This is a genomic window from Pseudomonas sp. KH_046_1 (assembly GCF_057839025.1).
Map to the genome: position 1 here is coordinate 2,249,825 of NZ_CM174481.1, position 57,077 is coordinate 2,306,901.

A 57,077-nucleotide genomic window follows, 5' to 3' on the forward strand; every position below is an offset into this window, starting at 1 on the left:
CCCCTGAGGTGTGGGAATGGCTCCAAGTTGAGATCCTTGCCGACTCTGGCAGCATTCACAACGAAGACCATGCCCATCTACTGGATGCAGATATCCGGGTCATGTGGGCATCGGCAGCGTTCAGCAAGAAGGGCCGCACGGTAGTTGGCTAGGCTGAACAGGTAGCGTTCCGCGCTGGTGGTTGGCAGAAGGCCCGGATGGAGCAGCAGATGTTCGATTGGTTCGGCTGTGTACCTGCCTACATCATCACGTTGGCCGCCGACTACTGCGCCCAGTGCTCCGACGAAGACTTCTGCGCCCTGGTGGAGCATGAGCTTTACCACATCGCCCAGTCGAAGGATCAGTACGGCGCTCTCAAGTTCACCCAGGAAGGCTTGCCCAAGCTTGAGATGCGCGGACACGACGTTGAAGAGTTCGTCGGTGTAGTTCGTCGCTACGGTGCGAGCCCTGACGTTCAAGCGTTGGTGGATGCTGCAAACAGTCCTGCTGAGGTGGGGAAATTGAACATAACGAGGGCCTGCGGAACCTGTCTGCTCAAGTCGGCCTGAATTTCTGACAGGTTTTGACGGATGACAACCATATGGCAGCACTACGAAGCGAGGTCAAAGCCTTCATCGTTCAGGCTCTAGCCTGCTTTGATACGCCATCTCAGGTGGTCGAGTCGGTCAAGAAAGAATTCGGCATTGAAGTCAGCCGGCAGCAGTGCGAGTCACACGACCCGACAAAGTTCGCCGGTCGAGCCCTGGGCGCAAAGTGGGCCGAGCTATTTCACGCTGCCCGCAAGCGATTCCGCGAAGAGACGGAAGGCATCCCGATCGCCAATAGGGCGTATCGACTCCGGGCACTTGGTCGCATGGCTGAGAAAGCTGAGAACATGAAGAACATGTCGCTCACTGCCCAGTTGCTGGAGCAGGCGGCGAAGGAAGTCGGTGACGTCTATGTCAATCGCCACCGCAGGGACGAGCCTGACGACGAGCCCGTTGTTCCGACTAGCATTGAAGTGCGCGTAGTAGACGCGAGGAAGCCAAATGCCGAGCCTTAACGTTCCGCAGGCTCAGTTCCTCACGCTGCCCCACAAGTTCCGCGCATTCGTGGCTGGCTTCGGCTCGGGCAAGACCTGGGTGGGATGCTCGGCACTCAGCAAGCATTTCATGGAGTGGCCGGGAGTCAACGCTGGCTACTTCGCCCCGACTTACCCGCAGATCCGCGACATCTTCTATCCGACCATGGATGAAGTGGCTTACGACTGGGGGCTCAAGACCAAAATCAACCAGGCGAACCACGAGGTTCACATCTACAGCGGCCGACAGTATCGCGGCACTGTGATTTGCCGGTCGATGGAGAAGCCGCAGACCATCGTCGGCTTCAAAGTCGGTCACGCGTTGGTCGATGAGCTGGACGTGCTGACGTCGATTAAGGCGCAGCAGGCATGGCGCAAGATCATTGCCCGGATGCGTTACAACTTGCCCGGGTTGAAGAACGGCGTGGACGTGACCACGACGCCGGAAGGGTTCAAGTTCGTCTTTCAGCAGTTCGTGAAACAGCTACGCGACAAGCCTGCGCTGACTGACATGTACGGCCTGGTGCAAGCCAGCACGTTCGACAACGAGTTGAACCTGCCGGACGACTACATCCCATCGCTGATGGAGTCGTACCCCGAGCAGCTGATCCGCGCTTACCTGAATGGCCAGTTCGTCAACCTGACATCTGGATCGATCTACCACACGTACGACCGCAAGCTGAACCAGTGTTTCGACACTGTGCAGTCAGGTGAGCCTCTGTTCATCGGCATGGACTTCAACGTCGGCAAGATGGCGGCGATCACCCACGTCAAGCGTGATAACGGCATGCCGCGCGCCGTGGATGAGCTGGTGGAAGGCTACGACACGCCGGACATGATCAAGCGCATCAAGGAGCGCTACTGGCGCCATGACGGTGACAAGTTCGTGAAGACCTGCGAAGTCCGGATCTATCCGGATGCCTCCGGCGACTCACGAAAGTCGGTCAATGCCAGTGAAACGGATATCGCCTTGCTCAAGCAGGCTGGCTTCGTGGTCATCGCTCCGTCAGCCAACCCGCCAGTCAAAGACCGGATCAACGCCATGAATGCCATGTTCTGCAATGCGCAGGGCGAACGGCGTTACCTGGTCAACCCGTTCACTTGCCCGACCTATGCCGACGGCCTTGAGCAGCAGATCTGGGCGCCCAACGGAGAGCCCGACAAGAGCCAAGGCAACGACCACGCCAACGACGCTGGCGGGTACTTCATCCACAAAGAATTCCCAATCATCAAACGTACCGCCACCAGCCAGCCTCTGAGAATGTGAATATGAGTGATGACCCAAGCAAGACGCTCAAGGTCGTGGATGACATGCGCGAAGACTGGGCCATCATCGACGCGCTCATGGGCGGCACGAGGGCCATGCGAAAGGCCGGCACCAAGTTTCTGCCGCAGTGGCCGAAGGAGGAGGGTGACACCTATCAGGCCCGACTTAAGACCTCGACGCTGCTGCCCGCCCTGAGCGAGACGGTGCAGAACATGACCGGTCGAGTATTCGCGGATCCGATCACGCTCACCGATGACGTGCCGGACCAGATCAAGGAAATGGCCGAGGACTTCGACCTGCAGGGGAACAACCTGCAGGTCTGGGCTCAGTCGCTGTTCAGTGGTGGTCTGTCACACGGCCTATTTCATGTGCTGGTTGATCACCCAAAGGCCGAAGGAATCAAGACCAAGGCCGAAGAGAAATCAGCAGGCGTGCGTCCATACGCCGTGATGATCAAGCCGGGCCAGGTGCTCGGCTGGCGCTCTGTGAACAAGGGCGGCGAGCAGGTTCTGACGCAGTTCCGGTACATGGAGTGCATCGAAGTCGATGACGGAGCGTTCGGCACGAAGAGCGTGGATCAAATCCGCGTGCTGGTGCCTGGCGGGTGGGCGACTTACCGCGAGGCCGATGACGGCAAAGGCCAGAAGTCTTGGCAGAAGACGGATGAGGGCCTAACCAGCCTCACCGTCATCCCGCTGACGACCCTCTATACCAAGCGCACCGGATTTCTCACCGCGACACCGCCACTCCTTGAGCTGGCGAACATGAACATCAAGCACTGGCAGTCCCAGAGCGATCAGGACAACATCCTGCACGTTGCGCGGGTGCCAATGCTTGCGGTCACTGGCCTCGATGAGGGCCAAACCATCACGGTCGGATCAGGATCAGCCACCTCGCTGCCGAAAGACTGCGACATGAAGTGGGTTGAGCACACCGGTAAAGCGATCGAAGCGGGGCGCCAGTCCCTCCTTGATCTCGTCGAGGACATGCGCCTCGCCGGCGCGAAGCTGCTCCAGAAGGAAAAGCAGACCGTCAAGACCGCTTCCCAGTCGGAGGAAGAGGCTGCGCAGGAAATGAGCCCGCTCCAGACCATGGCCGGGCAGCTCGAGGACGCGCTTGACCAGGTACTCCACTACTTCGCGCTTTGGATGAAGCTCGACGACGGCGGGCACGTCAAGATCAAGGGCAACTTCGATGTGGACTTCAGCCCTGAAACGACGATGCCTTTCCTGCTGAACCTGAACAAGGCCCGGATCCTGTCCGACGAGAGTCTTTTCCACGAGGTTCAACGGCGCGGACTGCTCAGCGATGAGCTGGATTGGAAGGAAGAAAAGCGGCGGGTTGCTAGCCAAGGTCTAGCGCCCAGTGGGCAGTCATCTCCTGAGCATTGACTGAGGAGCAGGGCACGCATATACAGGTGCCGTATGTGCAGTACAGTCAACGCAGGAAATGCAAATGAGCGATGAGATTGATATTCCCGAGCCCGAGCACGACCACTTGCTCGATCATGAATTCCACGATAACGAGTCATGGGTTGAAGAAGACGCTCAAGCAATTTTTGACGATGAAGACGAAGAGGATGATGACGTTGATTTTCTTGATCAGATAGATCAAGAGGACGAAGACGACAGTATCTAACGGCTTCACGACACGTAAGTAACCGAAGGGCCCCGTCCATTCGTACGGGTCTACATGCTTCGAATCAAGCCCTGGCATCCGCCGGGGCTTTTTTATGGGCGCGATTCCGGATGGATAGCGCCGCGCCGGGCCGGATGGCTCAACAAATGGGCGGATGCCCGGAGATGCATCAATGAAACTGAAATTGGACGACCAAGGCCACGTTTTACTGCAAGACGGCAAGCCTGTGTACGTGTACGACGATGGCAAAGAGGTCGCTTTTGACGCTCCTGGCACCGTGAACACGATCACCCGGCTAAACGCTGAAGCCAAGTCCCACCGCGAAGGCAAAGAGACTGCTGAAGCAGCCTTAAAAGCTTTCGAGGGGATCACGGACGGCGCCGCCGCCAAAAAGGCCCTGGAGATCGTTGCAAACCTCGATCAGAAGAAGCTGGTGGATGCCGGTGAGATCGACAAGGTGAAGGAAGAAATCAGCAAGGCCTACAAAGGCCAGATTGATGAAGCCACCACCAAAGCCGCGACCTTCGAAAAGCAGCTCTACGAAGAAAAGATCGGCGGTGCATTCAGCCGTTCCAAGTACATCGGCGAGAAGCTGGCAATCCCCGCAGACCTGGTCCAGTCCAAATTCGGCACCGCCTTCAAAGTCGAGGATGGCAAAACCATCGCCTACGACCAGCACGGCCAGAAGATCTACAGCCGCACGCGTCCCGGCGAAATCGCTGACTTCGATGAAGCAATCGAAACCCTTGTTGAGCAGTACCCGCACCGCGATCACATCTTGAAGGGCAGCGGAGCCAATGGCTCTGGTGCGCCGAACAACGGTGGCAATGGCGGTAACGGCAAAAAATCCATCTCCCGATCCCAGTTCGATGCACTTGACCCCATGGGCAAGCATGCACACGTCTCTGCGGGCGGCGAAGTTACCGACTGATCCCTAGGAGCAATCCATGAGCAATACTCTCACCGGCCTTACCACCACGATCTACAACGCACTGGACGTCGTATCGCGCGAACTGGTCGGGTTCATCCCTGCCGTTTCGTCCGACATGACCTTCGAGCGTGCGGCTGTCGGTCAAACTGTCACCTCGCCTGTGGCGCCGGCTGCAACCGCATCCGACATCACCCCGGCCGTGACTCCGCCGAACGACGGCGACCAGAGTATCGGCTCCGTGTCGATGACCATTACCAAGGCTCGCCGGGTTCCGGTGCGTTGGAACGGTGAAGAGAAACGCGGCCTGGACAACAACGGCGCGTCGTACAACGTCATCCTGCGCGACCAGCTCGCCCAGGGTATGCGTGCACTGGTCAACGAAGTCGAGTCCGACATTGCCGGTCTCTTCACCAAGACCTCCCGCGCCTATGGTGCTGCTGGCACCGTGCCGTTCGCCACCAACCTGGCAGAAGCTGCGCAGATGCGCAAAATCCTGTCGGACAACGGCGCGCCTATGAGCGACCTGCAGATGGTGCTGGACACCACCGCCGGCGCGAGCATGCGCACCCTGGGTCAGTTGACCAAGGCGAACGAGGCGGCTGACACCAGCATGCTGCGCCGCGGTGTGCTGCTGGATGTGCATGGCTTCGCCATCCGTGAATCGGCGCAGGTCAAAACTCCTGTCGTCGGTACCGGCGCAGCAGGCACCACCAACGCTGCCGGTTACGCCGTAGGCGCGACTGTCATCACCCTGGCTTCGGCGGGTACCGGCTCCATTCTGGCCGGTGACGTGGTCACTTTCGCCGGCGACACCGGCAACAAGTACGTTATTGCCTCGGGCGATGCTGACGTATCCAACGGTGGCACCATCACTTTGGCGGCACCTGGTCTGCGCAAGGCGATCCCTGCCGCCGCAACCCTGGTCACCGTGATTGCCGCAACCACCCGTAACATGGCGTTTGCCCGCTCGGCTCTGGCAGTTGCCACCCGTGCTCCGGCCCTGCCAGAAGGCGGCGACAGCGCGTCCGATCGCATGATCATCACCGACCCGGTCAGCGGCCTCTCGTTCGAGATCTCGCTGTACAAGCAATATCGCCAAATCCAGTACGAAATCGCACTGGCATGGGGTGTTGCTGCCGTTAAAACCGAGCACATGGCTTTGTTGCTCGGCTAACGGGTTAGCCCGGGGTTTCGGCTCCGGGTTCATTTACTCCAGGAGAAACGCATGGGCACTATTCAAGTTAAGCCGTGGGGCAAAGACCAGGGTGATTACGTCCTCATCAACGAAGAAGACTTCGTCGAAGGTACGCACGAACTGTACGCACTGAAAAAGCTGACCGCCAAAGAGCAGAAGGCTCTCGACGCGGCTGTTGCTGAAGCCGCTGCCAAGCTCGAAGCCACCAAGGTCGCGCTGACCGAGAAGGGCATCACCTTCGAAGAAACTGCCGATCAGGCCGCGCTGCAGGCCCTGCTGGATGCCGCTCAGTAACACGCCAGCCGGCGACAACGAAAGGTAGCAGGAGCCGAATATGCTTACTGATCAGCAAAAGTCGGACGCCCGTCGCTACGCCGGTTACCCGATGCAGGGTGATGTGACGCTGGATGACCGACGCGATACCGCGTGGGGCTGGGTTGCACCTTTGATCTGGCAAACGCTGAATCACCGACTGGAAAGCCTGCGCCCAGAGGAAGAGGTCACCATGACCTCGTTCCTGACCAAAATCGCCGGCCTTGAGGCGGATGTCCTGTCCGCCACCGAGAACCTCGACACGGATCAGGCAGCCGTTTGGGTGCACAACAAGGACGAAGTGCGCGACCGCATGAACCTTTACCGGATCTGGCGCCGCGAGTTATGCGGATTCATCGGTGTCCCCCCGGGTCCATCCCTCGGCTCGGGCGGCATCAGCCTGGCAAGGGGCTGACATGGACGGAACAAAGCTCCAGTCCAAGATCTACATCGGCTACGGCAAGGCCGCCAAGCGAATCGGCTTCGACTACCAGCAATTTCGCGCTACGAGCGCCAGTAACCCGCTGTCGTCAGTCGCTTTGCAGACGCTGCCTGTGTCGTTCACCTCCAACTTCAAGTACTCCGCACCGAACAAGTACGGCAAGGCCGACTGGCTTGGCCTGTTCGACGCCCGGGAGTTTGCCGTCGGCGACTACCTCGTCGGCCGGCAGGGCACGTTCTTCATCGCCGCGATGCAGGACACGCTGCCGATCCTTTGTGTGCAGACGAATCGGACGGTTGATGTGCTGCGCGTCGGCATGGATCCCGGCGTCGGGCTCGGTGGTTGGGCGGGTGAACGGAGAGCCACTGAGGTGCCGATCATGCAGGGCTGGCCCGCCAGCATCCTGCAGGGTACGAAGGGCGAGACGAACGAGGTGAAACTGCCTGAGGACGTCAAAACCCCGTGGTGGGCGATCCTCATGCCGGCTTATCCGGGCGTCGTGTTCCGCACCAGCGACATCATCCGTGATGAGCTGGACCGCAAATACATGATTTCCAGCGCTGAACTGACCGATATGGGCTGGCGCATCACCGCAATGCAAGCGCAGGTGTGACGATGGCGAGCCTAACCGACGTAATGAAGCAGGTCGCTGCGCAAGTCGCCGCCATTGCTTATCCGAACGGGACTGGTCAGCCCAGCGCCTCCGGTATTCCGCTGCGGGTTTACCCAGGCTGGCCGGTACCGAACGTGTTGGATACTGACCTTGCTGCAGGATGGGCGCACATCAGCGTCTACCCGCACGGCAAGGACCGGAAAACCACACGTTACCTCGGGCGAGGCTGGGAGCAACTGACGAGCCCTGTTCACACCGTTGTTATGACGGTCGCTGGCGCAGTGGTGATGCTGTCGGGCACGGTCAGCAAGCAGAACTTGCTGATCAACCTCAATGGCACCCACTACGTGTACGCCATGCAGGCTACGGACACACTCACGACAGCCGCCACTGCGCTCGCCTCGATGATCCCTGACGCCTCTAACGTTGGGCCAGTCATCACGCTTACGGGCGCTCATGGCGTCTTCACGCGCGTCGGCGGGTTCGGCACGGCCTTCAAGGAAACGAAGCGCCAGGAGCAGGTGGTGCAGATCATCATCTGGGCCAACTCGCCAGAGGCAAGAGCGGCTGTGGCTGACCAGCTCGATTCGGTGTTGTCCGACAGCAACAGCATCGCCTTCACGGACGGCTCCAGCGGAATCATCACTTCTGCCGGGTCGCTGATGACTGACCACCTTCAAAAGGCGGACCTCTACCGGGTCGACCTGTTCTACAGCATCGACTACGCCACCACGCAAGTCCTGCAAGCCACCGAAGTCATCGCTCCGGTGCTGAATATCGTCAACGCCCAGTCCGGGCTTCCTGTAATCACTGTGAACCCTTGAGGCCCGACATGGACTCCGAAACCAAACCGGTTAAGGCGAAGTCTTCGCCGTACAAGCTGACCGTCAAGTTCGCCTTTGCTGACTACCAAGTCGGCCAGGAGATCACTGACCCCGATGAAGTCGCCGCCATTCTCGGCGGCGAGTGCGCGGGCAACGTCCTGAAAGTCGCCAACGCCTAACAGGCGAAACCCACACACAAAAAGCCGCCCATCGAGGCGATTTTTTCATTAGGAGGACGCCATGCCCATTTACCCGGCAGGCAGCTTGAACACGGCGGCTCTTCAGGCCCCGGATCTCTACATCCAGATCGTTCCGCCAAAGACCCGCTTTATCAACGGTGTGGCCACCGACATTCTGGGCATCATCGGCATCGCTGACTGGGGCCCGGTAGGCGCCTCCACGCTGATCGGCTCGCCTGGTGATGCCTCGCAGAAATTCGGCACGCAGACCGTGCGCAAGTACGATCTGTGCACGGCGATTGCCGTGTCGATCCAGACTGGTGCATCGAACATCCGTGCCGTGCGGGTGACTGACGGCACCGACACCGCCGCGACCGCCACGCTGAAGGATACCGCCGTAGCGACCGGCGCCACACTGACCGCGTTCTACACCGGCACACTGGGCAACTCGCTCAGTGCCACGCTGTCGGCTGGCTCGGCTGCGTCGAGCTGGAAGTTGGTCATCACACTGCCAGGTGTTGCGCCCGAGGTCTTCGACAACATCCTCGGCTCCGGCCTTGCGTTGTGGCAAAACATCGTCAGCGCGGTGAACAATGGTCAGTCGGGTATTCGCGGACCGTCGCAACTAGTGATTGCCACTGTCGGCGTGTCTGTCCTCGCTCCGGTAGTCACCACGCAGACGGTCGCTTTCACGTCCGGCACTTCCGGCAATACCACCATCACTGACGCGGTTCTGGTCGGCACTGATGGCGTGACCGGTGCAACCCGCAAGGGTATGTACGCCCTGCGCGGCAGCGGCGCCCAAGTGGCGAACCTGGTGGACGTTACCGACGGCACTCAATGGCCGACCATGTTGACCTACGGCCTGTCCGAAGGCTGCTACATGATCACCCAGGGCGTTGCGGGGGCCTCGTACACGACCGTCGCCACCGCGCTGACCACTGCAGGCTGCGACAGCTACGCACTGAAGGTCATGGTCGGCGACTGGGTGTACTGGCAGGACCAGGTCAACGGCCAGCAACGCATGATCGCGCCGGCAACTTTCTCTGCGGCCAAGATCGCTGCGCTGTCACCGAACCAGAGCCCGCTGAACAAGCCAATCACCAACGCGGTGTCGACGCAGCGCAACCTGGCACAGCAGCCGTACAGCATCGCCGAGATTGGTGCGATCAACACTGCGCGACTCGATGTCATCACCAACCCTTGCCCGGGCGGCAGCTACTTCGGCCATCGTTCTGGCCTGAACTGCTCCAGCAACTCGGCGGTGAGTGGCGACAACTACACCAGGCTGACGAACTTCATCTCGCTGACCATTGCGGCCTCGTTCGGCAGCGTGATCGGCCAGTTGCAGACGCCTGATGTACGCCGCACCACCAAGTCGACCATGGAAAGCTTCCTGCAGACGCTGGTGCAGCAGGGGATGATCGGCGACGGCAATGGCGGGCCAGCGTTCTCGGTTCAGTTGGATGCTTCCAACAACCCTGATGCCCGCGTCGCCTTGGGCTACATGCAGGCCGACGTGCAGGTCAAATACCTGTCCGTGATCCGGTACTTCCTCGTGAACCTCGAAGCCGGCCAGTCCGTCACCGTGGTTGCATCCGCCACCCCGCGCACCTAAGCGCTGAACCACTTCCCAGCCCGACCTAGCGTCGGGTTTTTCATTTGGAGAACGCCATGCCCGGTCAAGGTGGATACAACACGGGGAAGGATGTCGCGATTGACATCAACACCCCTACGGGGCCGATCCGGCTTCCGAAGATCATGAACTTCGATTCAAAACCCAAGGTCACGAACCAGGAAATCACGCCGCTCAACGGCCTCACCGATGAGCTGATGATTCCGAAAGGCTGGACCGGCACGTTCGAAGCCGAGCGCGTCGACTCCACCCTCGATGACTGGTGGGCGCAGTTCGAAAGCGACTACTACAACGGCGTGAACCAGAACCCGGCCACCATCACCGAAACCATTCAGGAAATCGGCGGTGGCCAAACCACCTGGCGCTACACCCACGTCATTCTGAAGCTCGAAGACGCCGGTAAGAAGGAAGGCGACAAGACCATTCGCCAGTCGATGTCCTTCACCGCTCGCCGTCGCATCAAGGTTTAACCCGTTACGCATGGCAGCCCGGCAGGGCGCGGGCCTCGTCAACCCGCACGCCATGCACCTTTGACGACTCGCTGACCAGAGGAATTACCCATGGCTAAAGTTACCGTTCACGAAGGCGTAGCGGCGCCCGTTGTTGTCGACCAGAAACCGCGCTTCGAGAGCATTCAGGATTCGAAAGGCCGCACCATTCAGTTGCGCAAGCTGGGCCCACTGGAGCAGGGCCGCATTGTCGTCGCCGTCGGCGGTGAGATCGCAGGCAACCAGACCTACATGTCAGGGTTTGCACTGCCAGCCGCCATGGTCGTTTACATCGACGACACCCCGTTCGGCCTGCCGCAGACCCACAAGCAGATCGAAGTCGTTCTGAGCGAATTGGGCGAAGAGGGGATGGAGGCGATCAACAAGCACTTCATCGCCAAGTACGAGGCTGCTCAGGCCGAAGCTGAAGCCCGCGCACTGCAAGAGGGCCTTGGCGCCGAGCAGGCCGCAGCAAAAAACTAGCAACGAACCCCGAGTTTCGCCGGGACTGTTGGCTGGTGAAAAACGGGGTTCCGTTCAATCTGCTGTTTGAGTGCGGGCCATTGGCCGACTACGAACGCTTCGCCTTTTCCATCCTGTTTTCCGAATTCGAGGGATCGGGAGTCTGGAACTGGTCCAGCATGCAGTTCGACAAACCGAAGGAGGGCTGACCGTGGAATTCAAGAGTTTGGGCAGCCTGGCGCTGCACATGGCCGGCCAGGAAGTCGCTTTGCTGGCCAGCCTGCACGCAGGGCTGGAGAAGTGCGCTGTCAGGGTGGAGCAGGTCGCCAAGGCCGAGATCGGGCACTACCAAGCTGGTATTGGCCCATTTCCGGCCTGGGCAGACCTGGCTGACTCAACGGAGGTGCAAAAGGCCCAAATGGGGTATCCGTCCGATACGCCGCTGGAAGCCACGGGCGAGATGCGCGACAGCATCACGCACACGACGCACATGCTGGAGACGGTAATCGGCTCGACCGACAAGAAAATGGTTTACCACGAATTCGGTACACCGAAGATGCCAGCTCGGCCAGTGATGGGGCCTGCGGTCTTGCGCAGCAAGGAGTACATCCGGCGGGTTCTTGGTCTGGCAACGGTGTCCGGGCTCATCGGCGGCTCGGCGATTCACGCATCGCTGGGGTATGACTCTACTCCGTGACCCACATCGAACCGTTGTCGGTCTTGATCTGTGTGTAGGGGCCATCTCGCTTGAGCACCTTGAATTGCCCGGTCAGTGGTTTGCACATGTAGGTGGAGAGATTCACCAGCGACTCCCGCATCTCGGCGCGCTGCGCAACATAATGCGGGTTGTCGGACATGATGTTTTGCATCAGAACTTGACGGGATTGCTGCGTGCCCTGGTCTTCGCAGCCGTATTCACCGTCCAGCTTCAGATCGGCAGCCACCGCGGCGGTTGAAAGCGTGGCCGCAGCCATAAAGAACAATGCCTTGTTCATGTAATCACCGAATGAAGATTGCATAGAGCGCGAAGAGAAGGGCGCAAAGGGCGCCGCCGGCGAAAACCATCACCAAGCTGCTGCAGGTGAAAACGAGAAGGCCAGTCTGTAAATCCAAGCCTGCCTTCGGCCGCTCTGCCTTCTTTGCTGGTCTTGGTGCCGCGTCCTTCAGCTCAATCGAGCGCATAGAGCCAACATCTTGGATTCGGCCGTTCACCCACTGATACGTACGACACCCATTTGCCATGTGAATCACCCACCGTATAGGAATTGTCATTATGGCTTTTGAGGCTTATTCCGTAGCCGTCAAGCTGTCGCTGATTAACCACGTCAGCGCCGGCATGCTGATGATCAGCAAAAGCCTGGCAACAGCCGGTCAGGATGTCGACAAGCTCAATGCTAAGTTGACCTCGATCGGTAAGCAAGGCGCCATTGGGGGCCTCATGGTCGCCGGCGGCCTCGGAATTGCCGCCATGTTCAAAACCCCGTTGGACGAGGCGAAAAAATTTCAGAACGAGGTTGAGCGTTTCCGCTCCCTCGGGCTGGGTGACAAGGTGACCAGTGACGCCGTGAAGTTTGCCAACGGCATGGACACCTACGGCACCAGCATTCGCGAGAACCTCGGCCTGCTGCGTGACGCCCAAACCGTTTTCGGCGACTTCCATGAGGCGCAGATGGTCGTCCCGACGCTGTCCAAGATGAAGTTTGCCAACGCCGCGCTTTACGGTGATGAAGGCGGCGCGATGAAAGACCGTGCCTTCATGGACATGCTCAAAGTCATCGAAATGCGCGGCGGCCTGAAGAGCCAGGAAGCTTTCGATAAGCAAGCGAACATGATCCAGCAGGTGCAGACCGCAACCGGTGGGCGCGTTGGCGCTAATGAGTACCTGAACTTCATCAAGACCGGCGGTGTTGCCGCCAAAGGCATGAAGGACGAGAAGTTTTACTACAACATGGAGCCGCTCATCCAAGAAATGGGCGGATTCCGAGTTGGTACCGGGTTGATGTCGGGCTATCAGAACTTGGTACAGGGGCGCACCACCGCGCGCGCCGCAAACGAGCTGATGCGCATCGGCATGCTCGATCCGAAAAAGGTTGAATACGACAAGGTCGGCAACATCAAGCAGATCAAGCCAGGCGCTGTGAAAGGCTCCGACCTAATGGTCGAAGATCCATTTCAGTGGATGCAGAAGGTGATGCTGCCGGCCTTCGCCAGTAAAGGAATTACCACTCAGCAGGCGATTCTTAACGAAATTGGCGCGATTTTCACGAATCGCACGGCTTCCAACCTCTACTCCACGATGTTCCTCCAGCAGGCCAACATCGAGAAGAACATGAAGTTGAACGCCGGTGCGGCGGGCATCGAGGAGCTGGACAAGAACGCCAAAAACACGCTCTCCGGCAAGCAACTGGAGTTCGGTGCCAAGTGGCGTGATCTGATGCTCAATCTGGGCGCTGTCGTACTGCCGTTGGCCATCAAGGTGCTCGACAAGCTGAACCCGGCGCTGAAGGACTTGGCGCTTTGGATGGATAAGAACCAAGACAAAGTGAAGGGCTTCACCTACGCGCTTCTCGGGCTTTCTGCCTTCCTGATCGGTGGAGGACTTATCAATATGGTCATCGCGGCCGGCAGAGGATTTTGGCTGCTCGGCCAGGCTCTATTTCTCGTAGGGTCTGCAGGATTCGCCAAGCTCTTGCCCATCGTTGCACGGTTTGGCACTTACCTTCTGGTCTTTGTGATCGATGCTTTCAAGGCTGTCGGGAGTTTTCTGACGTCCGGCTTCCTGCGCGGCATCGTCATGGCATTTTTGTCGCCATTGAAACTACTCGGGCAGGGACTGCTGTTTCTTGGTCGAGCGCTTTTGATGACCCCGATTGGTCTTGTGGTGACTGCAATTGCTGCTGCCGCCTTCCTGCTGTGGAACAACTGGAAGGAAATCAGCGGGGCGCTGAAACTCATGTGGAATGACATGAAGACAGGCTTCGTGAAGCTGTTCAATGGCGATATCGGCGGGGCCTTCAAGTCGTTCGCTCTGGTGTTTCTGACTGGGTGGCAGACGATCTTCAACACGCTGATCGCTGGCGCAAACGCGATCCTCCCAGCGTCGATGCAGATCTCAAAGACGACCTTTGCGGATGACTTCAGGACGAGTGGCGAAAAAAGACCAAGCCTGGCTGTCCTGCCAATGCTACCGGTATCTGGCAAAGACAAACCGGCGCCAGTTCTGACGCTGATCCCTGCTCTCTCAGCCAAGCCCGCGGCACCACTGGTGATGCCTTCGCCGCCGACGCAGCCGATTCTTCAGCTGGTTGCCCCGGTACCGCCAAAGCAGTCCCAGACAGTTCAGGTCAACACCCGAATTGACTTGGACGGCAAGAAGGTCGGCGAGGCTGTGACCACGCACCAGGCACGCGAAGCTAACCGGCCGCAAACTGGCACCCAGGGCTTCGACCCTTCACGCAGCATGTTGAGGCCGGGAACGCCGAGCCTCGTCGTTCCAAGGGGATAACCGATGAGCTTTACAAGCTTCCTGGACAACTTCGCTCCGGGCGGGGATCCATTTGCCACGCGTTTGATCGTCGGTGACTTCGAGTTCAGTGGGCTTGAGGTTCCGGAGTCGGTCACCGTTGGTGGAAGGCAGCAGTTGGTGGTGCACAAGCTGATCGGCGGCAAGCGGGTAGTGGACGTGATGGGGGTGGACTACGACAACATGTCGTGGTCTGGCTGGTTTACCGGCGCGACCGCAGGGGATCGAGTCACTGAGCTCGAAACCCTGCGAGACCTCGGTGACCTGCTGACTTTCAACATGGACGGTTACTACTTCAGCGTCGTCATCCAGCACTTCAATGCCAGGTTTGATTACGTCTACCGGCGCTACTACACCATTGACCTGCTGGTAATCGCGCGCCTGGATGCGCCAATCACCGGGAACGCGCTCTCTGGCACGCTGGACGCACTGATCAATAGCGATGTCGGCGAGGCGCTGGGGCTTTCCAGCGTCATCGACTCCAGCGCGGTCAGCACCTCGATCAATGCAGTCAAGGACGCGGTGTCGCAGGTTCAGGGCTTCGCTAACGCAACCATCGAGACAGTGCAGACGGTCATCCGGCCCCTTGTAGCGACTCAGGCTGTCGTGCAGTCGGTCATCTCGCAGGTGGGCGCCTCGATCAACGACATCACCACGCTCGGCGGGCTCATCCCCGGCAATCCGGTATCAGCCGCGGCGGACAATGTTCTGCGCCAGGGGGCTGCGCTGACCCAGCTTGCGCCGCTGTATCAGATGCAGAGCGTGCTCGAGCGGTTGCAGAAGAACGTGCTGGCCGGGCCTTTGGCCAATGGCACCTCGAGCGTCACCACTAGTAACTCCAGTCTCCAGAAAATCGCCGCCGACGCTTACGGCGACCAGTCGCGCTGGACCGATATCGCCGCGGCCAACAGCATCGTCGACCCACAACTCGACGGCATTCAGACGATAAAAATCCCGATAGGTGAGTAATTGGACGTCAATCAAGCCGATGTCACTCCTGGCGCTCGGCATGTGGTCGGCCGTGTGTTGCTCAACGGGGTAGAGGTGCCGTTTGTTTCGGTCGACGTAGACAGCAACAACTTCTACTCGGCCGACACCTTTTCAGCTGTGTTTGCGCTGAGTGCGATGCCGGCCGAAACCGGAACACTGGCATGGTGGAGCGAGCAGAAGGAGATTCAGTTCGAAGTATCCGTCGGCTTGATCGGCCAGAACCTCACGGACTGGAAAACGCACATCATCGGCGGCGTGGATCGCTGGAATTTCCGGCCGGGCAAGTTCGAGGTGTACGTCGAGGGGCGGGACTACACCGCCAAGTTCATCGATACCAAGACCAGTGAAAAGTTTGCGAACTACACCACCAGCCAAGTGGCCACGTTACTGGCCAACCGACGCGGCCTGACCCCGGTCGTAACGGCGACAACCACCAGCGTCGGCGGGATCACCAAATACGACCACACGCACTGCAATGATGAGCGTTCGGAATGGGACCTGTTGTCCTACTTCGCCGGCGTCGACGGTTTTCAGGTCTACGTTTCGGGGAATGAACTGCACTACGAGCCGGCGCTTGATCCGGATACTGCCGATCAATACCTGATCCGCTGGGTGCAACCGGGGGCTTTTGCGTATCCGATGGCGAACGTCGCTGATGACCTGAGCTTTGACCGGGATTTGACCTTGGCCAAGGGCGTGACGGTGACGGTCCGGTCGTGGAATGGCGGCAAGGCATTCACTGCGACATTCCCGAACAACAGTGCGAAGGGAATCTCCCCAGGCAACGCTGAACCGAAGCGCCAGGTCTACAGCATCGTGCGCAGCGGACTTGATCGGCAGGCGGCGCAGCAACTGGCGCAAAAACTCCACAAGCAAATCACTGACCACGAAATGCGCATGAGCGGCTCGACGCCCGGCGACAACACGCTGACGCCGAGCACGATCATTCGCGTAGAGGGTACAAATTCGGCCTTCGACCAACTCTATTACGCCGATTCCGTCCGCCGGTCACTCAGTTACGAGTACGGCTACACGATGAGTTTCTCGGCCAAAAACCACAATCCCAACTCAATGGTGCTTCCGTGAGCGCGACCGCAGAACTATTGAATGCGCAGCGTCAGCACCAGGACAACGGTGCGACTTACTCGCGCTCCGGAACCATTTCCGGTTACGACCCCGGCAGTCACTGCGTGAAGGTCACGATCCAGCCTGACGGCTATGACACCGGTTGGATTCAGCTTTCTGCATTGGGGGTGGGCAATGGTTGGGGCGTGCTGGCCGGCCCGCAGATCGGCGACGAGGTGTGCGTCACCTTCGATGGCGGAGATCCGCAACTGGGCAAAGTGACCGGGCGCTACTTCAACGATGATCGGCCGCCGCCGGCGGTACCGGCCGGCGAGACGTGGGTCATTCATGAGTCCGGTTCGCTGCTCAAGTTCCACAACGACGGCACCGTGTCGCTGCATTCAGGTGTCGCCATCAACTACGACGCCCCGCAACACCACTTCACCGGCGGCCCGGTGACGATGGACCACAAGCTCACGGTTACTGACGCGGACGGCATCGTTGTTGTAGGCGGCGACGTCAAGGCCGACACGATCAGCCTGAAAAACCACAGAACCAGCCAAGTGCAGGACGGCACAGGGACATCTGGAGTGCCAGTGCCATGAAAGACCTGAATCACTACCCCGGAGACGATCTTTCCCTGTCCCCAACCGGGAGCTTATCACCCGTGGAAAGTATTGAGCGCGGCAAGCAGCGGGTTCTGCGCCGACTCATCACCAACCCGGGCGACTACCTGTTTCATCCGGAGTACGGCGCCGGGCTTGGCCGATATGTCGGCGCGCTGACCAACATTCCCGAGATCATCGCGCTCATCCGAGGCCAGATCCTGCTCGAGGATTGCGTCGCCAAAACACCTGCCCCGGTGATCTCCGTCACGCCGTCGAACGACACACTCTCCGTCAATATCGGCTACACCGATTCGCCCCTGGGCGAACCGGTGACGCTCTCGTTTGAGGTAAATCGCTGATATGGCATCGCTCAATATCAAAGACTTCACCACGCTCGTTCGCGACCAGGTGACGGCGCTTCAGGGGCGAGCCGCAGGGCTCGTCGATTTCACCATTGGCTCTTTGTTGCGGGCCATCACCGAAAGCAATGCCAGCGTCCTGCAATGGCTCCAGCAGCTGATCGTCACATTGTTGGCCACGACCCGGGCCGCAACATCATCCGGTGCCGACCTTGATAGCTGGATGGCGGATTACGGCTTCTATCGCCTGTCTGCCAGCTTCGCCACCGGTAGCGTGACCTATTCTCGCTTCACCCCGACCAACTCCGCGCTGATCCCAATCGGATCGCTGGTGGGGTCAACCGATGGCTCGCAGCAGTATGCGGTGACCATCGACACCACAAATGTGCTCTACAACGCCACTCTCGGCGGTTACCTGATACCGACTGGTACTGCATCGGCCACGGTCCCGGTCATCGCCAGTACGGCGGGTGCGGCCGGTAATGCCCTTATTGGGACGGTAACAATCATCGTCGGCAGCATCAGCGGCGTCGACACGGTTACGAACTCTGCGGTCTTCACCAATGGTGTTGACCCGGAAGGAGACTCGGCGTTTCGCGCCAGGTTTGTACTGTGGGTGCAATCCCTGTCGAAGGCCACCAAGGCCGCGATCGGTTATGCCTTGGCGTCGATGCAGCAGGGTGTTTCATACACGCTGACCGAAAATCAGGACTATAGCGGCAACCTTCTGTACGGCTACTTCTATGCTGTGGTTGACGACGGGAGCGGGGCGCCTTCAGGGGCATTTCTGGTCAGTGCAGGAGCCGCGATCGAGTCGGTTCGCGGGTTCACAACCCGCTACGGAGTGTTCGCCCCGGTGCTGGTGACGGCCAACGTCGGCATGACGATCACGACGGATGCCTCCGTAATCCATAGCGCAGTGGTGGCGAACGTCACCACGGCCATTCAGACCTATATCTCTGGGTTGACGCTTGGTCAGATCCTGCCATACACCCAGCTTGCGGCCATTGCTTATGGCGTCAGCCCGGCAATCACGAATGTCTCCGGCGTACTGCTTAATGGCGGCACTGCTGATTTAGGGGCTACCAATAAACAGGTCATCCGACCAGGTACAGTGACGGTGGCTTAAATGAGCGTTGGCGACCAAACAGACATGTTCGGCAGGCTTAAAAACCTGCTTCCACTCGGCTGGTTCGGCGATACCAACCCCGTCAGGGATGCATTGCTATGGGGTTATGCGCAGGCGCTGTCGTGGGGGTTCACCCTCTATCTCTATGCCAAAAGCCAGACACGGATCAAAACCGCCTCGGACGGCTGGCTCGACATGATTGGGCTGGATTTCTTCGGCAGCACCCTAGTTCGACTATCCGGCCAGCTCGATGCCAGTTACCTCAACCGAATCCTGATCAACATCTTCAGAGAGCGCACCACACGACGAAGCATTGATCAGGTGTTGTTCGACTTGACTGGTCGCCACCCGCAGATTGTCGAACCGGCAAAGCCGGATGATTGTGGATGTCTGGGCTCTACTCTTTATCTTGGGGTGGCCGGACCTCTTGGCTCAACGAGCTGCCCTTATCAGGCATTCGTCACGGCCTACCGCCCGCTGGGTGAAGGCGTAGGCAACTGGCCTGGCATTCATACCAACTGGTTTGGCCTGTCCGCCACAAGCTGGCTTTTGCCGGCGGCGCAGTTAGCGCCATCCGTCTCCGATGCGGACATTGTCGCAGCACTGGAGCAAACAAAGATGTTCGGCACGACGATCTGGTACCGGATCACCAACTAACTCCGCACTTTCAACTCTATAGCCCGCCTTGAGCGGGCTTTTTATTGGGGATTCCATGGACAGACAGATTACATACCCAGGCCAGCTTCTGACGGAAGCCAGCCTGCTCCAGGCGACTAAAGACGCCATGATCGGCATGGCGAAGCTGTCTTCCGCAGTACTCGGCACCGCCAACATCGCAAGTGGCTTCGCGGTCACGCCAACTGGCCCGGCGTCCTTGCAGGTGGTCTGCGCGGCTGGCGAAATCTACAGCATGACCGCCATTGATGCGCTGGCATTCTCTTCGCTGCCGGCGGACACCACGCATTCGATCCTGAAACAGGGGGTCATGCTGGACGGTGTGACGTTGGGCTGCCCAGCCCCAGGCACTACTGGTCAGTCGATCAATTATTTGATCCAGGTTACATACCAGGACACCGACTCGGCGCCGGTGCTGCTCCCCTACTACAACAGTGCCAATCCAGCGCTTCCTTTCAGTGGCATGGGGAACAACGGACTTCCACAGAATACGATCCGCAAAGGGTCGGCCATTGTTTCCGTAAAGGCGGGTGCATCTGCTGTAACCAATAGCCAGGTAACACCGTCGCCGGATGCGGGCTATGTCGGCCTGTATGTGGTCACAGTTGCTTTCGGTCAAACCACAATCACCGCTGGCAGTATCGCCCAGTACGCAGTGGCTCCGCTGCTCCCATCTGGCATTGTGCAGGCGGCCCAGACCGATGCGATGCGGTATGCGGTCGACATTGGCACGGTAAACGCTTATTTGGCGATCTATTCGCCTGCGATCACTGCCATCAAGGATGGGATGACCCTGAAGTTCAGGGCCGCAAATGCCAACACGGGTTCCAGCACATTTAGCCCCAGTGGACTCGCCCCCTTGCCGATCGTGGGGGCTGCGCACACGAGCCTTCAAGGTGGCGAGATTGTTGCGTCAGGAGATGTGTGGGTTCAGTACAACAGCGTGATTGGCGGCTGGGTACTGATCGATAGCACAGGTGGCGGTCTTCAGGTGTCGCCTGCATCAAGAAGCCAGCACGCTCCGCAGATTTCACAGGTTCAGAGTAACACCGCGAACTACGCGGTTGATGGCGGCATTGTGAACGCGGTGGCGGTGAACCTTTCGCCGATCCTGACAGCGCTCACCGATGGAATGCTGATCTACTTCAAGCCGAAGTTCACGAATACCGGCGCAACAACCATATCGGTAAACGGGTTGACGGCTATTCCGCTGGTTGGCCAGGCGCTCGGCGCACTGCAGGGGGGCGAGCTGTTTGCGAACGGCCGCGCCGTCGGTGTCTACTCCAGCACCTCCAACGCCGTGCAACTGTTGATGTGCACAGGCGGCGGCCTGCAAGTGGGGGCCGCATTGCAGAGCTCCCATGCAGTCCAACTATCGCAAATTGGCCACGGTCAGTGCCGGCTCTCGGTGAACAGCGCAACCCAATTGAAGCTGTCCCCTTACAACGGCAACAACATGATCATCAATGGTGTTCCGCAACCGATCCCGGGGGCGGGTATCACGATCAGCAACGCCAGCCTCGCAGCCTCGACGCTCTACTACGTCTATGTGTTCATGAGTTCTGGCACGATGACGCTGGAGCTTTCCACTACCGGGCATACCACCGGTACGACCGGCATTGAGCAAAAAAGCGGTGATGCGACACGCACATTGGTCGGCATGATCTACACCAACGCGTCCAGCCAATTCGTGGACTCGTCCACTCAGAAGTTTTGCCTGAACTGGTTCAACCGAAGAGGGATACAGGCAATCAATACGTTTGTTGCCAGCCGGTCCACGACCAGCGCTTCATTTGTAGAACTGAGTTCCACCGAGCGCGCACAGTTTCTAGCGTGGAGTGATGAAGGGATCCTGATCAGCGTAACCGGTTATGCCTCGCAAAACACGGTCGGTACGTTCGGTACCCAAGGCAACCTTGATGGCACCACACCAATCTCAAATGCCAGGATTAGCCCGCCAGTCGGCCAGGATTCGGCCTGCGGGTCGATTGGGCCTGTTAGCGCCGCGGAAGGGTTTCATTACGCCACGATCTTCGGTTTTGCGACGGCCGGATTCACCGCCACTTGGACCGCTGCCATCAACTCGATAAACGTTTCGACCAGAGGGTGAGTGTATGGACAATGAAATTGGCGAAAACTTCTCGGATGAATTGAAGGCAGCCGGGTTGCTCGGCCTCCCATTCTCTTGGGGTGATGATGGGACGTTTACATTCGATCCTTCTATGAAGGATGAGGATGTTGCAAAAGTAATGAGCGTTTATGGGGCGCACGTGCCTAGTGCTTCGCAGTGATCTGGGTCTGGCGGGCTACCATTGATGTAGTTTCCCGCCTTGAAAGGCTCTAGTTTCGCTCGGTTATTTGATAATTCCGAGATCTAAAAATTTCTGAGCAACGAATGTCGCTCCTTCAGTCGTTAGGTGGCCGTAGTCCCATGTTGTAAGTTTTTTCACACATCCATCAATATGGGTCATGCAGCCATCTCTGTTACATAAGAAATCATAAAGCGGGACTAGTGTTGCTCCTGATTTTGGAATAAATTCCCGAAAATAGTTGTCCACAATCTTTGTTCCTGGATTGAGGTGGTCGCTCATTCTTTCCGGAACTATGTGTCGCGGATAGCTGTTCTTCCAGCTGTTGTAGACAAGCTTAGGAAGTGGGTCAAGCCATTCCGGGGATGGACCAAGAACGATAACGTTCTGAATTCCAGATGCAATTATTTCGTTTATCGTGTGCAAAAGCTTTGCCTGGTCTTTAGATCCGGCACTCCAGTCAGCGCCGTATCGGCCCCATGCTCCGAAGAGGATTACTGTATGCGGTTGACTTTTCTTGATAGTCGATAAGATGTAGTTGTTGCTCGCTGTACATATGGCATCAGAAAAATCCAAGATTGGTGGGCACGAGCTTCGCGTTGCCTGAAGAACCTTGGTTTTATCTCCAATGACTGCAGCGATGCCAGGGTAGAGTCTCGCAGCGTGGGAATCGCCCCAAATTAAAATCCCTTCGCCGGGTTTATTTCCGGCTTCGGTTAGGCATTTCCCGGCGAACCCATCGTAAGGGGCCGCTACTCCGATCCAACATTCTGGGTTGCGGGCATCTGTTAAAAATTCGTATTTGAAGCCCGCGATCCCTTGTATGTCTGCCGGGAAGCGCGAAGGCAAACCTTCAAATTTCAGCGTTGCATAACCAGCGAGTCCGACACCTATCAATGCGATCGACAACATTGCAACGGCGCGCCGAGGATTTACTCTGTAGCGGATCGGTTTTTCGACGAAGCGATATGTCAGCCAAGCCAGGAACACGCTGGCGATGACTGCCGCAAGCCGGATAGCGGTGTTCGGCGTCTCGCTGTTCATGATTCTGGCGAAAGTCAAAAGCGGCCAGTGCCAAAGGTAAAGCGGGAAGCTGATGAGGCCGAACCAGACGAGCAGTCGGTTGGACAGGACGGTCTTGTTGATCCAAGCGAAAGGCCCGGCGGCGATGATCAGTGCCGCACCAATGGTTGGCAACAGCGCCCACCAGCCCGGGAATTGATTGTTCTTCGTGGTCAGGGCAAAGGCAGTGACGAGCAACGACAGCCCTGCCAGCGATTGGATATTTCGAACCGTCGGGCCGCTTGTGTCTCTCCACGCTGGGAAAAAATGGTGTTTGTGCAGGGTCACGTAGGCCAGCAATGAGCCGACCAACAACTCCCAAAATCGGGTCTGGGGGGAGTAGAACGTCGCCACGGGGTCGGTATGCACGCTCATGACATTAAGCGTGAACGAGATGCCGCCCACCAGGGCAATCAAGATCAGCGTCTTGATCCGGGCTTTCCAGGCGGCCCAGACCATGAGCGGCCAAACCAGATAGAACTGCTCCTCAATCCCGAGCGACCACAGGTGCAAAAGCAGCTTGGTCTCGGCGCTGTTATCGAAGTAGCCGGATTCACCCAGCAGCACGAAGTTCGATACAAACGCGGTCCCACCGGCAATGTGTTTGCCCAACTGAGTGTATTCGTCAGCGAGCAGGCTGAACCAGCCGAAGGCCCAGGTGGCAGCCAGCATGAGTAAGAGCGCGGGGAAAATCCGGTTAACGCGGCGGCTATAGAAGTCCACGAAGCTGAAGCTATTTTTTTCAAGGCTGCCGAAAATGATGCTGGAAATCAGAAAGCCGGAAATTACGAAAAAGACATCAACACCGACAAACCCACCCTGTATCAAGGATGGAAAGGCATGGAATGCAACAACAGATAGCACCGCGATTGCGCGCAGCCCGTCAATATCTGGCCGGTACTTCGGGTGACTCAAGTGCTTGTCGACCGCTGGCTGCACCGATTCGGATAAAGATGTCATTGGTGTTCGCAGATCCGTTTGATTAAAACGCCATGCTTGGGCGCTGAGCATCGTACCAGCACCACAAACTTTTCCCGCCACCGAGCGGGTATTTTTTTGCCTGGAGAAATGTATGACTTTCACAGAGAAAGACCGCGACGTCCTTGCTCGTACACTGTGGGGCGAAGCTCGCGGTGAAAGCCTCATCGGCCAGATCGCTGTTGCCTGGACCATCCGAAATCGGGTCAACGACGGCAAGGCCAAGTCGTGGTGGGGGGAGGGCTATGCCGGTGTGTGCCAGATGCCGTACCAGTTCAGCTGCTGGAACAGGAACGACCCGAACTTCGCCTACCTGAGTGGCGCCAAGCAGATCCCGTTCCGCGAGCTCGCGCAGGCGCGGATTGCAGCTGACCAGGTGATCGATGGAAAGGTGCCGGATCCCACCGGCGGTGCCACGCACTATTACGCGACCACCATCAAGGCGCCGGCTTGGGCGGCGAAAGCGAAACAGACCCTCAAGCTGGGCGGCCACGTTTTCTTCAGGGACGTGCCATGAGTCTTGGTGCACTGAAGCTCGCTCTCGCAGGCGTTCTGCTGCTGGTGCTGGTCACCGCTGGTGGCATCTGGAAGGTTCAGGACTGGCGTTATGGAAAGAGGCTGGCCGAGCAGGCCGGGCTGCACCAGTCAGACCTCGACGCGCTCAGCATTGCCGCCGCAGCCCAGCTTCGTGCTGATCAGGACAAGCGCCTGGCACTCGAGCAGCACCTGTCGGCTAGCGAACAATCCCACTACAAGGAGCTGAGCGATGCTCAAACGAACCAGGCGCGCCTGCGCGATCGCCTTGCCACTTCTGATTTGCGGCTGTCAGTCCTTCTCGACGCCACGGATTCAGCCGGTGGCTGTTCAGTGCCAACCCGCACCGGCGCCGGTGGCGTGGTTTATGGAGGAACGCGCGCCCGACTTGACCCAGCGCATGCTCAACGAATTGTCGCCATTACCGACGCCGGCGACCAAGGATTGATTGCGCTGGCGGCGTGCCAAGCTTATGTCAGAGAAGTAGGTCGTTAGCCGGCTTGATCAGCTTACGACCTTGTTTGAGCACATTGCTGCCGACGCTATCGGTGGTGATGATGAGGGCCCAATAGAGGGCACTCATTATTTAAATTGTCCAACTTAGACAGGTCTGATAAGTGCTTCAGGTAAAGGACCGTAGTTTCGCTCGGCTGACTCGAGTGCGTTTCTCATGTTCAGCACTAGAGCTGGATAGATTTCTTTTAGCACATTGACGTGCCATTCTTTTGGTAGGACCCTTCTAACAGCTTCGTCGCACAATACAGAGTACAAATCAGTCATGTAAGCATGGAATGCTTTTACTCGCTCTATGCGATAATACACGCGCATAGTTCTGCTGTTGTAGCTGTTAGAGATTTGTCTGCCGAGAGTGTTAAGTTGTTCCCAGACTTTTTCGTCGGCAACGAATGTGTCCATCATCAGGTTCTCTACAAACATGAAGTTTGCGATCAGGTCTCTAATAATGTATCCCCCCAGTCGACTCGGGTAATAACTCGATTTGAAATCGGCAGGTCCGTGGCCTCCGGTATAACAAAATCGGAAGCGACATAGATCATTCAGAACTTTTAATGCCACTTCATCGCCAATTCCTACTGAGCGTAGAAATCTATTGATTTCTATCCCGTCTAAATATTGGAAAGAAGCGTCTGAAGAGTATTGCACTAGCGCTGATAATACAAATAGTCGAGTGAGTTGAAGAGTGGTTCGCTCTAGGTGAGAGTCATACGGGTTACCAATTGGAGAAAAAGCCTCGTTGTATACCGACTGATTGCCCAGCAGGATGGCTCTTAGCGCTTCGTGCTTAGGTAGTGTGTATTTTCCGCCTGATTTATGAGTGTTGTATGCTTTGCCTGGATTTGAGTATCCGTGTTCAATGAACTCGCGGGTCATTCTCAACGCGTTTCGTACGTCTCCCGAGGCTAGTACTTCCAGAAGGCTTCCTACATCTGTTCCGAGTACCGAACTCTGTATCAACTCAATAAGAACGGCTAGGTCGGCCACATGAACTTTCATGCCGTTTTCAGAAGTGAAGTCTCCGGATTGACCGGATATTAAATTAGTGGCAAGGAAAAAACGCTTCGATAAGACTGCTTCGATTTTCGGAGGCTCTATGAGAATTGGATCGAAATCGAAGGCATTGAAGGCTGGTGAGTTGCGGTGTTCTACGTAAGTAGAGCTACGCAGAGCAATGACGAGGTTTAGATTAAGTTTTGACGAAAATGCAACTGCCTCAGTGAAAATACTTGACTGGAGTTTCTCCTCCAATTGGTCGATGTTGTCTATAACCAAAAAAATTGGAGCTTGCGATGTAGAGTAGCTAAGTAGTTTGTCGACGTACGGCTTGATGTTGTCGTAATCTTCAGTAAGTTTTTTTGTTATTAGTTCGTCAAATTTCTCTTTGTTTTGGGCAATCAGGAATGCAGGTCCCTTCCTAATTGCTTCAATTTCTTTGTTGTAAGCTTTTTCGATGCATAGATGATAGTCTGAGAAATACGCATCATCGATGAGGTAGTCTTTTATACCTTCATAAATGTAATCAACTGGAAGTTTGTCATTGGTGTACTTTAGGAAATTAATTGCTATCCAGTGTGGATAAGCCTGTCCTGGTTTTTTCTCGAAGACCGGCGCAGCAGTCACGTTGCGGGTATAGTGCAAGAAAGTGGTTTTCCCAGCTCCGACACTTCCGAGTATAACTATTGCCAGCGGCTTGGATTTGCTTTGAAGATTCCTGATGCGTTCTTTTAGAAAGTTTGCATCCTTCCTTTGCATAGGTCGGACGGGTTGAGAGCTAAATAAATGCTGACTTTTTGATATGTGCATATTAATTCGCCTGTCAAATTTAATTTTCTCAGGTGAATTCACATAGCATCTTTCGAATAGTTCCGGATCCATTTCGATGATGGTATCCGAAAATGAAGTTGTGATCGCGGTCTCGATTAGGGGATAGATCGAGTTTCTAGACTCTGATCTAGGGCTCTGGAAGAAGTTTCTCAGGCGCCGACCTTCCACCTGGTCTTCGCTGTAGCCTAAGAGCATGTTTTCAAGGCTTGAGTTGACGACAGCGTTTCTTGACAGTAAGTCTGTGAATTCCGAATAATCGCTAACTAGTATTGATTCAAGTGAGTTGAAGACCAGTGCGTAGGAATTTTGAAAGGTGACTTGGTCAGTTCGATTTGCTGGAAAAACGACCCATTGATTGCCATTGGTCACGACGGCAAACTGAATGCCCAGCTTGCGGCAATAATCACGCGCTTGTATTACGGCTTCCTCAAGGTCACCGAAGATATTGGATTTCGTTAGTTTTAAACGCCTGTCCTTTGCTTGTGTTTTAAACGCGACACCGACCTTTTTGGCTTCTAAAATGAATGCTGTGCTCGCTGTTCGTATTACATAGTCGGCATACGTCGTACTCCCATCCTCGGAAACACGCTCTTCGACTTGTACGTCATTGTGAGTCCATCCGAGAACCTCGAAAAGTACCTTGTCGATGAGCTTGAGCCGTGTTTCCGCTTCATTCACGTTCTCAAAATCAATTTTTTTACCGACTGCAAGCAGTTCGGATATTGCATTTGGCATAGATCCCTCTACTATCAAGACTTCACTGAAGAAAAACCAAACGTACTGAAGGATGCAAGGATGATGAGAGCTTAGCGGCTTTGGTTGTTGCTTCAGATGAGCCCCGCCGATGCACGTCAGAGGCGGGGTCTTAATCACCTAGCCTCATAGAAATTGTCACGGATAGCCATTCGCCACCACTCCCCATTTCCCTAGCATACCGGGTTGTTCTGATGAGATGCAAAACCCATCGCTAGAACAATTTCGGTCTCTTATCACTCCCCCCACACAAGTGGATTGAGTCCACGTAGGCCGAGCCTTTCCTCACGCATCGCAAATGTGTGGCAGGTCCAGACTGTGGTTCGCCACTGTTTGGCGTAGCAGAGTTTCCGTCGTGGAGGCTTCGGTCGCGCTCACTCACTCGAGCGTCATTAAAACCGCGAGCGTCATCTTGATGAACTCTTCGTTCTTATCGATGGCTTCCAGGGCGCCACGAACATTGTCGGCGACGTCCGCGGAGCCGCGCTGCTCGACCCAGTTCGAAAGCTCCAGAATTGCGGCTTCGAGAGCCAGCTGGTTTTCGTTGATCTTGTATAGCAGGGAAGGGAGCAGGTCTGAATTGGGCATCGCGAATCCTCCGTGAGGAGCTCAGCGTAGCAGTCAGAAAAATGTAATGGGAGATTTGTTAAACTCGTTCGGCAGGATGCCAGGGAGGGGAACTACTGTAGGAATATACAACGCTAAGTTATTGATTTTTATGGCTTGGTATGGCGGATTTGCACCTGCCAAAAATCACTGTATTTCCTTATGGATCAATGGCCTGTATTGGTTTCGGGGTCACCTTGACATGGTGGTGGTCATGTCTCCTACCGGTGATGAACCCATGAATACCGACTTGTTACCGGTAGGAGAAAAGTCCAGGAGTTATCAGCTCCGCTCCGCTATTGTTGTGGTCCGACTACTGTAAGGCTGTGGATGTGTGGAAAATCTGAATCACGGGAAACTACAATTTTGTTTTCGCCTGCTTCAAGCTTAATTATGCCTTCTTTAGAATCGATACGATTGCCCTCAAACCATCCTCCCGTCGGGGCAGATGCTGCATTGCTGGAAATGTTCTGTCCGTTTACTTTGATTGACACAGGCCGCGGGTCCAAGGCCGCGTAGCTCATCACCAGTTGGTATTTGCCTGCTTCTGTTACTTTGAATTCGTATTCGGCAGACGTAGGCAATTTCCCCGGTCTTCTAGTGACAATGCAGTCCCCATAGCCATCAGGGGCACCGCTTGCGACATTCTGGTTACTAATGTAATCCTGAGCACGAATCTCAATCGTTTCTGCATGGGCGACACTCATACTCAACGCCGCCAAAAGAAGCCCTGATGCTACTTTCATGAATTTCTCCTTTTACTTGGTGATGATTTAGTTACCTCAGTAGTCATCATAGGTGGTGTTTGTGAGGGGCTTCTCGATTTAAAAAGAACGCGCGCAAAACCTCCGCTGCAAGCCACGGTTTACCGTTTGCATAAGCACAAAAATACGATTGATTTGCCACACGAAATAGAATGCTTTTTCTTTATAAAACAGTTGGTTAGTCGTGTTCAGTCCCAAGCATGGGGTGCTAGGGGTCGAGTGTTCGAATCACTCCGTCCCGACCATATAATTCAAGGGGTTGCGAGGTTTTATCTCGTGACCCCTTTTTATTTTTAGGCGTTTTTACCCCTACAAAACGACTGGCTCTGGGTGGAATCCTCAACGCTCCATTTGGGCTGCAACTGATGCTGGCGCCTCATCAGGTATTGCCTGCATCGTGGCGCCTCCTATCCATTCAAGCGAAAATACCTAACAAAATAGTTGCGAGAATTACCGTCGATGGACCGCCAATGCGCGTCGAGATCTGAGCGAAAGGCATCTACGACATCCGATTGGAGGCCGAGAGAATTGCTACGTCTCCAGTGACTCCGAGACCGCTGTGGCAGCAGGTCACAATGGCCGACTCGATGGGATGCATCTTCATCACTTTGCCAATAAAGAAACCCGCGACTGTCATCGAGCCCACAACCGATACGCAGACCAGCACATAGCCAACCGAGAACACCTTTACCACGCTATCCAGCGGTACATAGAGCATGCCGAGACCGATCATGATCGGCCAGATGAAAGCGGCCGACAAATGTCTACCGTTCGGAAATTGACACTCACCATTTGCCGTACTATTTGTTTCCTTCTCTGTTGATTTCTTCGAGATTCGAATAGGAAGGAGGCCGCAAAGATGATGCGTAGAGGTTCCGCGTATTGGCTGTGGGCTGACTGCGAGTTGCACTGTCGGTCCTACGAAGAGGTGCTCAGAGACGGCACTACTGTCGACGTTCAGACCAGAATTTCCAGGAAGGGAAGAACGCAACTTTTTATCGGTGTGTACTACAAAAACGGAGCTCCACTGTTTGAGGAGGCCCACGATTGCTTGCCCAACGACACCATGACAACTGCGCTAACTTGGGGTGTCAGTTGCGCACGCAAAATCGCGACAGGGAATGTGGTTTTGCCAAATCGAGCGAACGCTATTCAGGAGGAGAGTCAGCCTGGGCAGTCATCCGCATTTTAGAAATAATTCCGCAGCACCTTCTGTGCTCATTGGATTGTGGAAATCAGATGAAGGGCGTCAGGCACACTTTGAAGGTGAGCTACGGTTTATTGGTTCACCTCGCCAGTTGCGTACACGCTCTCTCCCCTGAGGTGACTGGTGGGGTGAACCCTTACCGTCGCGGCCCCTTGTAGATGAGCCAGAGCATATAGCGCGGCGCTGCTATTGGTAGGAGGATCATCAGCAATCCCCCCAGCCCAAGCCCTGAATGTATTCGTTCGGGATCGTCACGGTCTTGACAGGAATCGTGCTTTCAACGTCGAGATTGCCGAAGTACCCAATAGCCGCCCTGGCAGGCCCCATCGATAATTGCGCGTGCCGCATCTGCCAAGACTTACGCGCCTTGTACGATCGCAGCGCCAGTGCCTTGTCGGTGTAGTCGAAGCGGTGGCCCCAGTTGCCGCCTTCCTTCAGTACGCGCTTGCGACGCTTCTTCACAGCTTCGGCGGTCCAGCTGTATTGCGGGCCGCTGACCAGGTCGCAGGTATGCTCACCGATGTAGTAGCACTGCGCGGTTTCGCCAATCACCTGGTAGGTGATGCAGTGCACCTCAAGACCCTCTGGCCCAATGATGTCGATGTAGCGGTAGCATTCTGGCCAAGCCTTCTTCATTTTTCAGGCATAGCGATTCCTTGCCGCTATAGCGGCTGACTTTGTAGGGGTGATTGTTGGCGCCGCCGTCGAATTGACCCACATGCCTATGGAATACTGACTCACCTCTAACCGGAACAAGGCCAGCACAGGCAATGGTTCGCAAGGGATCAGACAGGGTCAATGACATCTCGGCAACTGAGTCAATTCGGCGGCGGCGCCAACAGCCATTCCTTTCAAAAACTCAATCGGCAATGGAAATACAATGGTCGAGCTCTTGTCCCCGGCGATGGCACCCGGTGTCTGCATATAGCGTAACTGCATGGTACCAGGCTGGCGCCCAAGCATTTCGGCGGCCTGCATGAGCTTTCTCCGAAGCCTGCAATTCCCCTTCAGCATGTATCACCTTGGCCCGCCGTTCACGCTAGGCCTCCGCCTGTTTGGCGATGGCGCGAATCATCGATTCATTGAGGTCGACGTGCTTGATCTCGACGTTCGCCACCTTGATCCCCCAGGCATCGGTCTGGGCATCGAGCACTTGCTGGATATCGGTGTTTAGTCGTTCTCGCCCGGCGAGTAGCTCGTCAAGCTCGTGTTTGCCGAGCACGGCCCGCAGGGTAGTCTGCGCCAACTGGCTGGTGCCCATAAGGAAGTCTTCGATCTGAATGATCGCCTTTTGTGGGTCGAGAACCCGAAAGTAGAGCACTGCGTTAACCTTTACCGAGACGTTGTCGCAGGTAATCACATCCTGTGTCGGCACATCGAGCACCACGGTGCGCAAATCCACGCGAACCATCTGTTGCACCATCGGAATCAACAGAATCAATCCCGGCCCTTGACCCGCCAGAAGCGCCCGAGTTGGAACACTTCTCCGCGCTAGTATTCGCGCAGAATTCGGATGGCCGAGAACACCAACACAAGGAGCAGGGCTAGCAGCGCGCCAAAACCCAATTCGACGAACATAAATCAACCTCCTCGCGGTGGCGTTTCATCCAGCGCAGTGACGTCCAGCAGCACGCCCGTGCGCGCCACCACCCGGACCTGTTGGCCCAGATGCAGGGGCGAGCGGCTCTGCACTTGCCATTTTTCGCCCTGTAGTTGTACCCAGCCGCTCATAGGCAGGCCAGGCAACAGCCCCGTCACCGTGACCAGGCTGCCGACCAAGCCCGCATCGCCACTGACCAGGGCACGGCGTCGGGCCTTGAGCGCCATGCCGACCAGAGTCATCAACAACAGGGCGCTGATCAGTGCCACGCCGATGATCAGCGTCAACGGGATGCCGAAGCCTGGCACATCGGTGTCCATTAAAATCACTGCACCGACTACAAAGGCAACTACCCCACCGAAGCCGATTACACCAAAACTCGGTAGAAATGCCTCAGCGATCATGAAGGCGAGCCCTAGCAGAATCAGTCCGACCCCGGCGTAATTCACAGGCAACAGTTGTAGCGCATACAGCCCCAGCAAAAGGCAGATGCCACCGAGTACCCCACCGACGCCCGATCCCGGGTTCATGAATTCGAATATCAATCCATAGACCCCGAACATGATCAGCAGCAATGCCACGCTGGGGTTGGTGATCACCGCCAGCAGTTTTGTGCGCCAATCAGGCGCATGATCGATGAGTGCAGTCCCGGTGGTCTTCAGCTTTAACGTCTGACCGGCGACATTCAGGCTCTTACCGTCCAGTTGCTTGAGCAGGTCTGCCACGTCATTGGCCACATAATCGACCACCTTGAGTTTGAGCGCTTCGTCGGCCGACAGGCTGAGCGATTCACGTACCGCTTGTTCGGCCCAGTCGGCGTTACGTCCGCGCAGTTGCGCTAGGCCGCGGATGTAAGCTGCTGCATCGTTGATCTGTTTGCGAGTCAGGGTATCCAGCGGCTCGGGCGGTGAGTTTTTGTCGGTGGCAGGTGCGGCTGGTCGACGCGGTGGATCTGGCGCGGTCCCGGGCAGGCCGCCGATCTGCACCGGCGTAGCGGCGCCTAGATTGGTGCCCGGGGTCATGGCGGCAATGTGGCTGGCATATAGGATATAGGTGCCGGCGCTGGCCGCACGTGCGCCACTGGGGGCGACGAAGCTGGCCACTGGTAGAGGGCTGGCCAGAATCGCCTTGATGATCAAGCGCATCGAAGTGTCAAGCCCGCCCGGGGTGTCGAGCTTGATGACCACCAACTGTGCGCCCTCGGTCTCCGCACGCGTCAGGCCGCGCACGACGTAGTCGGCATTGGCCGGGCCAATAGCATCGTTGACGGTCAGGACCACGACACTGCCCGCAGCCGTCGCCGAAACCGTCGGTAGCCAGACCAGAATCATCACCAAGAGCAGGCGGCGCCACCAGTGACTGTTCACGGGACCCTCCCAGTTGCGGGTTCGGCAGTCTTCAACCTTACTAAAGCGTAGTTGAATCAGCCATGGGCGATACAGGCGCGGCGGTTAGTCCATTGTCTATGGAGATAGGGGCGCTTCAGTTGTGGATATGAGTTTTTGTAGGGGTGCAAGCGCGACCTCACGCTGCATTACTGGTTGATTGTTTCTCATTCCTACTGCTCCCTGTGTCCTGTAAAAAGCCATCGGCAGATGCTAGGAAAAGGTTAGTAGAAAACTCTAAAAAATCTTTAAATTACAATGAGTTGTATTATCTTGTCAGAATGCGAGTCGGGTATGAATTTTTACTCTGCTATATCTTTGAATACATTAAATAAACAGTCTTTCGAGGACGAGGAGGTTTTACCTCGGGTAGCTTGGGAGGCCGTACGGAACAGTGCACTTTGGTTTCGTGCGGGACGACGCAGGTCGAGGCGTTTGAAGATTACAAACAAAAAGCCCGCGTACAGCGGGCTCTCTGTATGGGTATGGGGTCGAATCCTTTCGTCAGCTCAATCTGCGCTCCATTCTGTGAGCGTTTCGTGAAAAGCATGTCGCTGATACGAGAAAGCCCGGCGCATTTGTGCGTCACGCCATACGTCCAATGCGGTGAATTTCTTCCATTATTCCGACTTCTACCGAAAAACACCTGGGAGAAGAACCATGCACGATGACATGAAGGTACGGGCGTATTCCGCTTGGCATGAGTTGCTGATGAACCCCCGAAGAACAGATGGATGCGCAGGAGCAGTACGACGAACTGCTTCGACTCGCTGACAATTTTCGGGAGAAAGGAATTATTGATTCGAAAGAGCGCAAGACCTTGATAGAGGTTGCGACGATAGCCTATGCACGTGCGGTCACAGGCGCGAGCTGTGAGGCCTAGAGCCTATCGGCTTAATGGCAACTGACAGTGCGATCTCAAAGATTGGAGGACTGCCGCGAGATGACCATCTCTTCCAGGATCTCGCGAACGAGCCTGTTGATGCCCGCGTCGCCGTGATACTGGAGCCGATCGATATTGATGATCGTGAATTGATGGGATTCTGGACCGATAACGTCTACGGAGAGGCTGCTATCCGGATTAATCGAGCAGGAAATTGTGCAGTTAGGCAGTCGGCCCGAGAGAACCTCCTCGATTTCAAGCTTGCTTAGAGTGTCCATTCACTTCGCCGTAAAGAGAGGAGAGAGGAGTAAGCCTAGTATTTGATGGCCAGCTCAAGGTCCACTTTTGGCCGGTTACTGCCCTTTGAGAAGGGCTGATATCGACGGTGATTTGAACTGTCGATGCAACAGATCGGCGGAATTCTTCAGTAGGGATTTCGTGCTCGAATGTTGTCCTATGGCGGTTGTCCGACTGTCTCGCAACTCCACAACTGTAGAAAAGGCTGGCTGCTGGTGGGTGATCCGACCCACCGGCTCATGAATTGACACGTCCCGTCAACGCATAGCTGGTAGTCGCCAGCCTCGGGGGTTCGTCCCAATTTCAGGGGTTGCAGGGGCGGCAAACGGCGCTGGAAGTGCCAACTACCGTTTTCCAATCGAGCATCATCAGGCATCTCCATTCCCGCACCGTTACCGCGGATCCTGGCTTCTTCCAGGACCAGACCTTTGCGGGTGACGCGATAGTCTTCCTCCCAGCGAATCTTTTCGATGCTGTGGTTCCACGCCAGCGTGAAATGGGACACCGGCAACTGGGCCCAGACGCCGCCGGCCAGGCCCAGGCACAAGCCGATCATGCGTTGGCCATCCCTGCGTGCCTGGACCGCCAGACGTGCTGAAGTAACACCAGAATCCCAAGTGCGAAGCCGATTTCATCGGTCAGCGGCAGCGCCACGATCAACAGGCCCCCCGCGCCAAGACTCAACAAGCGTTCCCAGATGGCCATTTTCTGTTGCAGATAGCCGGTGGACGCCACTCCCCAGAGACCGACCGCCAGAATGGTCTTGATCAGCATGTAGGCCGTCATCCACAAATTGTCACCTTGCAGCATCAGCGCCGGGTTATAGACAGCCATGAACGGAATGACGAAACCTGCCAGCGCAATGCGCACTGCCCACAGGCTGATCTTGAATCCGCTTTCTTTTGCGATGGGGGCTGCGGCAAAGCAGGCGAGGGCGACCGGTGGTGTCAGGTCGGCGAGGATGCCGAAATAGAACACGAACATGTGCGACACGATCAGCGGTACACCCAGTTCCAACAGGGCAGGTGCTGCGATCGAACTGGTGATGATGTAGTTGGGTATGGTCGGAATGCCCATGCCCAGCACCAGGCAGGTGACCATTGTCAGTATCAGTGACAACAGCAGGTTGTCCCGGCCAATGGCCAATATGTAACCGGCAAAGGTCGAGGCGACGCCCGTGAGCGAAACTATACCGATGATCACGCCCACCAGCGCACAGGCGATCCCCACCGGAACCGCATGGCGTGCGCCTTCGACCAGTGCGTGCAGGCAGATAATCAGCGTTTCCCGGCCGCCCTTGATGAACCAGCACATCAACATCAGCACCGCAATGACCGCAAAAATCACAGCGATTCCGAGTTGAAAAAAGCCTGTGCACAGCACGCCCAGTGCAACCCAGAACGCACAACGCAGACCGAAGTTTTGCACCTTGAGAATGATCGCCGAGCCGAGAATCACGATGGCGGTCAATGCCAATCCGACCATGCCGGAGAACAGTGGGGTGCGCCCGGAAAACAGCAGGTAAACCAGAACCAGCAGAGGGATCAGCAGATACCAGCGTTCCTTTACGGCGCCTAATGCGCTGGGGCATTGGTCTTTGGGCAATCCCTTGAGGTTGGAGCGCTTGGCTTCCAGATGAACCATCCAGAACACTGAACCGAAATAAAGGATGGCGGGTATCAATGCAGCCTTGGCAACTTCCACGAACGGCACATTGATGGTTTCAGCCATGATGAAGGCTACCGCGCCCATCACCGGCGGCATTATCTGGCTGCCCATGCTGGAGGTGGCTTCCACTCCGCCAGCAAATGCGGGCCGATAGCCAAAGCGCTTCATCAGTGGAATGGTGAATTGCCCTGTTGTCACGACGTTGGCAATCCCCGAGCCGGTAATGGTCCCCATCAACGCTGACGAGGCGACGGCGACCTTGGCCGGCCCCCCCAGCTTGTGGCCGAACAATCCCATGGCGAAGTCGGTAAACAGCTTGATCATGCCGGCTTCTTCAAGGAAAGCGCCGAACAGGATAAACAAAAAGATGTAGGTGGCCGAAACATAGGTCGGCGTCCCATACAGCCCTTCAGTACCAAAGGACAGTTGATTGATGATCTGGTCGAAGCCATAGCCCCGATGGGCCAGTTCGCCGGGTAGATACTCACCGAACAAGCCGTAGGCCAGGAACAGGCCGCAGATGATCGGCAGCGCAATCCCCATCACCCGTCGGGCGGCTTCGAAGACCAGAGCGATCAGCAACACACCCATCACCATGTCTGCCGGCGTCAGGTCGCCGGAGCGCTGGATCAGGTCAGCCTCGAACACCCATTGATACAAGGCGGTGAAGATCCCTCCCAGGCTGAGCAGCCAGGCCAGCGGTTGCCAGGGACGAGCCTTGCCGTGAGCCGGGTAACTCAGAAAGACCACCCAGAGCAGGAAACCGACGTGTACTGCACGTAGCACCTGGCTTGAAATGGGTGAAAAGGCCGCAGTGACGATTTGAAAAATCGAAAACAGCAACGCTACGTAAAACAGGGTTTTTGGCCAGTCCCTCGGGTTCGCGGAAATGCCCTGATGCTCGTCACTCATTAGCTGCCTGCCTCATGACCACGCTGGATAGAATCGATGGGGCAGTGGTAACCAAGCCCACTGCGCCTCGCGCGGTTACAGCGCGCCCTTTTCCTTGTAGTAGCGTTCGGCACCTGGATGCAGCGCGATCGGCAGGTTTTTGGCTGCACTTTCCAGTTTGATGTCCTTGGCTGCCGAATGTGAGTTACCGAGACGCGTCAGGTTATCGAACAACAGTCTGGTCATCTCATAGGCAACTTCATCGGACACATCGGCGCGGGTCACCAGAATGTTGGTGATGGCAACCGTCGGCACGGCTTCGGTTTGTCCGTCATACGTGTTGGCCGGAATCATTGCACTCTGATAGGCCGGGTTGCCGATTTTCGCGACCACTTCAGTCGGGATCGCTATGTAGTTCAGTGGCATGACAGAGGACAGGTCGCGAATGGCCGCCATGCCCAACCCGGAAGATTGCAATGTCGCATCCAGTTGTCTGTTCTTGATCAGTTCGACCGATTCGGCAAAGGGCAGGTATTGCACTTTACCCATGTCCTCATAGGTTAGCCCTGCTGCTTTGAAGATCGCGCGCGCGTTCAGTTCGGTACCTGATTTGGGCGCTCCGACCGAAATGGTTTTGCCCTTGAGATCCGCGAGGGTCTTGATCCCCGATTCCTTGCTGGCAACGATCTGAATGTAATTGGGGTAGGCCCCGCCAATGGCACGCAACTTGGTCAGCGGTGCCTTGAAACCAGCGTCTTCCACGCCGTTTTTGGCATCGGCAACCGAATCACCCAGTGCCAGCGCCAACTCGCCTCGACCGGCTTGCAACAGGTTGAGATTTTCCACCGAGGCCTTGGTGGCTTGAACCGAGGTCTTCGAGCCTGGAATGCCATCGCTGTAGATCTGTGACAAGCCGACACCAATCGGGTAGTAAACCCCGCTGGTTCCCCCGGTCAGGATGTTGATGAACACCGGCGCGGCTTGCGCAGCGGTACTGATTGCCAGCGTGGCGGCGGCCAGCAGGGCGAAGCGTGTTTTTACTCGCATGGGGAACCTCTCCGTCTTGTTATGGCTTATGCAGAGTGATTCCACTCTAGTTGATTCCGGCGCAGTAGGGGGTGGGCAGGCGAGATCAGTTCATGCCCAGCCACGCTGGCAGCACCAGCGAAATCCACGGCACATAGGTAATCAGCACCAGGAACAGCAACAAAATCGTCAACCAGGGCATAGCCGCTTTTACGGTGGCGGGTAATGACATACCAGTCACCGCCGAGGTGACGAACAGGTTCAGGCCCACCGGCGGGGTAATCAGACCGATTTCGAGGTTGACCACCATGATGATGCCGAGGTGAATCGGGTCGATACCCAGTTTCATGGCGATGGGGAAGAGGATCGGCGCCAGGATCAGGATAATGGCCGACGGCTCCATGAACGCGCCGGCAATCAGCAGCACAATGTTGACCACCAGCAGGAAAGTCACGGGCGTCAGGCCTGCGTCAATCACCCAGGCAGTGATCTGCTGCGGGAGCTGTTCGGTGGTCAGGACGTGGGCAAAAAGCATGGCGTTGGCGATGATGAACATCAGCATGATGCTCAGCTTGGCGGATTCCAGCAGGACTTTTGGCGTTTCACGAAACGTCAGATCCTTGTAGACGAACAAGGCGACGAACGCCGAGTAAACGGCCGCCACCGCCGCCGCCTCGGTCGGGGTGAACATCCCGGAATAGATGCCGCCCAGGATGATTACCATCAGCAACAGGCCCCATATTGCCTGGCGTGCGGTACCCATCAACTCCCGAAATGTCGCGCGCGGCAAGGCGGGCAGGTTTTTCCTAACGGCGACAATATAGATCGCCACCATCAGCGCTGTTCCCAACAACAGACCTGGCACCACACCGGCCATGAACAGCTTGCCGACGGAAGTTTCGGTGGCGGCGGCATAGACCACCATCACGATTGACGGTGGGATGAGGATGCCGAGCGTCCCGGCGTTGCAGATGATCCCCGCGCCAAAGGCTTGCGGATAACCGGAGCGGACCATGCCGGCAATGGCGATTGAACCCACGGCAGCCACCGTCGCCGGACTTGAGCCGGAGAGGGCGGCGAACAGCATGCAGGCCAACACCGCAGCGATAGCCAGGCCGCCGCGAATATGTCCGACACAGGCATTGGCAAAGTCAATCAACCGGCGGGCAACACCACCGGTGGTCATGAAGGCGCCGGCGAGCAGGAAAAACGGAATGGCCAGCAGCGTGTAATGCTCCGAGGTCTCGAACAGCTTGATCGCCAGCGAGCGCACCGAATCGGGACTGAAGAAAATGATGGTCAAGGAACCGGCCAGACCGAGGGAAATGGCGATGGGAACGCCGATGAACATCAGGACGAACAGGGCCACGAACAAGAAAGCAATGGTCATGACTTGTCATCCTTGTGCTCGGCGAGTTTCAACACGTCAGCGGCTTCGTCGGCCAGGCCCAGGCCGGTCTGGCGGTTCTGCAGGATGCGCAGGAGAATTTCAGCGAAGCGGATGAAGACCAGGGCAAAACCCAAAGGTACGATCAGCCCGATATGCCATTGCATGATACCGAAATGGCCCAGATCCTCGGCACCGATGCCTGCAATCATCAACGTCCGAATCCATTCGAAGCTGGCTACGCTGAGCAGTGCTGCATAGGCCAGGCAGCACAGGCAGGCCACAATGCCTATGTACTTTTGCACCGATCGGCTGGTCAGCCTGACGAGTGCGTCAACACCGATATGCCCGGCCGTGCGCACGCCATAGGCCAGTCCGAAAAAGATCAGCCAGCCAAACAGGGCCTTGGTCAGGGCAGTGCTCCAGGTCATCGCCTGAGCCATCCCCATGATTTCGTCGCCAATGGCGAACAGCGGGACGCTTGCACCTGGCCAACGATCGGCAAGCCAGTAGAAAAGGCTATAGAAATTGTTGAGGATCACGTAAACGAACGTGACCAGGGTCATGGCGGCCAGAAGGAAGACGATAAAGCCTTCCTCGAAGTGTTCCCAGATTCGCCGAAGCGCTTTCATGGATGGCTTCTCACATCGAGTGACGACTGGCAGGCGCCGCGCCGGCAGCACCTGCCTTGCGATCATTGAGCCTTGTTGGCGGTTTCGGCTGCAAAGATCAGTTCAGGGCCGATATCGCCTTCGAACATCTTCCATACCGGTTTCATCGCTTCTCGCCATTGTTCGCGTTCTTGCGGTGTCAGGATGATGATTTCGGTCGTTTTGGCCGCGATTATGCGTTGCTTGTCACTCTCATTCAGCTGCGCCGCTTCCTTGTTCACCTGAGCGGTGACTTCCACGACAATCTTGTCCAGTTCGCTGCGAACGTCCGGTGGCAGGCCGTTCCAGAATTTGGTGTTGGTGATCAGCATGTAATCCAGTACACCGTGGTTGGACTCAGTGATGTACTTCTGCACTTCGTGCATTTTCTGGCTGTAGATATTCGAGTAAGGGTTCTCCGCACCGTTGACCACACCGGTCTGCAGCCCCTGATAAACCTCGGCAAAACTCATCTTGCGCGGATTGGCGCGCACAGCCTTGAACTGTTCTTCGAGCACGGCAGACGCCTGCACCCGGAACTTCAGGCCACGGGCATCGGCAGGGACACGCAGTGCCTTGTTGGCCGACAATTGCTTCATCCCGTTGTGCCAGTAGGCCAGGCCGGTGATGTTTTTACTTTCCATGGATTTGAGCAGCCCCTGACCCTGCGGGCTCAACTGGAAGCGGTTGACGGCGGCGATGTCATTAAACAGGAAGGGCAGGTCGAATAGCTGGAGGGTCTTTGTGTACTGTTCGAACTTGGCCAGGGACGGCGCAATCATCTGCACATCTCCCAGCAACAGCGCTTCCATCTCCTTGCCATCACCAAACAGCGACGAGTTGGGATAGACCTCGACCTTGACCTTGCCAGGCAAGCGTTCCTCTACCAGTTTCTTGAACAGCAAGGCGCCTTGGCCCTTGGGCGTCTGTTCAGCGACCACGTGCGAGAACTTGATAATCACCGGATCTGCCGCCATGGTCGCGTTCATTGTGCCTAATGCAAGAGCGCAGGCGAGTACTGTGTATAGAGATCTGAACATCGGGGGGATTCCTCTTGTTTTTGTTTTTCATATGGCTCGATGCCTTGAGCGCATTTGTATGTCAGGACAGACACAAGTCTAGGCAGAAAACTATCTGTTGGAGGGTAATAACCAGGAAGGTAAAAAACTGCTGGTAGATGGCAAGATTCTCAAACCTGACTTTATTGGATTTTTTGCCGCTGATCGGACGCCTGAATGGATGACTGCTTTTGGTCGATTTCTGCCGATCATGAAGCCGAAATCAAGCTGAAGAACGTGCTCGGTGCGCAACTATGAGGACTCAACACTGAAGACGCCGACTTAAGAGGGCGGTAAAGAACCAGTCGCGGTATATGCAGGAAAAGACATCATCGATTCGGCCGGAGAATGCTCGTAGGTCGAGGACAGCACGGCACTCAGTCGGTCGCCCAACAGGTTCCAGGCGCGTTTTTTCTCTTCGGCATAATCATGATGCAGGTAGTGCCGCCTCACCCGGGACCCGGCCAGTACATGATTTTGACAGCGATCGATGACGTCCAGGCTGCCCTCCAAGGCCTGCATCATGGTCGCGCCTGTGCGGCGCAGGTCATGCGGCGTCCAGTCACCGTTCTGGCCGTCGGCAAGGACCAGCGTGTCGTCATGGCGCCGCCTGGAGAGGGCCTTACGATTTTTGAACCGGGCCTGACGGTCGCCGACCTGTTTGCTCACCACTCTCACGTCGACATGCCCAGCGCAACGTCATGGATGACATACGCGATGGTCGTATCAAGTACCGCGAACTCCCGATCCGGCAGAGTCTGGATGAGTGGAATGACTTCTGGTCGCAATACAAGGGTGCTTGACGAGACGAGTGGAGGTGGTCGCTATGATTTCAGACAAGTTGAAGACTTCACCGTCGGTACTCTCCGGTAATGCAGGTGCCCGAACAGAGCGCCGTTCAAGGAGGGTGTGGCGCCTGCCCTGGTTTGGCCTCTGTTTCTCGATGCCTATCCTGATCTGGCAATTGATTTTCTTCGCATTTCCACTGGCATTTCTGGTGGCCATCAGTTTTTGGCTTGTACGTAACTTCCGGATGGTGCCGACATTCGAGTGGCAAAACTGGAGCTACATGCTCAGCCGCGGCTTCTTTTGGGATGCTTACGTCCATACACTCGCCATGGCGGCGGGTGCCACTGTGCTGGTCAGCCTGGTGGCCTTTCCCTGCGCTTATACAATCGCCTTCAAGTTTCGCGAGTCGGCAAAGCAGCTGCTGGTGTTGCTGCTGGTCACTCCGTTCTTCACCAGCTACCTGGTGCGCACCTATTCATGGCAGGTGTTCCTCAGCGATAACGGCATCTTCAATGCTGCGCTCGGTCTGCTTGGGCTGGAGCCGTTTGCCATGCTGAATACAGCGTTCGGTACTTATATTGGCTATTTCACGCTGTGTCTGCCATTGGTGGTTTCAGAGCTGTTTCGCGAGCGTGGCTACGATGGCGTGGGGGTGGCTGAACTCATGGCAGCAGCCGGATTTACGCAAGGCGGTTTCTACAAGCACTTCGGCTCCAAGGCTGATTTGATGGCTGAAGCGGCAGCGAACAGTCTTTCGCATTCGCTGACCAGTTCCGAAGGTCTCGAAGTTGCTGAGTTCATCGATTTGTATGTGTCGAGGGATCACCGAGACGGCAGGGGCAGCGGTTGCACCATGGCGGCCCTTTGTGGAGACGCTGCGCGTCAATCAGATGAGTTGAAAGCCACCTTTGCCAACGGGGTAGAAAGCACGCTGGCAGCGCTCGAAGAAAAGTACAAAGCGAGGCAAGACGCGCCGCAGGATGGGGTACGGGCAAAAATGATCGACATGCTGGCGCATGCAATCGGTGCGGTCATGTTGTCGCGCGCCTGCCCAGATGATTCTTCTCTGGCTGATGAAATACTCGACGTTTGCCACGCTGAGATAATTGCGTCATTGCCGTTGTCGCCAGTCAGTGAGCCGCAGGGGAACACATAGATGGACGCTTTCTGGCAGATCTTGATCATTTGGCCGGGCATTGAAGATGTTGCGAGAGATGTTGTCGTTGAGACAATGGACGGGAATCACCGAACCTTGAAAGAGTGGAAAGCGACATATGGTTCCGACACCGTCGAATCCTGGCTGACCAAATGAGTTTGGTTTGAGTACAAAAGGGCCCGAGAGGGCCTTTTTTGTTTGGTATGTAATGGCTTACCGGGACGGAAAAACGGCCCGACACTTTCTGGAGAATTTTGAGAAGTTGGCAATGAGAGTCACAGGGACGAGTTGGTACAGTTTTGCTTACGGCGTCTCACCATTTGTCAGCAAACCGAATCGTTCATCCGTACAGTTGGCCGTCAATGAAATATGACGGCCTTCAGTTGGGGCTCTTAAGCCTGTAGTTATCCTAGAAGTGCCGCGTCGCCGAGGCGATCTTCACTAATCGGCACCGAAAGGCACCAGGTGAACATCAGCTGTATTGATTTGCCGAGCCGTCAGCGGGTTTGGGTTTTCTGGAACAGGTCAACTGGTAAGCAATTGCCAGCCATATGAACCACCCCGGCATGACAATCAAGGCAATTCGGGTGTCTGGTCTCAATGCCAGCAGACAAAGAACAAAGCCCAGAAAGGCCAAGGAGAACCAGGCCATCGGCACGCCGCCAGGCATCTTGTAGATCGATTTCGCATGCAGTTCAGGACGAGTTTTGCGATAGGCAATGTACGACGCGAGGATAGTCGACCAAGTGAATATCACCAGGATTGCTGACACGGTAGAAACGATGGTGAACGCTGTCATCACTTCTGGAACTATGAACAGCAACAGCACGCCGACCAGCATCAACAGTGTGGTGAACGCCAGGCTCAGCAAAGGAACGCTATTGCTCGACAGACGCCGGAAAATCCCCGGAGCATTGTCCTGATTGGCCAGTCCAAATAGCATGCGACTGGATGAAAATACGCCACTGTTGGCCGATGAGGCGGCGGATGTCAGTACTACAAAGTTGACGATGCCGGCTGCTGCGGGAAACCCTGCGACCAGAAACAGCTCGACAAAGGGGCTCTTGTTGGGCGAAACCTGTTGCCAGGAAGTCACTGCAATAATGCAGGCCAGTGCCAGCACATAGAACAGGATGATTCTCAGCGGAATCGAGTTAATGGCTTTAGGCAGGGTCTTCTCGGGGGATCGCGTTTCGGCGGCTGCAGTACCGATCAGCTCGGTGCCGGCAAAGGAGAAGATTGCCATCTGGAATCCTGCAAAGAAGCCAAACAGGCCGTTGGGGAAGGCGGCCTGTTTATCCAGCAAGTGGTTCAGGGATGCGGTGACGCCACTGGGTGATACAAAGGAGCTGGCAATCATCACCACGCTGACGCCAATCAGGGTGACGACGGCAATGATCTTGATGATCGCGAACCAGAACTCCACTTCACCAAAGAGCCTGACAGTCAGCACGTTCAACGCGAACAGTGTCATCAGCATGCCGATCGCCGGTATCCAGGCGGGTACATCGGGGAACCAATACTGAAAAAATCCACCCACCACGACTGCATCACCTATCACTGCAACGCTCCAGCTTAGCCAGTATGACCAGCCGAGAAAGAATGCTGCGCGTGGGCCAAGATAGGCACCGGCAAAATCCGCGAAGGTTTTGAAGTTCAAGTTGGAAAGTAACAGTTCGCCCATGGCACGCATGACGAAGTAGACGAACAGACCGATGATCATATAGATGAGGATGATAGACGTGCCGGAGAGGGCGATGATCTTCCCGGAACCCATAAACAGACCGGTACCGATGGCGCCTCCCATGGCCATTAACTGAATGTGACGATTGCTGAGCGTGCGCTGCAGCGCGGGCTGTTCAACCCGCTCGGACGGAGTCGATTTCATTACAAAACCTCTTGATTTTATGTTTTTGAGTTTTGGCAGAAAAGTGGGTGTTTAGCGTTCTTGTTGGAGATGTAACGGCTACTGACGGTGGTGATTTGCTGGCGGCAGGGTTGGTCCTCCAATCACACGGTGAGTAGCCCCTTGGCACTTTGCTCAGGGGCATCACCAATGGCTATCAACTCACTGTGCGCAGGCGTGAGGGGACGATTGCTGGCTGCTGATCAAGCAGTTGGTAGAGGTTTTTTATGTTGTCAGGCGTCGGCACCAGATGGATGCACTCACCGATTGCATGCTCCCGCGCCAGGTCATGCACGTAGCGCAGTGACGAAAAGTCTTCGAGGGCAAAACCCACCGAATCGAACACGGTGACCTGTGCGTCGTTCTCGCGGCCCGGGACTTCGCCCTGAACAATCCGGAAGAATTCGACGACGGGAGAGTCGGCTTCCAGCTGTTGAATGTCGCCTTCAATCCGGGTTTGCGGTTCGAATTCAACGATGACCCGGGCGTTTCGCAGGATGTCGGCGTGCAGTTCGGTTTTGCCTGGGCAGTCACCGCCTACGGCGTTGATATGCATGCCGGGCTCAATCATCTCGGGCGTCAGAATCGTTGCATAGGCTTTGTCTGCGGTGACCGTGGTGACGATGTGCGCGCCCTTGACCGCTTCCTGTACCGAGTTGGCCAGAATCACCTCAATTTCCGGGAATGCTGACAGGTTCTGCTTCAACTTAAGTGAAGCGTCGCGATCGATATCGAAAATGCGGATTTCCTTGATGGACAGCATTTCGTGGAAGGCGAGGGCCTGAAATTCGCTCTGGGCACCGTTTCCGATGATTGCCATGGTGCTTGCACCCGGGCGCGCCAAGGACTGCGCGACCAGGGCGGAGGTCGCTGCCGTGCGCACAGCTGTGGTCAGCGTCAGTTCACTGAGTAAGGTGGGATAGCCACTGTGGACATCGGCCAGGACACCGAAGGCCATGACCGTCAGCAAATTGCTTTGACCGTTGCCCGGGTGACCATTCACGTATTTGAAGGAGTATTGTTGGCCATCGTCGGTGGGCATCAACTCGATCACACCGTCGGCCGAATGATTGGCGGTACGGGGCGACTTATCAAACCGCGCCCAGCGCAAATAGTCCGCTTCAATATAAGTAGCCATTTCGCGGATTGCCCGGCGGATTCCCACCGTGGCGAACAGGCGTGCAGCATGATCGACGTCTATAAAAAGAGTCATATTTTTATTCTCCGATTCAATAGTTGAAGCGTTGCGATTCAGGGGATGACTCAGGCGCGTTTGCTCTCGTAGCCATGCAGTACGTTGACCGCATTGATCCCGATCTCATCGACCATGTAGCCGCCTTCCATGACGAACAGGGTGGGGCAGCCGACGCTCGCGATCAGCTCTCCGATGCCGATGAAGTCTTCACTTTCCAGCAGGAAGTGACTGATGGGGTCGTCCTTGAACGTGTCGACGCCCAGTGAAATCACCAGCACTTCAGGCCCAAATTGCTGGAGTTTCTTGCAGGCGTGGAGCAAGGCGTTGCGATAACTTTCCCAGGTGGTGTTCTTCGGCATCGGATAGTTCAGGTTGTAACCTTCGCCTTGGCCTGTGCCTACTTCATGGCGGAAACCTGAGTAGTACGGATAGGACACCGCCGGTTCACCGTGCAGCGAGACAAACATGACGTCACTGCGCCCGTAGAAAATGTTCTGGGTGCCGTTGCCATGATGAAAGTCGACGTCCAGTACGGCGATACGTTTGGCACCTTGGGTAATGGCCTGCTGTGCAGCAATGGCGGCGTTGTTCAGATAGCAGTAACCGCCCATGTATTCACGCGCTGCGTGATGGCCGGGCGGTCGGCACAGGGCAAAAGCACTGTCATGGCCTTCATCGATCAGTGCCAGGCCGGTGAGGGCGATGTCTGCACTGGTTTTCACCGCTTGCCAAGTAGTGGCGGTAATCGGGGAGCCGGCGTCCATGGCGTAGAAACCGAGCTTGCCGTCGATGAACGTCGGGACTTGCTCGTTGGACAGGTCACGCACTGGCCATACCAGCGGTAGGGCGTCGTGCGTACGTCCGGTCGCGCACCATTCTGACCAGGCGCCTTCTAGAAAGCTGACGTAGCGCTCGCTGTGCGCATTGACGTAACACGACCGGTCAAATGCTCGCGGTTCGATGATTTGGCCAAGGCCTACCTGCTTGACACGGTTATGGACGGTATCGGCCCGACTGGGCTGTTCGAACGACGGCTTGAGCACGCCGTCCTTCAATTCGGTGCCGTGGTGCAAGCGGTGGGAATCACTGAAAACTGTAAACATTCTGCGCATCCGTTAATGTGAGCCAGTGCAAATATTCTGTTCCGGCAGGGATGCGCTTTCTTTGCTTTGTTTTCGTGGTTTGCTAGATTATTCGGGCGTTTTTACTCTGGAATGGCGTAATGCAGAAAAAATCATCCAAACGCATCAGTCTCGACGATACCGACTTGGCAATCCTCGCATTGCTGCAGGAGGATGCGAGTATTTCCAATGCTGAGCTCAGTGAGCGCTTGTCGTTAAGTCTGACACCATGCTGGAGGCGGCGTAAGAGAATGGAGGAGGCGGGCGTGATTAAGGGCTATCAGGCGAACCTTGATCGACGAATGCTGGGGTTGGATATCATGGCGTTCGTGCACATCCGTTTTTCCACCCACGCCGATCACGCTCCGGACGCCTTCGAGGCGGTGATTGCTCAATTGCCTGAAGTGTTGTCCTGTCACAAGATCACCGGGGATGCCGATTACGTGCTGCAAGTGTTGGCAGAGGATCTTGATAGCTACAGTGACTTTATCGAGCAGGTGCTCAGGCGTCAGGTGGGTATTGCGTCCATCCAGTCCAGTCTGGCTTTACGCGAGGTCAAGACCAGTAGCCGTATAGCGATACCCAAATCGAGCAAGGAGTGAATGGGCAAGGGTTGGATCACCTTTTGAAACCAACCGACTCCATGACCAACACATGGTAGTCCGCGCTAGATCATCTTCTGTAATATGCAACGCATATCCCACTACGAGCGTTGAAAATGGAGTTTCACTCGATTCTTGCTTTTACCCTGGTCGCTGCGATTGCCATTGCGAGTCCAGGGCCTGCGACCCTGATGGCGATCAACAACAGCTTGGCCCACGGACAGCGCAGCGCAGTGTGGTCGTCCCTTGGTAATGCGAGTGGCCTGTTCTGCCTGTCGAGCGCTGCCATGCTGGGGCTGGGGGCGTTACTTGCCAGTTCCGAATGGTTGTTCAATGCGGTGAAGATCATCGGTGCCGGCTATCTGTTCTACCTGGGGCTAAGGCAGTTGTTCAAAAAGAGCCCGATGCTCGCGGAAGGTATGCAGGATGGCTCGAAGAAGAGCAGGCCCACTCGCTTAAAACTGTACAAGTCGGCTTTCCTGACGGCGGTGACCAACCCTAAGGCGACGATGTTCTTCACTGCGCTGTTCCCGCAATTCATCGATCAGAGCGCGACGTTGCTGCCGCAGTTCCTGATCCTCACCTCGATCTTCATGGCGTTGTCGGTTGCGTCGCTGAGCCTGTATGCGGCGCTTGCCTCCCGGGCCAAGGGGGTGCTGACGCGGCCTGATTTGTCCCGGTGGGTTAGCCGGGTGGTAGGGTCGACGTTCATCTGCTTCGGGGCCGCCATCCTGACCATGCGTCGACAGGCTGCATAAGAAGAGGGCGGCTAGTCGCTTGTTCGGGCCATCGAGGCCCGGCTAGCCAACCTAACTTGAGACCTACTCACTCTAGTGTCATGAGCACCGCAAGCGTGATGTTGATGAACTCTTCGTTCTTTTTGATCGTTGCCAGCGCTCTGCTCGCACACAACTAAATCTTATAACGATGTCCTAACCACCAATGGACAATCAACTGGCTGGGTTCCCGATACATCGAGGGTCTCGATCAGGTGCCGGGCAGCCTTGCGACCGATCTCGTAGTACGGCAGTTGCACCGTGGTCAGCGGCGGGATGAACAGCTCAGCAATGCCGATCATGTTGTCGTAGCCGAGCACGGCGACATCGTCGGGAATTTTCAGGCCACGGCCCAACAATAGCTGATAGGCACAAAAGGCAATGCGGTCGTTGCCACAGATCAGAATGTCGAATTGGGGACGCCCTTCGATGATGTGCCGGTCGAGGATGGCTGCGGTTTCACCATAGGCATCATGATCGGAAAGGTCGTATTGCAGCAGTGCGTCAGGCGCCAGGCCGAATGCCTGACAGGCACGCTGCAGGCCTTTTTGTCGCAGGCCCCAGGCCAGGCTCTGTTTGGGCAGATTGATACACAGAGGACGCCGATAGCCTTGGCTCAACGCGTGATGTACGGCGCGATACTGCCCCGATTCGTCGTCCGGCACATAACTGACCAGGTGACTGTCATCGGCCAGGCAATTGGCGAGTACCAGGGGTTTGCTCTTCAATCGCTCGGGAATGCACACCTGGCGAAACCCCATGGCGCTGAAGATCAACCCGTCGGGACGGTGCGACAACATCAGGTCAATGTTCTGGTCGGTGGGCGGGTTGCTCAACAGGTTAAGGATGAACACATTCCAGCCGGCTTGCTGCGCGGTCTGTTCGATGGACAGCAGCAATTCGACGGCGAACGGTGTGGTCGCGGTGTCCAGCGCGAACACACCGATGGTTCGCGACTGGAGGTTGTCGCCGCGCATCTTGCGCGCCGACAGGCTCGGTACGAACTGCAGTTCATCAATGGCGCGACGCACCCGCTGAAGGGTTTCGGGGCTCAGTTTTTCCGGATTATTGAGCGCTCGAGAAACCGTCATCAGGGACACGCCGGCCAGCTGTGCAACGTCTTTCACTGAAGTCATGCGAGGTGAGGCCGGTCAGGTTGACGCAGAATCATGACACACGGCCCGGGCTTCTCGCGACTCGAATGACGCAACTCACAGCCATCCGCCGCTCATAGCCATCCAGAGTCGAGAGGCCACGCCTTGGGAATGGAGACCCGCCCGCCACTCCCGCTTGCCAGAAGCTTCACCCCCAGACTGTCGGGCCGCGGATAGAGGCGACTGCTGAGGCTGAAGCGCCCGTTTTCGTCGAACACCTCGATAGACGAGCGATCGAGAAATACGCGCAGTTCCAGTCGCTCCTGCGTCGGGTCTATCGACACGCTGCGCTGACCGGTGACTTGTGCACCCGAGCGGCTGCGGTCAAGCACCAGGCGATGCAGTGATGCATCGTAGTAGAGCAGGGTTTCTTCATGGCCATCGTCGCTGCAGCGCAAAGCGATTCCCAAGTGGCCGTCGGTGCAGCCGAGCAGATCCAGATGCACATGGATTTCGAGCATGTCGCCATTCACTTGCGGCACCCACCGGGTTCCCGACTCATCCCACCAGGACGTGCCCGGCAAAGGCGCCTTGCGCAGAGCGCTGAGCTCCCGTGCCGGGTACACGCAAAGGCGATCTGCGTGCAGTTCAAGTTCGCGCGGCAAACCGAGCATGCCGCACCAGTGATGAGCCTGGCTCGGCATCGGGCTTTCCCACATGTCGAGCCATGCCCACACCAGGCGCCGACCATCGGCGGCCAGTAGCGTTTGCGCTGCGTAGAAATCGTGGCCGTTATCCAGCTCGATAAAAGGTCCGCCCGTGAAGTGCCATTCGCTGTCGAGTCGGCCCACTCGATAACCGGTGTGGTACTTGTTGAGCCGTTCGTAACCCTGGGGCTGCATGCCCTGGGGGGAGTACAGCAGCACATCGCGTCCGTTCAGCTGGAACAGATCCGGGCACTCCCACATATAGCCATCGCCCTCGCTACCACTGGACACATAGTCGAGGAATTCCCAGGTGTGCAGATCCGTGGAGCGGTACAGCGGGAGCAGCGGCACATCGCCCAGACGTGCGCCGGCAATCAGGTACCAATAGTCATCCTCCTGCCATACCTTGGGGTCACGAAAGTGCATGATCGTATCTTGCGGCGCGGTCTCGATGACTGCGCCATGCTTGATGAACCGGATGCCGTCGAGACTGGTGGCCAGGCACTGGACTTGACGGATCGAGCGTTCGTCACCGACTTCCCCCAGCCAGGTGTGCCCGGTGTAGATCAGCGCCAGGGTATCTCCACACACCACCGCGCTACCGGAAAAACAACCGTCGCGGTCGAAGTCATCGCCGGGCGCCAGCGCAATGGGCAGATGCTGCCAATGCACCAGATCGGCACTCTTGGCATGCCCCCAATACATCGGGCCCCATTTCGCTTCGAAGGGGTGGTGTTGATAGAACACGTGATATTCGCCACGAAAGTACACCACCCCGTTAGGGTCGTTCATCCAGCCTGCCGGAGGGGCAAGATGATAACCGGGCCGATAATCGTCGATGACGCGAGACAGGCCGTCCCTCAGCGCACGCTGCGCAAGGTCAAGGGCGGAAGACATTGGATCGTTCATGGGATTCAAATACATAGTCATAGGGCGCGTGCTCGTACCGGGCGTAGAGAGACGCCATCCGCCAGGGTTTCAATGGCGTGTGGGTGGCGCCTCAAGGCCGTGCCGTCGGCGTCGAACAGGTGCAGGTTGTCGATGTCCAGCTGCAGCTCGACCCGATCGCCTGCCTGCCATCCGGCGCTGACCTCGCAACGACAGATCAGTGGCTCGTCCTGACCTGTCTCGAGGTGCACATAGGTTTCGCTGCCCAGGTATTCGACCGCGGTAACGACGACGCCGGCAGTTCCATCCGCCGCCTTGAGCGACACGTGCTCCGGGCGAATCCCCAGGCTCAGCTGCGTGTCCACTGTCAGGTTCGAGCTGTCGAAGGGCAGGGAGGTCCTACCCAGTACGGGCGTATCGACCAGACTGGTTTCCCCAGGGGCATGCAGGCGCGCCGACAGAAAGTTCATTCTGGGCGAACCGAGAAAACCGGCGACAAAGCGACTGGCCGGACGTTCATAGAGTTCGCGCGGTGAGCCGACCTGTTCTACGCGACCGCCATTGAGCACGACAATTTTGTCGGCCAGGGTCATTGCTTCAACCTGATCGTGGGTGACGTAGATCATGGTCGAGCCCAGTCGGGCGTGCAGCCGGGCAATTTCGTTGCGCATCTGCACCCGCAAGGACGCATCCAGGTTGGAAAGCGGCTCATCGAACAACAAAATGTCCGGCTCCCGCGCCATGGCTCTGCCCATTGCCACACGCTGGCGCTGCCCTCCAGACAGTTCTTTTGGCTTGCGTTGCAGCAGTTTGTCCAATTGAAGAATTTGCGCTGTTTTCAGCACGCGCTCGCGCAAGCTGCTCTTTTCAGTCTTGGCCAGTTTGAGACCAAAGCTGATGTTGTCGTAGACGCTCATGTGCGGGTACAGCGCATAAGACTGAAACACCATGCCGACGCCACGCTCGCGCGGCTCCAGGTCGTTGACCCGTCGCCCGTCGATCAGCAGGTCGCCGCCGCAGATCGAATCCAGTCCGGCGATCAGTCGCAGCAGAGTCGACTTTCCGCAGCCCGAAGGGCCAACGAACACCACGAATTCACCCGTAGCGATTTCCAGGTTGACGTCGCGAAGAATCCGCGCGCCGCCCAATTGTTTGTTCACGTTGTCTAGCTTCAACTTGATCACGATGCTGTTCCTTGTAGTTGTCGGGCATCAACCCTTTAACGCGCCGGCAGTGAGACCGGAAACGATTCGGCGCTGGAAGATCAGCACCAGAATCACCAGTGGGACGGTGACCACCACCGATGCGGCCATCAACAATCCCCAAGGCAGCTCATGAGGACTCCCGCCGGAAATCAAGGCGATGGCGACCGGCACCGTGCGTTGCGTGTCGGTAAGGGTGAAGGTCAGGGCAAACAGGAACTCGTTCCACGCGGCGATGAAGGCCAACAAGCCAGTGGTGACCAGTGCGGGCCAGAGCAGCGGCAACAGCACGCGGATCAGCGTGACCCAAGGCGACGCGCCATCCATGATTGCCGCTTCTTCCAGTTCATGCGGCAGTTGCCCCATGAACGTGGTCAGCACCCAGACGGTGAATGGCAGGGTGAAAATCGTGTAGCTCAGGATCAACGCCCAGGACGTGTTGTACAGACCCAGGGCGCGGATCACTTCGAACAGCCCCGACAGCACAGCGACCTGGGGAAACATCGACACGCCTAGAACCATCATCAACACCGTGCCACGCCCTCGGAACTTCACCCGGCCCAAGGCATAGGCGGCGGTCAGGCTAAGGAACAGCGCCAGCGTCACCACACACAGCGCCACCACCAGCGAATTACCGATCGCCCGCAGGAATGAAGCTTGATGGAGTACCGCCGCGTAGTTGGAGAAGTCGGGGTTGTCGATCCAGTAGCTCACCTCGAACAAGGCGCTGGACGGCTTCAGTGAAGTCACGATGGCGTAGTAGAAAGGGAAAACCGCATACAGCAGCAATACCCCGATCAGGCACAAGAACCCGAGGCGCAACAGTGCTTTTTTCAGTAGGCGCAGGTTCATGACCGGACCTCCAGTTGACGGCGTCCGAGGTAGAGATAAAGCATGGCGATCACCGCAGCCACTAGAAACAGCAGCGTCGAGGCCGCGCTGCCGTAACCGACGTCCTGGAACTCCACCAGGTGCTGGCGGGCATACACCGACATGCTCATGGTGCTCGACGAGTTCGAGGTCAGCACATAGATCACATCGAATACCCGCAGCGAGTCGAGGATGCGGAAGATCGCCGCCACCAGCAGTGCGGGCATCAGCAGGGGAAGGGTGACACGCCAGAACACTTTCAGCGGATGAATGCCATCGACCCTCGCGGCTTCGTAGCAATCGCTCGGCAACATCTGCAAGGCCGCCAGCATCAGCAGCGTGACAAACGGCACGGTCTTCCAGACGTCGACGAGGATCACCGCCCACATCGACAGGTCCGCATCGGCCGTCCAGGCCAGGGGCGCGTCTATCAGGCCGAGGCTCAGCATCAGGTGATTGATGATGCCGAACTGGTCGTTAAGCATCCATGACCAGATCTTTGCCGAGACAATGGTCGGAATCGCCCAGGGAATCAGAATCATCGCACGCACCAGGGAACGGCCTGTGAACTTGATGTTCAGCAGCAACGCCACTAGCAGTCCCAGTACGACTTCCAGTCCCACCGACACCACGGTGAAATGCAACGTGTTGCGCACCGCGTTCCACCACTGAGGATCGACCAGGATGCCCGACCAGGTGGAACCGTTGTGAAACAGATAATTGCTCAGGCCGACGAAGGATCCGCCAGCGGTGTCCGACAGACTGGCGTCGGTCAGGCTGAACCAGAATGTACGCAGTAGCGGCCAGGCTGCCACCAGCGTCAGACACAACAGCATCGGTGTCAGAAACAGCCAGGCGGCGCGTACCCGGCGTCGTTGTACGGGCGTTTCCCTGGTGAGCAGAAGCTCGTCACAGGGGACATGGGTCGTAGAGACAGACATGGTGATTTTCTTCCTTGTGGCTTACCAGTTCCGGCGTTTGATGCGCGTGAGTTCGCTTTCCAGCTCGGCCAGCGCCTGATCCACAGGCAACTCGCCCGCCAGCACACCATGCACTCGATCGAAGAACGCATTGGAGACCCGTGGATAGCGATCAGCAGTGATGGAGGCGGGGCGCATGACCCCATCGTTGAGAATGCTGTGCAGCTGAGCGTAATAAGGCATGGCCGCGAGCAATTCGGGATCCTGATACAGCGACTCGATAACCGGGTTATAGGCGCCGATCAGGGCACGGCGTTTTTGCTCTTGGGCACGGGTCAGGTAGCTCACCAGCTCGGCGGCAAGTTTTGGATGGGCGCTGTAGCGCGATACCGCCAGGCCCCAGCCACCGAGGGTGGAAGCATGGCTGCCGGTCTCGCCGCCACGGGGCAGGGGAGCGACGCCGACTTTGTCTTTTACCGCACTGTCCTGGCTTTGCACCAAGGCCCAGACATAAGGCCAGTTACGCATGAACAGCGCATTGCCCGACTGGAATACGCCACGTCCTTCTTCCTCGGTGTAGTTGAGTACGCCACGCGGGGAGATGTCTCCTATCCAGCTTTTCGCCAGGGTCAACGCCGTTCTTGAGGCCTGGTTGTTGACAACGATGTCGCCTTGCGGATTGACCAGCCCGCCTTGCGGTTGGCTGCTGATCCACTCCAGCGCATTACACGTCAGGCCCTCGTAGGCGCGCCCCTGAAAGATGTAACCCCAGGCATTGGGGTTCCCGGCAGTGCGCTCGGCCTGTTGAACATTCCGGGCGGTCGCGGTCATTTCTTCCCAGGTCTGGGGAACCGGCTGGTTGTACTTCTCGAGCAAGTCCTTGCGGTAATACAGCAGGCCCGAGTCGGTGAACCACGGCATCGTCACCAGCCGTCCGTTCACCGTGGCGTTATCCACTTGTGCCTGGAAGTAGCCTTGGGTCGCATTGGCGGGAAGCACCTCGCGCAGATCCATCAGATGTTTGGCCAGCATTCCCGGCCACACCATATCGATTTGAATGATGTCGATGTCGCTGGACTGCGCACTGAGGATCTGTTGGTAGAACGACAACCGCTCGGTTGCCGAATTAGGCGTGGAAACCACTTCGACGTGGTTGCCGGTCTGTTTCGACCACGCCTCGACAGCCTCCTTGCAGAGTTGTAATTCCGCCCCCACCGCGCCGCAGGAGATCGTCAAATCAGCTGCGCTCGAGAGGGATGGAAGGCCGGCACAAAGGGTGAGCAGTGCTGCTGGAAGAAGAGATTTAAGCGCTTTCATAAAGCCCTCTTTATTTTTGTTTTTAGAAAAGTTAACGTTAACATCGCCAAATGTATCAGCGTATTTGCGATGAGGCATCTTTTTTTTCGTCGATTGCGACAATTCGCAACTCATGAAAAATGGCCGGTCGCGGGAACAAGACAATAAAAACAAAACAGGAAATCCACATGCAGAAAGCATCAAGCTGGCTACTCGCAGGCGTGCTCAGCACCTCGGTGACGACCTCTCAGGCCGCTACTCTGGAAGAACGCATGGCCGCGTTTGAAGCCCGTGCCAGCGCCGCGGAAAAGCGTGCAGCCGCAGCCGAGCAGCAAACCCAGGCACTAGCCAGGGAATTGCAGCAGATCAAACTCGCCACTCCTTCCTTGCAGCCCGCCGCGTCTACTGCGGCAGTAATTTCGGCGCCCGCTTTGGATACCCGACTGGCAAAACTCGAAGCCCGTCAGCAAAGTCTGGAGAAAGAGGGCAGTACCGGACACCTCACTGATGGGTTCAGCTTCAACGGCTACGCCCGCTCCGGATTGCTGATCAACGATGGGCTGGGTGGTGGTCGTGGCGGCCCTTATGAAACTCCTGCCGGTTCAGTCGGTGGTGCAGTCGGGCGACTCGGTAACGAAGACGACACCTACATGCGTATAGACCTGTCGAAAGAAATCTATGCGCAAAACGGCACCCGTTCCAAATTCACGGTCTCCATCGCCGACGGAGTGGAAAGTTCCAATGACTGGACGGCCGACGAAAGCAAACTGAACGTTCGCCAGGTATTCACAGCGCTTGACCATCTCGCTGCGTTCAAGGGCAATTCAGTGTTCGAGAACGCCACCCTGTGGGCAGGCAAGCGATTCGACAGAGATAATTTCGATATCCACTGGCTGGACTCGGACGTTGTCTATCTGGCCGGCACCGGGGGTGGAATCTACGATATGCAGATGAACAAGAATTGGCGTTCGAACTACTCTTTGGTCGGGCGCAACTACGGGGATTTCAGTCAAGGCGATCTTAGTGCCGATGTGGAAAGCTACATCCTGACCTCCAACCAGTTCTTCGAGGATGGTCAGTGGCAGTGGATGTTCAATGCCATCGGCGCAAAGAAAAACGATTTCGCTACCCGCACCAATGCAGCGGGTTTGACGCCTGCGGATTCCGGCTTGCACAGCATGTTGGCCAATCACCAGAAAAACTTTTTCGGCAGAGAAGGCTTCTTCAAAACGGCGCTGCTCTATGGGCAAGGTCTGGGAGCTGAGGTCAAGAACGTCGGCTCGGATGGTGAACTGATTGATGATGCCCGCGCTCTGCGTCTGGCACTTTACGGTGAGACACCCCTTGCGCCTGACTGGCGTATCGGCCCCAGCTTGCTGGCCGAACAGAGCAAGGATAGATACGTCAAGGGTGACGACTACCGCTGGCTGACCCTGAACGTGCGTTTGGCCAATAAAATCAACAGCAATTTCGAGATGGCCTACGAAGTAAGCTGGCAAACCATGAACCTCGACCCGAAGGACTATCTACAACGTAATGCGGTCGACGGTAACTTTTGGAAATTCACTGTCGCCCCGACATTCAAACCCGAGGTTGGAGATCTTCTTACCCGTCCCGAATTGCGAGTGTTCGCAAGCTTCATGAACTGGTCTTCGGATCTGGACAGTTTCAGTACCACAGACTCCTTTGGCATGACGGACTTCAAAGCCGGAGGTGTATGGCAATACGGTATACAAATGGAAACCTGGTTTTAATATTTGA

General features: G+C 56.7%; 55 protein-coding genes and 5 pseudogenes (1 of these 60 cut by a window edge). 34 read left to right on the forward strand and 26 right to left on the reverse strand.

Annotated elements, in window-relative coordinates:
• The 17 genes and pseudogenes from AC3IT9_RS10445 to AC3IT9_RS10525 all read left to right on the forward strand — a co-directional run.
• Positions 1-548: pseudogene (locus AC3IT9_RS10445) on the forward strand (putative metallopeptidase) (it extends 76 nt beyond the left edge of the window).
• A gap of 32 nt (positions 549-580) precedes the next feature.
• On the forward strand, positions 581-1,042 hold the full coding sequence (locus AC3IT9_RS10450; RefSeq protein ID WP_489272917.1) for a DUF2280 domain-containing protein: 462 nt from the start codon (positions 581-583) through the stop codon (positions 1,040-1,042).
• Entirely contained in the window at positions 1,029-2,327 is a 1,299-nt protein-coding gene (locus tag AC3IT9_RS10455; RefSeq protein WP_489272918.1) for a terminase large subunit domain-containing protein, read from the forward strand. Before AC3IT9_RS10450 ends, AC3IT9_RS10455 begins: the two co-directional genes overlap by 14 nt.
• A gap of 2 nt (positions 2,328-2,329) precedes the next feature.
• Complete coding sequence (locus AC3IT9_RS10460; protein ID WP_489272919.1) at positions 2,330-3,718, forward strand: DUF4055 domain-containing protein; 1,389 nt, start codon at positions 2,330-2,332, stop codon at positions 3,716-3,718.
• A gap of 64 nt (positions 3,719-3,782) precedes the next feature.
• Complete coding sequence (locus tag AC3IT9_RS10465; RefSeq protein ID WP_489272921.1) at positions 3,783-3,965, forward strand: hypothetical protein; 183 nt, start codon at positions 3,783-3,785, stop codon at positions 3,963-3,965.
• A gap of 172 nt (positions 3,966-4,137) precedes the next feature.
• On the forward strand, positions 4,138-4,896 hold the full coding sequence (locus tag AC3IT9_RS10470) for a DUF6651 domain-containing protein (RefSeq protein ID WP_489272923.1): 759 nt from the start codon (positions 4,138-4,140) through the stop codon (positions 4,894-4,896).
• Positions 4,897-4,912: 16 nt separating this feature from the next.
• Entirely contained in the window at positions 4,913-6,070 is a 1,158-nt protein-coding gene (locus tag AC3IT9_RS10475; RefSeq protein ID WP_489272924.1) for a major capsid protein, read from the forward strand.
• Positions 6,071-6,121: 51 nt separating this feature from the next.
• The gene (locus AC3IT9_RS10480) at positions 6,122-6,385 is read left to right on the forward strand and encodes a hypothetical protein (RefSeq protein ID WP_489272925.1); all 264 of its coding nucleotides are present in this window, start codon (positions 6,122-6,124) and stop codon (positions 6,383-6,385) included.
• A gap of 40 nt (positions 6,386-6,425) precedes the next feature.
• On the forward strand, positions 6,426-6,818 hold the full coding sequence (locus AC3IT9_RS10485) for a hypothetical protein (protein ID WP_489272926.1): 393 nt from the start codon (positions 6,426-6,428) through the stop codon (positions 6,816-6,818).
• A gap of 1 nt (position 6,819) precedes the next feature.
• A complete protein-coding gene (locus AC3IT9_RS10490) occupies positions 6,820-7,458 on the forward strand; it encodes a hypothetical protein (protein ID WP_489272927.1) in 639 nt (212 codons plus the stop codon).
• A 2-nt stretch (positions 7,459-7,460) separates the two neighbouring features.
• Complete coding sequence (locus AC3IT9_RS10495; protein ID WP_489272929.1) at positions 7,461-8,282, forward strand: hypothetical protein; 822 nt, start codon at positions 7,461-7,463, stop codon at positions 8,280-8,282.
• Between the two features lie 8 nt (positions 8,283-8,290).
• Entirely contained in the window at positions 8,291-8,461 is a 171-nt protein-coding gene (locus tag AC3IT9_RS10500) for a hypothetical protein (protein ID WP_489272930.1), read from the forward strand.
• Positions 8,462-8,522: 61 nt separating this feature from the next.
• Complete coding sequence (locus AC3IT9_RS10505; RefSeq protein WP_489272931.1) at positions 8,523-10,079, forward strand: phage tail protein; 1,557 nt, start codon at positions 8,523-8,525, stop codon at positions 10,077-10,079.
• Positions 10,080-10,135: 56 nt separating this feature from the next.
• Complete coding sequence (locus AC3IT9_RS10510; RefSeq protein WP_489272932.1) at positions 10,136-10,567, forward strand: hypothetical protein; 432 nt, start codon at positions 10,136-10,138, stop codon at positions 10,565-10,567.
• Between the two features lie 90 nt (positions 10,568-10,657).
• A complete protein-coding gene (locus tag AC3IT9_RS10515; protein ID WP_489272933.1) occupies positions 10,658-11,068 on the forward strand; it encodes a hypothetical protein in 411 nt (136 codons plus the stop codon).
• A gap of 35 nt (positions 11,069-11,103) precedes the next feature.
• On the forward strand, positions 11,104-11,256 hold the full coding sequence (locus AC3IT9_RS10520; RefSeq protein ID WP_489272934.1) for a hypothetical protein: 153 nt from the start codon (positions 11,104-11,106) through the stop codon (positions 11,254-11,256).
• A 2-nt stretch (positions 11,257-11,258) separates the two neighbouring features.
• On the forward strand, positions 11,259-11,744 hold the full coding sequence (locus tag AC3IT9_RS10525) for a phage virion morphogenesis protein (RefSeq protein WP_489272936.1): 486 nt from the start codon (positions 11,259-11,261) through the stop codon (positions 11,742-11,744).
• Here the strand turns inward: AC3IT9_RS10525 and AC3IT9_RS10530 are convergent.
• Positions 11,734-12,042 (reverse strand): hypothetical protein, encoded by a 309-nt coding sequence (locus AC3IT9_RS10530; RefSeq protein ID WP_489272937.1) that lies wholly within the window; start codon positions 12,040-12,042, stop codon positions 11,734-11,736. The two genes, AC3IT9_RS10525 and AC3IT9_RS10530, sit on opposite strands and share 11 nt — an antisense overlap.
• 278 nt (positions 12,043-12,320) lie before the next feature.
• Between AC3IT9_RS10530 and AC3IT9_RS10535 the strand changes: the two genes are divergently transcribed.
• The 9 genes from AC3IT9_RS10535 to AC3IT9_RS10575 are packed head-to-tail and all read left to right on the forward strand — an operon-like array spanning position 12,321 to position 21,687.
• Complete coding sequence (locus AC3IT9_RS10535; RefSeq protein ID WP_489272938.1) at positions 12,321-14,552, forward strand: phage tail tape measure protein; 2,232 nt, start codon at positions 12,321-12,323, stop codon at positions 14,550-14,552.
• A gap of 3 nt (positions 14,553-14,555) precedes the next feature.
• Positions 14,556-15,539, forward strand: a complete 984-nt coding sequence (locus tag AC3IT9_RS10540; protein WP_489272940.1) for a hypothetical protein — start codon at positions 14,556-14,558, stop codon at positions 15,537-15,539.
• Complete coding sequence (locus AC3IT9_RS10545) at positions 15,540-16,646, forward strand: rhs element Vgr protein (RefSeq protein WP_489272942.1); 1,107 nt, start codon at positions 15,540-15,542, stop codon at positions 16,644-16,646. It abuts the gene before it with no gap.
• The gene (locus AC3IT9_RS10550; RefSeq protein WP_489272944.1) at positions 16,643-17,230 is read left to right on the forward strand and encodes a phage baseplate assembly protein V; all 588 of its coding nucleotides are present in this window, start codon (positions 16,643-16,645) and stop codon (positions 17,228-17,230) included. Before AC3IT9_RS10545 ends, AC3IT9_RS10550 begins: the two co-directional genes overlap by 4 nt.
• On the forward strand, positions 17,227-17,592 hold the full coding sequence (locus tag AC3IT9_RS10555; protein WP_489272946.1) for a phage tail protein: 366 nt from the start codon (positions 17,227-17,229) through the stop codon (positions 17,590-17,592). Before AC3IT9_RS10550 ends, AC3IT9_RS10555 begins: the two co-directional genes overlap by 4 nt.
• Position 17,593: 1 nt before the next feature.
• Positions 17,594-18,721, forward strand: coding sequence for a baseplate J/gp47 family protein (locus AC3IT9_RS10560; RefSeq protein ID WP_489272947.1), 1,128 nt, complete (start codon positions 17,594-17,596; stop codon positions 18,719-18,721).
• A complete protein-coding gene (locus AC3IT9_RS10565; RefSeq protein WP_489272948.1) occupies positions 18,722-19,378 on the forward strand; it encodes a hypothetical protein in 657 nt (218 codons plus the stop codon). It abuts the gene before it with no gap.
• 55 nt (positions 19,379-19,433) lie between these two features.
• A complete protein-coding gene (locus AC3IT9_RS10570; RefSeq protein ID WP_489272949.1) occupies positions 19,434-21,506 on the forward strand; it encodes a hypothetical protein in 2,073 nt (690 codons plus the stop codon).
• Between the two features lie 4 nt (positions 21,507-21,510).
• Positions 21,511-21,687: a hypothetical protein gene (locus AC3IT9_RS10575; protein WP_489272950.1), complete on the forward strand. Its 177-nt coding sequence runs from the start codon at positions 21,511-21,513 to the stop codon at positions 21,685-21,687.
• 63 nt (positions 21,688-21,750) lie between these two features.
• On the opposite strand, the gene AC3IT9_RS10580 is transcribed toward AC3IT9_RS10575, so the two are convergent.
• Positions 21,751-23,778 (reverse strand): acyltransferase family protein, encoded by a 2,028-nt coding sequence (locus tag AC3IT9_RS10580; protein ID WP_489272952.1) that lies wholly within the window; start codon positions 23,776-23,778, stop codon positions 21,751-21,753.
• A 61-nt stretch (positions 23,779-23,839) separates the two neighbouring features.
• Between AC3IT9_RS10580 and AC3IT9_RS10585 the strand changes: the two genes are divergently transcribed.
• Both AC3IT9_RS10585 and AC3IT9_RS10590 read left to right on the forward strand, forming a co-directional pair.
• A complete protein-coding gene (locus AC3IT9_RS10585) occupies positions 23,840-24,262 on the forward strand; it encodes a cell wall hydrolase (protein ID WP_489272954.1) in 423 nt (140 codons plus the stop codon).
• Positions 24,259-24,774: a lysis system i-spanin subunit Rz gene (locus AC3IT9_RS10590; protein ID WP_489272955.1), complete on the forward strand. Its 516-nt coding sequence runs from the start codon at positions 24,259-24,261 to the stop codon at positions 24,772-24,774. Before AC3IT9_RS10585 ends, AC3IT9_RS10590 begins: the two co-directional genes overlap by 4 nt.
• A gap of 105 nt (positions 24,775-24,879) precedes the next feature.
• Here AC3IT9_RS10590 and AC3IT9_RS10595 read toward each other — a convergent pair whose 3' ends face one another.
• The 14 genes and pseudogenes from AC3IT9_RS10595 to AC3IT9_RS10660 form a co-directional block, all read right to left on the reverse strand.
• Positions 24,880-27,354 carry a P-loop NTPase fold protein gene (locus AC3IT9_RS10595; RefSeq protein WP_489272956.1) on the reverse strand — a complete coding sequence of 825 codons (2,475 nt, stop codon included), beginning with the start codon at positions 27,352-27,354 and terminating at the stop codon, positions 24,880-24,882.
• A gap of 396 nt (positions 27,355-27,750) precedes the next feature.
• Positions 27,751-27,960 carry a hypothetical protein gene (locus AC3IT9_RS10600; protein WP_489272957.1) on the reverse strand — a complete coding sequence of 70 codons (210 nt, stop codon included), beginning with the start codon at positions 27,958-27,960 and terminating at the stop codon, positions 27,751-27,753.
• Positions 27,961-28,274: 314 nt separating this feature from the next.
• On the reverse strand, positions 28,275-28,724 hold the full coding sequence (locus tag AC3IT9_RS10605) for a carbohydrate-binding protein (RefSeq protein ID WP_489272958.1): 450 nt from the start codon (positions 28,722-28,724) through the stop codon (positions 28,275-28,277).
• A 433-nt stretch (positions 28,725-29,157) separates the two neighbouring features.
• Positions 29,158-29,502 (reverse strand): annotated as a pseudogene (locus AC3IT9_RS10610) (2-hydroxycarboxylate transporter family protein); the annotation flags it as partial.
• Between the two features lie 651 nt (positions 29,503-30,153).
• Positions 30,154-30,585: a hypothetical protein gene (locus AC3IT9_RS10615; RefSeq protein WP_150758666.1), complete on the reverse strand. Its 432-nt coding sequence runs from the start codon at positions 30,583-30,585 to the stop codon at positions 30,154-30,156.
• 159 nt (positions 30,586-30,744) lie between these two features.
• Positions 30,745-31,527: pseudogene (locus AC3IT9_RS10620) on the reverse strand (slipin family protein).
• Between the two features lie 3 nt (positions 31,528-31,530).
• Positions 31,531-32,916 (reverse strand): NfeD family protein, encoded by a 1,386-nt coding sequence (locus tag AC3IT9_RS10625; protein ID WP_191624951.1) that lies wholly within the window; start codon positions 32,914-32,916, stop codon positions 31,531-31,533.
• 936 nt (positions 32,917-33,852) lie between these two features.
• A complete protein-coding gene (locus AC3IT9_RS10630; RefSeq protein WP_151213079.1) occupies positions 33,853-34,095 on the reverse strand; it encodes a hypothetical protein in 243 nt (80 codons plus the stop codon).
• Between the two features lie 176 nt (positions 34,096-34,271).
• Positions 34,272-34,670, reverse strand: coding sequence for a DUF1850 domain-containing protein (locus AC3IT9_RS10635; protein WP_150752388.1), 399 nt, complete (start codon positions 34,668-34,670; stop codon positions 34,272-34,274).
• Positions 34,667-36,694: a TRAP transporter permease gene (locus AC3IT9_RS10640; protein ID WP_489272959.1), complete on the reverse strand. Its 2,028-nt coding sequence runs from the start codon at positions 36,692-36,694 to the stop codon at positions 34,667-34,669. Before AC3IT9_RS10640 ends, AC3IT9_RS10635 begins: the two co-directional genes overlap by 4 nt.
• Positions 36,695-36,769: 75 nt before the next feature.
• Entirely contained in the window at positions 36,770-37,720 is a 951-nt protein-coding gene (locus AC3IT9_RS10645; protein WP_489272960.1) for a TAXI family TRAP transporter solute-binding subunit, read from the reverse strand.
• An 85-nt stretch (positions 37,721-37,805) separates the two neighbouring features.
• Positions 37,806-39,089, reverse strand: coding sequence for a C4-dicarboxylate TRAP transporter large permease protein DctM (gene dctM, locus AC3IT9_RS10650; protein WP_489272962.1), 1,284 nt, complete (start codon positions 39,087-39,089; stop codon positions 37,806-37,808).
• The gene (locus AC3IT9_RS10655) at positions 39,086-39,718 is read right to left on the reverse strand and encodes a TRAP transporter small permease (RefSeq protein WP_150752384.1); all 633 of its coding nucleotides are present in this window, start codon (positions 39,716-39,718) and stop codon (positions 39,086-39,088) included. The genes dctM and AC3IT9_RS10655 overlap by 4 nt, the downstream gene beginning before the upstream one ends.
• Positions 39,719-39,780: 62 nt before the next feature.
• Entirely contained in the window at positions 39,781-40,776 is a 996-nt protein-coding gene (locus AC3IT9_RS10660) for a TRAP transporter substrate-binding protein (protein WP_489272964.1), read from the reverse strand.
• 97 nt (positions 40,777-40,873) lie between these two features.
• Here AC3IT9_RS10660 and AC3IT9_RS10665 point away from each other — a divergent pair, with 97 nt between their 5' ends.
• Complete coding sequence (locus AC3IT9_RS10665) at positions 40,874-41,026, forward strand: hypothetical protein (RefSeq protein ID WP_423503541.1); 153 nt, start codon at positions 40,874-40,876, stop codon at positions 41,024-41,026.
• A 50-nt stretch (positions 41,027-41,076) separates the two neighbouring features.
• Here AC3IT9_RS10665 and AC3IT9_RS10670 read toward each other — a convergent pair.
• Positions 41,077-41,484: pseudogene (locus tag AC3IT9_RS10670) on the reverse strand (site-specific integrase); the annotation flags it as partial.
• A gap of 676 nt (positions 41,485-42,160) precedes the next feature.
• On the opposite strand from AC3IT9_RS10670, the gene AC3IT9_RS10675 reads away from it, so the two are divergent.
• Both AC3IT9_RS10675 and AC3IT9_RS10680 read left to right on the forward strand, forming a co-directional pair.
• A complete protein-coding gene (locus tag AC3IT9_RS10675; protein ID WP_489273500.1) occupies positions 42,161-42,739 on the forward strand; it encodes a TetR/AcrR family transcriptional regulator in 579 nt (192 codons plus the stop codon).
• Positions 42,740-42,802: 63 nt separating this feature from the next.
• Positions 42,803-42,895, forward strand: a pseudogene (locus AC3IT9_RS10680) (transcriptional regulator); the annotation flags it as partial.
• Between the two features lie 316 nt (positions 42,896-43,211).
• Here AC3IT9_RS10680 and AC3IT9_RS10685 read toward each other — a convergent pair.
• The 3 genes from AC3IT9_RS10685 to AC3IT9_RS10695 form a co-directional block, all read right to left on the reverse strand.
• Positions 43,212-44,627 carry an amino acid permease gene (locus tag AC3IT9_RS10685; RefSeq protein ID WP_150727220.1) on the reverse strand — a complete coding sequence of 472 codons (1,416 nt, stop codon included), beginning with the start codon at positions 44,625-44,627 and terminating at the stop codon, positions 43,212-43,214.
• Positions 44,628-44,802: 175 nt separating this feature from the next.
• Positions 44,803-45,858 carry an ornithine cyclodeaminase gene (ocd, locus tag AC3IT9_RS10690; RefSeq protein WP_151213072.1) on the reverse strand — a complete coding sequence of 352 codons (1,056 nt, stop codon included), beginning with the start codon at positions 45,856-45,858 and terminating at the stop codon, positions 44,803-44,805.
• A 50-nt stretch (positions 45,859-45,908) separates the two neighbouring features.
• A complete protein-coding gene (locus AC3IT9_RS10695) occupies positions 45,909-46,943 on the reverse strand; it encodes a histone deacetylase family protein (protein ID WP_489272965.1) in 1,035 nt (344 codons plus the stop codon).
• Positions 46,944-47,062: 119 nt separating this feature from the next.
• Between AC3IT9_RS10695 and AC3IT9_RS10700 the strand changes: the two genes are divergently transcribed.
• Both AC3IT9_RS10700 and AC3IT9_RS10705 read left to right on the forward strand, forming a co-directional pair.
• Positions 47,063-47,563 carry an Lrp/AsnC family transcriptional regulator gene (locus AC3IT9_RS10700; protein WP_103393416.1) on the forward strand — a complete coding sequence of 167 codons (501 nt, stop codon included), beginning with the start codon at positions 47,063-47,065 and terminating at the stop codon, positions 47,561-47,563.
• A gap of 116 nt (positions 47,564-47,679) precedes the next feature.
• A complete protein-coding gene (locus tag AC3IT9_RS10705) occupies positions 47,680-48,321 on the forward strand; it encodes a LysE family translocator (RefSeq protein ID WP_150727223.1) in 642 nt (213 codons plus the stop codon).
• A 161-nt stretch (positions 48,322-48,482) separates the two neighbouring features.
• Here AC3IT9_RS10705 and AC3IT9_RS10710 read toward each other — a convergent pair whose 3' ends face one another.
• From AC3IT9_RS10710 to AC3IT9_RS10735, 6 genes are all read right to left on the reverse strand, one after another.
• Positions 48,483-49,475 (reverse strand): LacI family DNA-binding transcriptional regulator, encoded by a 993-nt coding sequence (locus AC3IT9_RS10710; protein WP_489272967.1) that lies wholly within the window; start codon positions 49,473-49,475, stop codon positions 48,483-48,485.
• Positions 49,476-49,567: 92 nt separating this feature from the next.
• Positions 49,568-51,070: a glycoside hydrolase family 32 protein gene (locus AC3IT9_RS10715; RefSeq protein ID WP_489272969.1), complete on the reverse strand. Its 1,503-nt coding sequence runs from the start codon at positions 51,068-51,070 to the stop codon at positions 49,568-49,570.
• On the reverse strand, positions 51,067-52,212 hold the full coding sequence (locus AC3IT9_RS10720; protein ID WP_489272970.1) for an ABC transporter ATP-binding protein: 1,146 nt from the start codon (positions 52,210-52,212) through the stop codon (positions 51,067-51,069). The genes AC3IT9_RS10715 and AC3IT9_RS10720 overlap by 4 nt, the downstream gene beginning before the upstream one ends.
• Before the next feature lie 27 nt (positions 52,213-52,239).
• Positions 52,240-53,082 carry a carbohydrate ABC transporter permease gene (locus AC3IT9_RS10725; RefSeq protein ID WP_489272972.1) on the reverse strand — a complete coding sequence of 281 codons (843 nt, stop codon included), beginning with the start codon at positions 53,080-53,082 and terminating at the stop codon, positions 52,240-52,242.
• Entirely contained in the window at positions 53,079-54,041 is a 963-nt protein-coding gene (locus tag AC3IT9_RS10730) for a carbohydrate ABC transporter permease (protein ID WP_489272973.1), read from the reverse strand. The genes AC3IT9_RS10725 and AC3IT9_RS10730 overlap by 4 nt, the downstream gene beginning before the upstream one ends.
• 21 nt (positions 54,042-54,062) lie before the next feature.
• Positions 54,063-55,337, reverse strand: coding sequence for an ABC transporter substrate-binding protein (locus AC3IT9_RS10735; protein ID WP_150727229.1), 1,275 nt, complete (start codon positions 55,335-55,337; stop codon positions 54,063-54,065).
• A gap of 167 nt (positions 55,338-55,504) precedes the next feature.
• Between AC3IT9_RS10735 and AC3IT9_RS10740 the strand changes: the two genes are divergently transcribed.
• Complete coding sequence (locus AC3IT9_RS10740; RefSeq protein WP_489272975.1) at positions 55,505-57,070, forward strand: carbohydrate porin; 1,566 nt, start codon at positions 55,505-55,507, stop codon at positions 57,068-57,070.
• Positions 57,071-57,077 lie beyond the last annotated feature (7 nt).

Excerpts from the sequence above, each read along its gene's own strand:
- AC3IT9_RS10450 (WP_489272917.1), top strand. The coding sequence starts at position 581 with ATGGCAGCACTACGAAGCGAGGTCAAAGCCTTCATCGTTCAGGCTCTA.
- AC3IT9_RS10455 (WP_489272918.1), top strand. The coding sequence starts at position 1,029 with ATGCCGAGCCTTAACGTTCCGCAGGCTCAGTTCCTCACGCTGCCCCAC.
- AC3IT9_RS10460 (WP_489272919.1), top strand. The coding sequence starts at position 2,330 with ATGAGTGATGACCCAAGCAAGACGCTCAAGGTCGTGGATGACATGCGC.
- AC3IT9_RS10465 (WP_489272921.1), top strand. The coding sequence starts at position 3,783 with ATGAGCGATGAGATTGATATTCCCGAGCCCGAGCACGACCACTTGCTC.
- AC3IT9_RS10470 (WP_489272923.1), top strand. The coding sequence starts at position 4,138 with ATGAAACTGAAATTGGACGACCAAGGCCACGTTTTACTGCAAGACGGC.
- AC3IT9_RS10475 (WP_489272924.1), top strand. The coding sequence starts at position 4,913 with ATGAGCAATACTCTCACCGGCCTTACCACCACGATCTACAACGCACTG.
- AC3IT9_RS10480 (WP_489272925.1), top strand. The coding sequence starts at position 6,122 with ATGGGCACTATTCAAGTTAAGCCGTGGGGCAAAGACCAGGGTGATTAC.
- AC3IT9_RS10485 (WP_489272926.1), top strand. The coding sequence starts at position 6,426 with ATGCTTACTGATCAGCAAAAGTCGGACGCCCGTCGCTACGCCGGTTAC.
- AC3IT9_RS10490 (WP_489272927.1), top strand. The coding sequence starts at position 6,820 with ATGGACGGAACAAAGCTCCAGTCCAAGATCTACATCGGCTACGGCAAG.
- AC3IT9_RS10495 (WP_489272929.1), top strand. The coding sequence starts at position 7,461 with ATGGCGAGCCTAACCGACGTAATGAAGCAGGTCGCTGCGCAAGTCGCC.
- AC3IT9_RS10500 (WP_489272930.1), top strand. The coding sequence starts at position 8,291 with ATGGACTCCGAAACCAAACCGGTTAAGGCGAAGTCTTCGCCGTACAAG.
- AC3IT9_RS10505 (WP_489272931.1), top strand. The coding sequence starts at position 8,523 with ATGCCCATTTACCCGGCAGGCAGCTTGAACACGGCGGCTCTTCAGGCC.
- AC3IT9_RS10510 (WP_489272932.1), top strand. The coding sequence starts at position 10,136 with ATGCCCGGTCAAGGTGGATACAACACGGGGAAGGATGTCGCGATTGAC.
- AC3IT9_RS10515 (WP_489272933.1), top strand. The coding sequence starts at position 10,658 with ATGGCTAAAGTTACCGTTCACGAAGGCGTAGCGGCGCCCGTTGTTGTC.
- AC3IT9_RS10530 (WP_489272937.1), bottom strand. The coding sequence starts at position 12,042 with ATGAACAAGGCATTGTTCTTTATGGCTGCGGCCACGCTTTCAACCGCC.
- AC3IT9_RS10535 (WP_489272938.1), top strand. The coding sequence starts at position 12,321 with ATGGCTTTTGAGGCTTATTCCGTAGCCGTCAAGCTGTCGCTGATTAAC.
- AC3IT9_RS10540 (WP_489272940.1), top strand. The coding sequence starts at position 14,556 with ATGAGCTTTACAAGCTTCCTGGACAACTTCGCTCCGGGCGGGGATCCA.
- AC3IT9_RS10555 (WP_489272946.1), top strand. The coding sequence starts at position 17,227 with ATGAAAGACCTGAATCACTACCCCGGAGACGATCTTTCCCTGTCCCCA.
- AC3IT9_RS10560 (WP_489272947.1), top strand. The coding sequence starts at position 17,594 with ATGGCATCGCTCAATATCAAAGACTTCACCACGCTCGTTCGCGACCAG.
- AC3IT9_RS10565 (WP_489272948.1), top strand. The coding sequence starts at position 18,722 with ATGAGCGTTGGCGACCAAACAGACATGTTCGGCAGGCTTAAAAACCTG.
- AC3IT9_RS10570 (WP_489272949.1), top strand. The coding sequence starts at position 19,434 with ATGGACAGACAGATTACATACCCAGGCCAGCTTCTGACGGAAGCCAGC.
- AC3IT9_RS10575 (WP_489272950.1), top strand. The coding sequence starts at position 21,511 with ATGGACAATGAAATTGGCGAAAACTTCTCGGATGAATTGAAGGCAGCC.
- AC3IT9_RS10580 (WP_489272952.1), bottom strand. The coding sequence starts at position 23,778 with ATGCTCAGCGCCCAAGCATGGCGTTTTAATCAAACGGATCTGCGAACA.
- AC3IT9_RS10585 (WP_489272954.1), top strand. The coding sequence starts at position 23,840 with ATGACTTTCACAGAGAAAGACCGCGACGTCCTTGCTCGTACACTGTGG.
- AC3IT9_RS10590 (WP_489272955.1), top strand. The coding sequence starts at position 24,259 with ATGAGTCTTGGTGCACTGAAGCTCGCTCTCGCAGGCGTTCTGCTGCTG.
- AC3IT9_RS10595 (WP_489272956.1), bottom strand. The coding sequence starts at position 27,354 with ATGCCAAATGCAATATCCGAACTGCTTGCAGTCGGTAAAAAAATTGAT.
- AC3IT9_RS10600 (WP_489272957.1), bottom strand. The coding sequence starts at position 27,960 with ATGCCCAATTCAGACCTGCTCCCTTCCCTGCTATACAAGATCAACGAA.
- AC3IT9_RS10605 (WP_489272958.1), bottom strand. The coding sequence starts at position 28,724 with ATGAAAGTAGCATCAGGGCTTCTTTTGGCGGCGTTGAGTATGAGTGTC.
- AC3IT9_RS10615 (WP_150758666.1), bottom strand. The coding sequence starts at position 30,585 with ATGAAGAAGGCTTGGCCAGAATGCTACCGCTACATCGACATCATTGGG.
- AC3IT9_RS10630 (WP_151213079.1), bottom strand. The coding sequence starts at position 34,095 with ATGGACACTCTAAGCAAGCTTGAAATCGAGGAGGTTCTCTCGGGCCGA.
- AC3IT9_RS10635 (WP_150752388.1), bottom strand. The coding sequence starts at position 34,670 with ATGATCGGCTTGTGCCTGGGCCTGGCCGGCGGCGTCTGGGCCCAGTTG.
- AC3IT9_RS10640 (WP_489272959.1), bottom strand. The coding sequence starts at position 36,694 with ATGAGTGACGAGCATCAGGGCATTTCCGCGAACCCGAGGGACTGGCCA.
- AC3IT9_RS10645 (WP_489272960.1), bottom strand. The coding sequence starts at position 37,720 with ATGCGAGTAAAAACACGCTTCGCCCTGCTGGCCGCCGCCACGCTGGCA.
- dctM (WP_489272962.1), bottom strand. The coding sequence starts at position 39,089 with ATGACCATTGCTTTCTTGTTCGTGGCCCTGTTCGTCCTGATGTTCATC.
- AC3IT9_RS10655 (WP_150752384.1), bottom strand. The coding sequence starts at position 39,718 with ATGAAAGCGCTTCGGCGAATCTGGGAACACTTCGAGGAAGGCTTTATC.
- AC3IT9_RS10660 (WP_489272964.1), bottom strand. The coding sequence starts at position 40,776 with ATGTTCAGATCTCTATACACAGTACTCGCCTGCGCTCTTGCATTAGGC.
- AC3IT9_RS10685 (WP_150727220.1), bottom strand. The coding sequence starts at position 44,627 with ATGAAATCGACTCCGTCCGAGCGGGTTGAACAGCCCGCGCTGCAGCGC.
- ocd (WP_151213072.1), bottom strand. The coding sequence starts at position 45,858 with ATGACTCTTTTTATAGACGTCGATCATGCTGCACGCCTGTTCGCCACG.
- AC3IT9_RS10695 (WP_489272965.1), bottom strand. The coding sequence starts at position 46,943 with ATGTTTACAGTTTTCAGTGATTCCCACCGCTTGCACCACGGCACCGAA.
- AC3IT9_RS10700 (WP_103393416.1), top strand. The coding sequence starts at position 47,063 with ATGCAGAAAAAATCATCCAAACGCATCAGTCTCGACGATACCGACTTG.
- AC3IT9_RS10705 (WP_150727223.1), top strand. The coding sequence starts at position 47,680 with ATGGAGTTTCACTCGATTCTTGCTTTTACCCTGGTCGCTGCGATTGCC.
- AC3IT9_RS10710 (WP_489272967.1), bottom strand. The coding sequence starts at position 49,475 with ATGACTTCAGTGAAAGACGTTGCACAGCTGGCCGGCGTGTCCCTGATG.
- AC3IT9_RS10715 (WP_489272969.1), bottom strand. The coding sequence starts at position 51,070 with ATGACTATGTATTTGAATCCCATGAACGATCCAATGTCTTCCGCCCTT.
- AC3IT9_RS10725 (WP_489272972.1), bottom strand. The coding sequence starts at position 53,082 with ATGAACCTGCGCCTACTGAAAAAAGCACTGTTGCGCCTCGGGTTCTTG.
- AC3IT9_RS10730 (WP_489272973.1), bottom strand. The coding sequence starts at position 54,041 with ATGTCTGTCTCTACGACCCATGTCCCCTGTGACGAGCTTCTGCTCACC.
- AC3IT9_RS10735 (WP_150727229.1), bottom strand. The coding sequence starts at position 55,337 with ATGAAAGCGCTTAAATCTCTTCTTCCAGCAGCACTGCTCACCCTTTGT.
- AC3IT9_RS10740 (WP_489272975.1), top strand. The coding sequence starts at position 55,505 with ATGCAGAAAGCATCAAGCTGGCTACTCGCAGGCGTGCTCAGCACCTCG.